The sequence below is a fragment of the Agromyces sp. NPDC058110 genome, assembly GCF_042884735.1.
GTDB lineage: Bacteria > Actinomycetota > Actinomycetes > Actinomycetales > Microbacteriaceae > Agromyces.
The window spans coordinates 161,352-219,022 of sequence record NZ_JBHVTI010000001.1 but is presented as its reverse complement, the minus strand read 5'-3'; the positions used below and the strand labels follow the sequence as shown (position 1 = coordinate 219,022).

The 57,671-nt window shown below is 67.2% G+C and carries 51 protein-coding genes and 2 tRNA genes (1 of these 53 only partly in view); 23 read left to right on the top strand and 30 right to left on the bottom strand.

Going from position 1 to position 57,671, the window contains the following annotated elements:
- From ACFVS8_RS01050 to ACFVS8_RS01030, 5 genes are all read left to right on the top strand, one after another.
- Positions 1-202, top strand: the end of a protein-coding gene (locus ACFVS8_RS01050) for a cyanophycinase (protein ID WP_387056744.1). It extends 1,118 nt beyond the left edge of the window; the window shows 202 of its 1,320 coding nt (coding positions 1,119-1,320); its start codon lies off the left edge, out of view; the stop codon is at positions 200-202.
- 440 nt (positions 203-642) lie between these two features.
- The gene (locus ACFVS8_RS01045; RefSeq protein ID WP_387056743.1) at positions 643-2,061 is read left to right on the top strand and encodes an extracellular solute-binding protein; all 1,419 of its coding nucleotides are present in this window, start codon (positions 643-645) and stop codon (positions 2,059-2,061) included.
- Positions 2,062-2,108: 47 nt separating this feature from the next.
- Positions 2,109-3,035, top strand: a complete 927-nt coding sequence (locus tag ACFVS8_RS01040; protein WP_387056742.1) for a carbohydrate ABC transporter permease — start codon at positions 2,109-2,111, stop codon at positions 3,033-3,035.
- Positions 3,032-4,003, top strand: coding sequence for a carbohydrate ABC transporter permease (locus ACFVS8_RS01035; protein WP_387056741.1), 972 nt, complete (start codon positions 3,032-3,034; stop codon positions 4,001-4,003). The genes ACFVS8_RS01040 and ACFVS8_RS01035 overlap by 4 nt, the downstream gene beginning before the upstream one ends.
- A gap of 58 nt (positions 4,004-4,061) precedes the next feature.
- Positions 4,062-5,150: a YihY/virulence factor BrkB family protein gene (locus tag ACFVS8_RS01030; protein WP_387056740.1), complete on the top strand. Its 1,089-nt coding sequence runs from the start codon at positions 4,062-4,064 to the stop codon at positions 5,148-5,150.
- A 316-nt stretch (positions 5,151-5,466) separates the two neighbouring features.
- Here ACFVS8_RS01030 and ACFVS8_RS01025 read toward each other — a convergent pair whose 3' ends face one another.
- From ACFVS8_RS01025 to ACFVS8_RS01010, 4 genes are all read right to left on the bottom strand, one after another.
- Positions 5,467-5,802, bottom strand: a complete 336-nt coding sequence (locus ACFVS8_RS01025) for a hypothetical protein (RefSeq protein WP_387056739.1) — start codon at positions 5,800-5,802, stop codon at positions 5,467-5,469.
- Between the two features lie 117 nt (positions 5,803-5,919).
- A complete protein-coding gene (locus tag ACFVS8_RS01020; RefSeq protein ID WP_387056738.1) occupies positions 5,920-6,162 on the bottom strand; it encodes a hypothetical protein in 243 nt (80 codons plus the stop codon).
- Positions 6,159-6,485, bottom strand: a complete 327-nt coding sequence (locus ACFVS8_RS01015; RefSeq protein ID WP_387056737.1) for an ATP-dependent DNA ligase — start codon at positions 6,483-6,485, stop codon at positions 6,159-6,161. Before ACFVS8_RS01015 ends, ACFVS8_RS01020 begins: the two co-directional genes overlap by 4 nt.
- A 548-nt stretch (positions 6,486-7,033) precedes the next feature.
- The gene (locus ACFVS8_RS01010) at positions 7,034-7,960 is read right to left on the bottom strand and encodes a helix-turn-helix transcriptional regulator (protein WP_387056736.1); all 927 of its coding nucleotides are present in this window, start codon (positions 7,958-7,960) and stop codon (positions 7,034-7,036) included.
- 186 nt (positions 7,961-8,146) lie between these two features.
- Between ACFVS8_RS01010 and ACFVS8_RS01005 the strand changes: the two genes are divergently transcribed.
- Together ACFVS8_RS01005 and ACFVS8_RS01000 are read left to right on the top strand one after the other, a co-directional pair.
- Entirely contained in the window at positions 8,147-10,510 is a 2,364-nt protein-coding gene (locus ACFVS8_RS01005) for a glycoside hydrolase family 65 protein (protein ID WP_387056735.1), read from the top strand.
- Between the two features lie 218 nt (positions 10,511-10,728).
- Complete coding sequence (locus ACFVS8_RS01000; protein ID WP_387056734.1) at positions 10,729-10,929, top strand: hypothetical protein; 201 nt, start codon at positions 10,729-10,731, stop codon at positions 10,927-10,929.
- Here the strand turns inward: ACFVS8_RS01000 and ACFVS8_RS00995 are convergent.
- Positions 10,926-11,801, bottom strand: a complete 876-nt coding sequence (locus tag ACFVS8_RS00995) for a CPBP family intramembrane glutamic endopeptidase (RefSeq protein WP_387056733.1) — start codon at positions 11,799-11,801, stop codon at positions 10,926-10,928. The two genes, ACFVS8_RS01000 and ACFVS8_RS00995, sit on opposite strands and share 4 nt — an antisense overlap.
- Before the next feature lie 90 nt (positions 11,802-11,891).
- On the opposite strand from ACFVS8_RS00995, the gene ACFVS8_RS00990 reads away from it, so the two are divergent.
- On the top strand, positions 11,892-12,785 hold the full coding sequence (locus ACFVS8_RS00990) for an IS5 family transposase (protein ID WP_387056732.1): 894 nt from the start codon (positions 11,892-11,894) through the stop codon (positions 12,783-12,785).
- Between the two features lie 41 nt (positions 12,786-12,826).
- On the top strand, positions 12,827-12,976 hold the full coding sequence (locus ACFVS8_RS00985) for a hypothetical protein (RefSeq protein ID WP_387056731.1): 150 nt from the start codon (positions 12,827-12,829) through the stop codon (positions 12,974-12,976).
- 469 nt (positions 12,977-13,445) lie between these two features.
- On the opposite strand, the gene ACFVS8_RS00980 is transcribed toward ACFVS8_RS00985, so the two are convergent.
- Positions 13,446-13,613: a hypothetical protein gene (locus ACFVS8_RS00980; RefSeq protein ID WP_387056730.1), complete on the bottom strand. Its 168-nt coding sequence runs from the start codon at positions 13,611-13,613 to the stop codon at positions 13,446-13,448.
- A gap of 72 nt (positions 13,614-13,685) precedes the next feature.
- The gene (locus tag ACFVS8_RS00975; RefSeq protein WP_387056729.1) at positions 13,686-14,168 is read right to left on the bottom strand and encodes a ferritin-like domain-containing protein; all 483 of its coding nucleotides are present in this window, start codon (positions 14,166-14,168) and stop codon (positions 13,686-13,688) included.
- On the opposite strand from ACFVS8_RS00975, the gene ACFVS8_RS00970 reads away from it, so the two are divergent.
- Together ACFVS8_RS00970 and ACFVS8_RS00965 are read left to right on the top strand one after the other, a co-directional pair.
- A complete protein-coding gene (locus tag ACFVS8_RS00970; protein WP_387056728.1) occupies positions 14,167-15,168 on the top strand; it encodes an endonuclease/exonuclease/phosphatase family protein in 1,002 nt (333 codons plus the stop codon). The two genes, ACFVS8_RS00975 and ACFVS8_RS00970, sit on opposite strands and share 2 nt — an antisense overlap.
- Positions 15,169-15,343: 175 nt before the next feature.
- Entirely contained in the window at positions 15,344-16,015 is a 672-nt protein-coding gene (locus tag ACFVS8_RS00965; RefSeq protein ID WP_387056727.1) for a DUF6766 family protein, read from the top strand.
- 84 nt (positions 16,016-16,099) lie between these two features.
- On the opposite strand, the gene ACFVS8_RS00960 is transcribed toward ACFVS8_RS00965, so the two are convergent.
- The 5 genes from ACFVS8_RS00960 to ACFVS8_RS00940 form a co-directional block, all read right to left on the bottom strand.
- Positions 16,100-16,564 (bottom strand): CinA family protein, encoded by a 465-nt coding sequence (locus tag ACFVS8_RS00960; RefSeq protein ID WP_387056726.1) that lies wholly within the window; start codon positions 16,562-16,564, stop codon positions 16,100-16,102.
- A gap of 441 nt (positions 16,565-17,005) precedes the next feature.
- Positions 17,006-19,129 (bottom strand): iron ABC transporter permease, encoded by a 2,124-nt coding sequence (locus ACFVS8_RS00955; RefSeq protein ID WP_387056725.1) that lies wholly within the window; start codon positions 19,127-19,129, stop codon positions 17,006-17,008.
- Positions 19,126-20,181, bottom strand: a complete 1,056-nt coding sequence (locus ACFVS8_RS00950) for an iron-siderophore ABC transporter substrate-binding protein (protein WP_387056724.1) — start codon at positions 20,179-20,181, stop codon at positions 19,126-19,128. The genes ACFVS8_RS00955 and ACFVS8_RS00950 overlap by 4 nt, the downstream gene beginning before the upstream one ends.
- Before the next feature lie 34 nt (positions 20,182-20,215).
- Entirely contained in the window at positions 20,216-21,112 is an 897-nt protein-coding gene (locus tag ACFVS8_RS00945; protein WP_387056723.1) for an ABC transporter ATP-binding protein, read from the bottom strand.
- A gap of 160 nt (positions 21,113-21,272) precedes the next feature.
- Positions 21,273-22,112, bottom strand: coding sequence for an AraC family transcriptional regulator (locus ACFVS8_RS00940; protein WP_387056722.1), 840 nt, complete (start codon positions 22,110-22,112; stop codon positions 21,273-21,275).
- Between the two features lie 65 nt (positions 22,113-22,177).
- On the opposite strand from ACFVS8_RS00940, the gene ACFVS8_RS00935 reads away from it, so the two are divergent.
- The 9 genes from ACFVS8_RS00935 to ACFVS8_RS00895 all read left to right on the top strand — a co-directional run bounded on the left by ACFVS8_RS00935 (position 22,178) and on the right by ACFVS8_RS00895 (position 38,023).
- Positions 22,178-23,041, top strand: a complete 864-nt coding sequence (locus tag ACFVS8_RS00935; RefSeq protein ID WP_387056721.1) for a serine hydrolase domain-containing protein — start codon at positions 22,178-22,180, stop codon at positions 23,039-23,041.
- A gap of 875 nt (positions 23,042-23,916) precedes the next feature.
- A complete protein-coding gene (locus ACFVS8_RS00930) occupies positions 23,917-27,312 on the top strand; it encodes an NACHT domain-containing protein (protein ID WP_387056720.1) in 3,396 nt (1,131 codons plus the stop codon).
- Between the two features lie 131 nt (positions 27,313-27,443).
- Positions 27,444-27,656 (top strand): hypothetical protein, encoded by a 213-nt coding sequence (locus tag ACFVS8_RS00925; protein WP_387056719.1) that lies wholly within the window; start codon positions 27,444-27,446, stop codon positions 27,654-27,656.
- A 67-nt stretch (positions 27,657-27,723) separates the two neighbouring features.
- The gene (locus ACFVS8_RS00920) at positions 27,724-29,517 is read left to right on the top strand and encodes an ATP-dependent endonuclease (protein ID WP_387056718.1); all 1,794 of its coding nucleotides are present in this window, start codon (positions 27,724-27,726) and stop codon (positions 29,515-29,517) included.
- A gap of 4 nt (positions 29,518-29,521) precedes the next feature.
- Positions 29,522-30,949: a UvrD-helicase domain-containing protein gene (locus ACFVS8_RS00915; RefSeq protein WP_387056717.1), complete on the top strand. Its 1,428-nt coding sequence runs from the start codon at positions 29,522-29,524 to the stop codon at positions 30,947-30,949.
- A gap of 262 nt (positions 30,950-31,211) precedes the next feature.
- Entirely contained in the window at positions 31,212-32,681 is a 1,470-nt protein-coding gene (locus ACFVS8_RS00910; protein ID WP_387058126.1) for a DUF3375 domain-containing protein, read from the top strand.
- A complete protein-coding gene (locus ACFVS8_RS00905; protein WP_387056716.1) occupies positions 32,674-33,471 on the top strand; it encodes a DUF4194 domain-containing protein in 798 nt (265 codons plus the stop codon). Before ACFVS8_RS00910 ends, ACFVS8_RS00905 begins: the two co-directional genes overlap by 8 nt.
- Entirely contained in the window at positions 33,468-36,827 is a 3,360-nt protein-coding gene (locus ACFVS8_RS00900; protein ID WP_387056715.1) for an ATP-binding protein, read from the top strand. The genes ACFVS8_RS00905 and ACFVS8_RS00900 overlap by 4 nt, the downstream gene beginning before the upstream one ends.
- A complete protein-coding gene (locus ACFVS8_RS00895; protein WP_387056714.1) occupies positions 36,824-38,023 on the top strand; it encodes a Wadjet anti-phage system protein JetD domain-containing protein in 1,200 nt (399 codons plus the stop codon). The genes ACFVS8_RS00900 and ACFVS8_RS00895 overlap by 4 nt, the downstream gene beginning before the upstream one ends.
- A gap of 316 nt (positions 38,024-38,339) precedes the next feature.
- Here ACFVS8_RS00895 and ACFVS8_RS00890 read toward each other — a convergent pair.
- The 3 genes from ACFVS8_RS00890 to ACFVS8_RS00880 form a co-directional block, all read right to left on the bottom strand.
- Positions 38,340-38,413 (bottom strand) — tRNA-Ile (locus ACFVS8_RS00890).
- Positions 38,414-38,422: 9 nt separating this feature from the next.
- Entirely contained in the window at positions 38,423-39,679 is a 1,257-nt protein-coding gene (locus tag ACFVS8_RS00885; protein WP_387056713.1) for a glycosyltransferase, read from the bottom strand.
- 156 nt (positions 39,680-39,835) lie between these two features.
- Positions 39,836-40,753: a DMT family transporter gene (locus ACFVS8_RS00880; RefSeq protein WP_387056712.1), complete on the bottom strand. Its 918-nt coding sequence runs from the start codon at positions 40,751-40,753 to the stop codon at positions 39,836-39,838.
- A gap of 40 nt (positions 40,754-40,793) precedes the next feature.
- On the opposite strand from ACFVS8_RS00880, the gene def reads away from it, so the two are divergent.
- Positions 40,794-41,363: a peptide deformylase gene (gene def, locus ACFVS8_RS00875; RefSeq protein WP_387056711.1), complete on the top strand. Its 570-nt coding sequence runs from the start codon at positions 40,794-40,796 to the stop codon at positions 41,361-41,363.
- A 78-nt stretch (positions 41,364-41,441) separates the two neighbouring features.
- On the opposite strand, the gene ACFVS8_RS00870 is transcribed toward def, so the two are convergent.
- Both ACFVS8_RS00870 and ACFVS8_RS00865 read right to left on the bottom strand, forming a co-directional pair.
- Positions 41,442-41,747 carry an AzlD domain-containing protein gene (locus ACFVS8_RS00870; protein WP_387056710.1) on the bottom strand — a complete coding sequence of 102 codons (306 nt, stop codon included), beginning with the start codon at positions 41,745-41,747 and terminating at the stop codon, positions 41,442-41,444.
- A complete protein-coding gene (locus ACFVS8_RS00865) occupies positions 41,744-42,451 on the bottom strand; it encodes an AzlC family ABC transporter permease (RefSeq protein ID WP_387056709.1) in 708 nt (235 codons plus the stop codon). Before ACFVS8_RS00865 ends, ACFVS8_RS00870 begins: the two co-directional genes overlap by 4 nt.
- 56 nt (positions 42,452-42,507) lie before the next feature.
- Here ACFVS8_RS00865 and ACFVS8_RS00860 point away from each other — a divergent pair, with 56 nt between their 5' ends.
- Positions 42,508-42,852 carry a gamma-glutamylcyclotransferase family protein gene (locus tag ACFVS8_RS00860; RefSeq protein WP_387056708.1) on the top strand — a complete coding sequence of 115 codons (345 nt, stop codon included), beginning with the start codon at positions 42,508-42,510 and terminating at the stop codon, positions 42,850-42,852.
- Positions 42,853-42,945: 93 nt separating this feature from the next.
- Here the strand turns inward: ACFVS8_RS00860 and ACFVS8_RS00855 are convergent.
- The 10 genes from ACFVS8_RS00855 to dusB form a co-directional block, all read right to left on the bottom strand.
- Positions 42,946-43,021, bottom strand: a tRNA-Asn gene (locus tag ACFVS8_RS00855).
- 164 nt (positions 43,022-43,185) lie between these two features.
- A complete protein-coding gene (locus ACFVS8_RS00850; protein ID WP_387056707.1) occupies positions 43,186-44,139 on the bottom strand; it encodes a D-isomer specific 2-hydroxyacid dehydrogenase family protein in 954 nt (317 codons plus the stop codon).
- The gene (locus ACFVS8_RS00845) at positions 44,136-44,993 is read right to left on the bottom strand and encodes an ATP-binding cassette domain-containing protein (RefSeq protein ID WP_387056706.1); all 858 of its coding nucleotides are present in this window, start codon (positions 44,991-44,993) and stop codon (positions 44,136-44,138) included. Before ACFVS8_RS00845 ends, ACFVS8_RS00850 begins: the two co-directional genes overlap by 4 nt.
- Entirely contained in the window at positions 44,993-46,681 is a 1,689-nt protein-coding gene (locus ACFVS8_RS00840; protein WP_387056705.1) for a dipeptide ABC transporter ATP-binding protein, read from the bottom strand. The genes ACFVS8_RS00845 and ACFVS8_RS00840 overlap by 1 nt, the downstream gene beginning before the upstream one ends.
- Complete coding sequence (locus tag ACFVS8_RS00835) at positions 46,678-47,760, bottom strand: ABC transporter permease (RefSeq protein ID WP_387056704.1); 1,083 nt, start codon at positions 47,758-47,760, stop codon at positions 46,678-46,680. The genes ACFVS8_RS00840 and ACFVS8_RS00835 overlap by 4 nt, the downstream gene beginning before the upstream one ends.
- A 1-nt stretch (position 47,761) precedes the next feature.
- Complete coding sequence (locus ACFVS8_RS00830) at positions 47,762-48,853, bottom strand: ABC transporter permease (RefSeq protein WP_387056703.1); 1,092 nt, start codon at positions 48,851-48,853, stop codon at positions 47,762-47,764.
- 91 nt (positions 48,854-48,944) lie between these two features.
- Positions 48,945-50,576: an ABC transporter substrate-binding protein gene (locus ACFVS8_RS00825; RefSeq protein WP_387056702.1), complete on the bottom strand. Its 1,632-nt coding sequence runs from the start codon at positions 50,574-50,576 to the stop codon at positions 48,945-48,947.
- Between the two features lie 298 nt (positions 50,577-50,874).
- Positions 50,875-52,803, bottom strand: a complete 1,929-nt coding sequence (gene dnaG / locus ACFVS8_RS00820; RefSeq protein ID WP_387056701.1) for a DNA primase — start codon at positions 52,801-52,803, stop codon at positions 50,875-50,877.
- Between the two features lie 109 nt (positions 52,804-52,912).
- Complete coding sequence (locus ACFVS8_RS00815; protein ID WP_387056700.1) at positions 52,913-54,172, bottom strand: deoxyguanosinetriphosphate triphosphohydrolase; 1,260 nt, start codon at positions 54,170-54,172, stop codon at positions 52,913-52,915.
- 1 nt (position 54,173) lies between these two features.
- Positions 54,174-55,331 carry a tRNA dihydrouridine synthase DusB gene (gene dusB, locus ACFVS8_RS00810; protein ID WP_387056699.1) on the bottom strand — a complete coding sequence of 386 codons (1,158 nt, stop codon included), beginning with the start codon at positions 55,329-55,331 and terminating at the stop codon, positions 54,174-54,176.
- 92 nt (positions 55,332-55,423) lie between these two features.
- Between dusB and ACFVS8_RS00805 the strand changes: the two genes are divergently transcribed.
- Positions 55,424-55,903 carry an aminoacyl-tRNA deacylase gene (locus ACFVS8_RS00805; RefSeq protein WP_387056698.1) on the top strand — a complete coding sequence of 160 codons (480 nt, stop codon included), beginning with the start codon at positions 55,424-55,426 and terminating at the stop codon, positions 55,901-55,903.
- Positions 55,904-55,912: 9 nt separating this feature from the next.
- On the opposite strand, the gene ACFVS8_RS00800 is transcribed toward ACFVS8_RS00805, so the two are convergent.
- The 3 genes from ACFVS8_RS00800 to ACFVS8_RS00790 are packed head-to-tail and all read right to left on the bottom strand — an operon-like array spanning position 55,913 to position 57,581.
- The gene (locus ACFVS8_RS00800; protein ID WP_387056697.1) at positions 55,913-56,071 is read right to left on the bottom strand and encodes a hypothetical protein; all 159 of its coding nucleotides are present in this window, start codon (positions 56,069-56,071) and stop codon (positions 55,913-55,915) included.
- The gene (locus ACFVS8_RS00795) at positions 56,068-56,724 is read right to left on the bottom strand and encodes a DsbA family protein (RefSeq protein WP_387056696.1); all 657 of its coding nucleotides are present in this window, start codon (positions 56,722-56,724) and stop codon (positions 56,068-56,070) included. Before ACFVS8_RS00795 ends, ACFVS8_RS00800 begins: the two co-directional genes overlap by 4 nt.
- 53 nt (positions 56,725-56,777) lie before the next feature.
- Entirely contained in the window at positions 56,778-57,581 is an 804-nt protein-coding gene (locus ACFVS8_RS00790) for a Pr6Pr family membrane protein (protein ID WP_387056695.1), read from the bottom strand.
- Positions 57,582-57,671: the final 90 nt, after the last annotated feature.

Below are 57,671 nucleotides of genomic sequence, written 5' to 3'. Positions count from 1 at the left end.
CGACGGCGGCACGTACTCGCTCCGTGATCTCGCGGTCGCGGCGATCGGCTCGAGTGCGCGCACGACGACGGGCACGACCCTCGAGACCGGTCCGCAGTTCCGGACGACGCTCGTGCGCGATGTGCTTGCACGCGGGTGGATCACGCCGGCCGGCGGCTCATCGTTTGCCGGGCTCGAGGTCCGGATCGACCGGATCCCCTGAGATTCGACGCGCCATTGGATGAGGGGCGGGCCGAAGGGCCCGCCCCTCATCCGTGCTCGGTGCGCACCTGATCCATCTCCGATATGACATCACGGCTCTGCACCCGCTCGTGGTCAGTGACCGGGTCGAAGCGCTTATCGGGTGGCCCCGCGTACGGCTGCTCGGGCGCCGCGGTAGGTCTCGACATTCGTCGGTCGAACTCCCCCCCACGGTACCGATCCGTTGCGCGCACGCCTGCAATCGAAGTTGAACCGGGAGCTGCTTGCTTTCGGCTCCGCCTGTCTAACTGGCGGGTCGGCATCCCGAAGTTCGACCTTTATCGTTTTCGAGCCGTCTCGCGCACGATGCGCGGGTGTCAAGCCCCTTCTTGGTGGCTCGACACCGCACCTACCGTGAGCGAACCGACGGCCACCCGCCGCCGGCCTGGAACTGGAGGCATCATGACCCGCACCCGACGGACGACACGGCGGAGCGCCGTCGCGAAGATGATGGGCACGAGCGCAGCGACTGCGGCGCTGGCACTCATGCTGGGCGGCTGCGCCGTCGGCACGGGCGGCAGCGCCGGCGAGGACGACGCCGACTACAACGCCGATGCGGAGCTAGGAGGCGCGCTCTCGGTCATGGGCTTCTCCGGCGTCGACGAGGTCGCGACCTCGCGCGTGGAGCTCGCCGAGGCCGAGCTCGGCGACGTGGACGTGAAGCTCATCGAGGGCGATCTCGACATCCAGCAGTTTCTCTCGGCCGTCGCATCGGGAGAACCGCCCGAGCTGCTCTACGCCGACCGCGACCAGATCGGCTCCCTGGCCGCCCGCGGTGCGATCCTGCCCCTGCAGCGATGCATCGACGGCGAGGGCATCGACATGTCGCAGTACCGGGAGTCGGCGGTCGACCAGGTCACGCTCGACGGGGAGGTCTACGGCATCCCCGAGTTCAACCAGGTGCAGGTCACGATGGCCAACGCCGACCTGCTGAAGGCGGCCGGCGTCGACCTCGACGATGTCAACGGTTCGGATCGGGAGGCGATGACGGCGGCGAACCGGGCACTCGTCAAGGGGGGCGGCGGGTCGCTCGAGGTGCTCGGCGTCGACCCGAAGCTGCCCGAGTTCCTCCCCCTATGGGTCGCCGCGTCGGGCGGCAGCCTGCTCTCCGACGACGGCCGCACGGCGAGCCTCGACTCGCAGGAGGCGATCGACTCGCTCACCTGGGCCGTCGGCATGTACGACGACCAGGGCGGCTTCAGCGCCGTGAAGGCCTTCCGCGACAGCGCCGACTTCTTCGGCGAGGGCAACCAGTTCACGACGAACGTGCTCGGCGCGATGCCCATGGAGCAGTGGTACCTCAACGTGCTCAACGACGTGTCGCCCGATGCGCCCATGGCGTTCGACACCGTGCGCACGACGGGGGGCGAGCCGATCGCCTTCGCGGGCGGCTCGGCGTGGGCGATCCCGACCGGCACCGAGAATTCCGAGGCCGCGTGCCGATGGGCGAAGGCCATGACCTCGGTCGAGGCCTGGCGCGCCGCCGCCGACGCGCGCCTGGCGCTGCGCGAGGCCGACGGCAAGCCCTTCACCGGCATCCTTACGGGCAACACGGTCGCCGACGAGGAGATCGAGGGCATGGTCACCTCCGGCGGCGAGCCGTGGGACTCCGGCGTGCGCGTGATGTACGACGCCAACGAGCACACCGTCTCGATGGCCGCGAACCCGGCCGACGCCGAGTTCGAGCAGGCGATGCAGGATGCTGTGAACCGGGTGCTCAACGGCGACGCCACGCCCGAGGATGCGCTCGCCGAGGCGCAGGCGACCGCGCAGAAGGCGCTCGACGACGGCTGGCAGAAGCTCGAGGACGGTACCGAATGACCGTGACCGCGAGCCAACGCGACGGTGGGCGGCGCGAGCCTCGCCTGGTGTCCCCCGCGGAACGGGAGCGCGGACGCCGACGGGCGAGCCGCCGCAACACGCGCTCGGCGCTCCTGTTCCTCAGCCCGTGGATCGTGGGCTTCGTCGTGTTCACCGCGTGGCCGATGATCTACAGCGCGTACCTGTCGCTGACCGACTACGACGTCATCAACGACCCGGAGTTCGTGGGGTTCGCCAACTACGTGGAGATGGCGAGCGACCCGAAGGTCCTGCTCGCCCTCGGCAACACGGCCTTCTTCACCCTCGTGCAGGTGCCCCTCTACGTGATCGTCTCGCTCCTGCTCGCGCTGCTGCTCGACCGAGCCGGCCGCGCTTCTGGCTTCTTCCGCACGATCTTCTTCCTGCCGAAGATGACGCCGCCCGTGTCCGTCGGCGTGCTGTTCCTGCTGCTCTTCAACGGACAGAACGGGCTCATCAACACCGTGCTCGGCTGGTTCGGCATCGACGGCCCCGCCTGGACCACCGACCCTGCATGGGTCAAGCCGGGCCTCGTGCTGATGTCGCTGTGGACCGTCGGGGCATCCGTGATCATCCTGCTCGCCGCCCTGCGCAACGTGCCGGAGATGCTGCACGAGTCGGCGAAGCTCGACGGCGCCGGATTCTGGCGAACCTCGTTCAGCGTGACGCTGCCGATGATCAGCCCGGCCTTGTTCTTCGTCGTCATCGTGAACACCATCGCTGGCCTGCAGACCTTCGACGAGGCATACACGGCGTTCTTCGGCGCCGGCAACACGACCTACAGCAACGACGCGGCACTGTTCTACGTCATCTACCTGTTCCAGCAGGCGTTCGAGTTCCTGAACATGGGGTACGCGTCGGCGATGGCCTGGGGGCTCTTCCTCGTCATCATGATCGTCACCGCGATCCAGTTGCTCGTGTCGCGCAGGTTCGTCTACTACGAGGGCGACCGATGACCGATCTCGACCTCGAACGACCGGCCGGCGGCGCCTCGGGCGAACCGACGCCGCGGCGCGACCCGACTCCGGCTGCGGCGGCCGCCATCGCGCCGCCCGGCACCGACGCCGCCGTGCGTCGCGAGCGGCGGTCGGGAGGGCGGATGTCTCGGGGGCGCGTGCTGGCGTGGGGCGCCCTGTCGCTGCTCGGCATCGTCTTCGTCTACCCGTTCCTCTGGCTCGTCAGTGCATCGTTTAAGCCGCGCACGCAGGTCTTCGACAACCGGCTCATCCCCGAGACGTTCACGCTCGACAACTACGTGCAGGTGTGGCAGCAGGCACCCCTCGGGCTCTGGCTCCTCAACACGCTCATCGTGACAGCGCTGGCCGCGGTGACCGTGACCCTCTCGAGCGCGATGGTGGCGTGGGGGTTCGCATACTTCCGCTTCCGCGGCCGTTCAGCGCTCTTCGGCCTCGTGCTCGCGACCATGATGCTGCCCGGTGCCGTGACCATGATCCCCGTATTCCTCATCTGGAACGGCCTCGGACAGGTCGGGACGCTGACCCCGCTCTGGGCGGGGAACCTCTTCGGCAGCGCGTTCTACATCTTCCTGCTACGGCAGTTCTTCCTCGGCCTGCCGCGCGACCTCTTCGAAGCCGCCCGCATCGACGGCGCGTCGCAGTGGAGCGTCTTCTGGCGGATCGCGCTCCCCCTGAGTAGGCCGGCCCTGGCCGTGACCCTCGTCTTCGAGGTGCAGGCGGTCTGGACCGACCTCATGCGCGCGCTCATCTACCTGCGCGATGCCGACACCTTCACGGTCCCCCGAGGGCTCAAGTCGCTCGTGGACGCGTTCGGGTTCGGGGGCGAATGGCACTGGGAGATCATCGTCACCGCGAGCGTGATCACCACGGTGCCGATGATCATCGTGTTCTTCGTCGCGCAGCGCCAGATCATCGACGGCGTCGCGTCGACCGGGCTCAAGGGGTGATCCACCCGAACGGAACGATATCCCTCACGCGAGCATCACCGGGAAGTGGAGACGAGAGATGGCCGAAGACACTGGGCCCGTCGAGAAGCACGACGCGCCCGCACCCGACGACAGCCGGAAACCCGATTCGCCCACAGAGGTCGAGAAGCGTTCGTGGGCGTACGTGCTGAAGAAGACCTGGCGAGAGTTCGTGTCGGACCAGTGCTTCGACATCGCCGCATCGCTGACGTACTACGGCATGTTGGCGCTCTTCCCGGGTCTGCTCGCCCTGGCATCACTGCTCGGGCTGTTCGGGAACGGTGAGAAGGCGACTCGTACGCTGCTCGCGCTGGGCGAAGGTCTCGTGCCGGAGAACGTACTGGCGACGGTCGGGAAGCCACTCGAGCAGTTCACCTCGTCCCCAGCAGCCGGGTGGGCGTTCGTCACCGGCCTGGTGCTGGCGATCTGGTCGGCCTCCGGTTACGTCGGTGCATTCAGTCGCGCAATGAACCGCGTCTACGAGATCGAGGAGGGTCGGCCGTTCTGGAAGCTGCGACCGATGCAACTGCTTGTCACGGTCATCGCGATCGTGCTCATCCTCATCATGGCGACGATCCTCGTGATCTCTGGTCCGGTCACCGATGCCATCGGCGACGCCGTCGGCGCCGGTGCCGTCGTCCGCTTCATCTGGTCGATCCTGAAGTGGCCGATTCTTGCGATCGTCCTGGTACTGATGGTCGCGATCCTCTATTGCGCGACGCCCAATGCCAAGCAACCCAAGTTCAGATGGATGAGCTTGGGGGCCCTGATCGCACTGATAGTGCTGCTCATCGCCTCGTTCGTGTTCGCGCTCTACGTCGCGAACTTCTCGAACTACGAGCGGACTTACGGCACGTTCGCGGGCGTGATCATCTTCCTGTTGTGGTTGTGGATCGCCAACTTGGCGCTCTTGTTCGGCGCCGAATTCGATGCCGAACTCGAGCGCGGACGTCAGCTGCAGGCCGGAATCGAGGCCGAGGTGAACATCCAGCTTCCCCCTCGTGACACCCGGAAGAGCAAGAAGGCTCGCGCCCAAGAGGAGAAGGACATTCAAGAGGGCCGCCGCCTCAGGGAGGCCAATGCAGACGACGATTCCCCCGACCGCTCGAGCCGACGCCGCTCCCGATGACGGCGACGGTGGCGGGATGGACCATTGAGCCAGGGCAGCGAGATGTACGTCTCCTCAACTATCGACGGCGACCAGAACGCAGTTCGCAATGCCAGCAGGCTCCGACACCTCGTCACTGGCCGCCCCCTCCGGTGGGCCCGCATTGGCAACAATGCCGGATTGGGGCCTCGTTCGTGGGGCTCGAACTCGCTACTCAGGATCGGCTGGACTCGGTGGGTGGCTCGCGACTCGAAGCATGCCCGAAGTCGAGGCGATGTCGGACAAGGTGCCTGTGCCCAGACGGCTCAGTGTGGGCGACCGACCGCCGGCAGACTCGTCAGATGTCCTCGGGCGGTTGCAGAAAGTCGCCGTCGCCGGCTTCCGGCTGCGCCGCCGGTGGGTGCCGGAGCGCGTCGAGGCGCTCCTGCATATATGCGACAGCCGTTTCGTTGCTCGGCGGGACCATCTCGGAGTGCGTGGTCTCGGCAACCAACTCCGTGTTGCTGTTGAGGAGGAAGGTGACTTCAACGGTGTTGCCGTCTGGACTGACGGCGGTGATGTCGACGGTGTCGCCGGATTCATCGGGCGGGATGGCCGCGGCGTACTCGAGAAGAAGATCTGCCGATTGATCGTCCATCAGGATCGACTTCCCGCCGTACAAGACATGTTTCATAACTGGCACCTTCTCATGCTGAATGGCAGTCTGCGGAGGGTGTTGACTTCCGGCATCTCGCCGGCATCTCGACAAGGCTCGAAGGAATCCAAGCGGGGCCCTCAGCGCTGGTCGGCATCATTCCGGGCCATCGGGGCCCTCTACGCGGGCTTCAGGGTCTGCGATCGGAATGAACGCGATAGGCGTACCGGCTGTGATGAGCAAATGAGCGTCACGACGAAACCCCTCTCCATCGTTGACGACGATCCAGAATGGTGCACCCGCGGCGAGCCCTTGCTCTACCTCAGCGACAAGTTCGACCAGTTCCCGGCCGCCGACACTGTACTGGTCGCCGCCGTACCGAATATCGATTCGTTTCATTCTCGCGCCTCCGACGCCGGCCTGGCCTCCATAGGTTCGGGCACGACGTGAAGACCAGCCGGCGAATTGGCAGAGTACATCAGCGCGTCGACCCAGGCGCGGTTGATCTGCGGGGCACGACCGCCGTAGAACTTGTAGAGGATCTGCGCTCGCGGATGGATCCAGACGGTCGTGCGCCCATCGCCGATGCTGGGATCGTCCCTCCACGTAAACGAGAACGACTCGCCGCGGCGAACCTTGGCACCGATCACGACCTGCAGATGTGCCAACGTCCGATCCTCGAAATCGATCTTGACCAGCCCGTCATAGTGAAACCTGCCCATGATCGCTCCCTACGCTCTGGGGTCCGAGGGCGCAGCGGTCGGTGACAACCCCCCGACGCTGTTGGCCGCGACCATCAGCTGCTCCAACCACTCACGATCCAGTTGCTCGACAGGGACCGCGAGCTTGCAGGCCATCGACGCCTCAGGATGGACCCAGAGGGTGGTCCGCCCGTCTCCGATAGAAGGGTCATCGCGCCAAGAGAGATGGAATGACTCCCCGCGGCGCAGTTTCGCCTGCATCACGAAATGCAGATGTGCCAGCGCCCGATCCTCCAGATCCAGGCGAACCCCGTTCGCGAAGATCAGCCGACCCATCGCACGCACCCCCAGCTGATCGCGTGATAGCCATTATCCGCGCTGATATCCGGAAACCGCAAGCATGCCTCTCCCGTTCCGCTGCATCGTCGGCCGCCGGTCAGACGCGCACTACCACCCAGTTGAGCAGGGCAAAGCTCCCGATCATCCCAGTGGGTGGCGGGCGTACCGGGCACCGCTGCTGGCGACGAAGCGACGAGATCGTCAGGCTGCCACCTCGGCGTGATCGTCGATCATCTGCCGAGCGTCTGGCTCGGGTGTTCGCCGTACTCCGCGAAATATTGGGCTGCGAAACGACCGAGATGAACGAAGCCCCATCGCCGCGCGATGGCGGAAACGGAGTCTTCTCCTGCATGCGCCTGAATCAACTCCTCGCGCACCAACCGCAACCGCACATTGCGCACGTAGTGCGCCGGTGTCGTCCCGAGATGCCGACGGAAGCCTGCCTGGAGGGTACGGACCGGAACGCGGGCCGCATCCGCGATCATCCCGACGGTGATCGGACTGGCGGCATGCGCATCCACGTACTCGGTCGCGCGCCGGACGGCGCGCGGCAGCATTTCCACACCGGCCGGCTCGGTTCGGTCAACTGCGAGCGGGAAGGCTGCCAGTAGCGCAGCGACGGCGAGCTCCTCGTAGAGCGGTCGGGTGATCGGCGCACTTCGAGCGAAGACGTGCGAGTCGAGCACGTCGGCCGTTGCGTTCCACAGTCGACTACCTGCAGCGGAAACGGGGTTCGCCCGCGCGGGGTCCGGCCCTCGCAGCGAACGACCTGACCCTTCCAAAACCCGCAGCGCATGCTGCACGAACGTCGAGCGTTCGAAGATGATGAGCTCCACGTCAGAGCCGCTGAACTCAGCCACCGAATGACCCGGTGCCCGAATGTAAGGTCGCGTCGTGTCCAGCTCGAGATTCCCATACCAGACCCTGACAGCCCCTCGGCGCCGCCGCCCCACCGCGATGTGATCGGGATAGGTGCCTGGGGTCCGCACCGTCCCGGTCACTGCCAACCGGGTTTGAGTCAGACAATCCCGGTCGACGCGCCGGTATCGGAATCGAAACTCGCCCTGATCCGAATCGTCCAAGATATCGATGCCGGGGAAGGTGCGACGCAGGACGTCGACGGCCTCATCCCGATCTGCAGTGTCGATGAAATCCACCGGGCCCCCTTCGCTCTGTAGTTACGTCCGACCCTAAGAACGACGGCAGCCGAGGGCAAGCCTCGACGCCGACCGCTGACGCATCAGCCTCGAGTCCGCCGCTTCGTCCGAAGAAGATGCATGCCTGACGCGTTCCTCGTGCGCAAGGGGGTTGTCCGGCTCGTCGTGCCTCGGCACAGTGGCGTCATGTCGCATCCCCTGCCCTTCGACGTCGCGCCGTGGAGCATCGGCCTCACCGACCTCGACGAAGAACGCCTCGCGCACCGCGAATCGGTCTTCGCCCTCGCGAACGGCCATCTCGGGTGGCGCGGATGCCTCGACGAGGGAAGCCCGCGCGGCGCCGCAGGCAGCTACCTGAACGGCGTGTTCGAGCGGCATCCGATGCCGTACGCGGAGGACGGCTACGGGTATCCCGACGACGGCCAGAGCGTGGTGAACATCCCCGACGGCACGGTCATCCGGCTCTTCGTCGATGACGAACCGTTCGACGTGCGCCGCGGTACGGTGCTCGCCCACGACCAGCGGCTGGACTTCCGCACGGGGACGCTCACTCGGCTCGTCGACTGGGTCTCCCCCACCGGTCAACGGGTGCGCGTGCGATCGGAGCGACTGGTCTCGCTGCACCACCGTGCGCTCGGCGCGATCCGCTACGAGGTCGAGGCGGTCGACGACGCCGCGGAGGTTACGCTGCTCTCCGAGCTCGTCGCGAACGAGCCGTTGCCCCGCGTGCACCCGGATCCCCGGGTCATGGAGGTGCTCGAGCGTCCCCTCAACTGCCTCGGCGCGTTCGTCGCCCACGAGCGGGCCACGCTCGTGCACCGTACCCGGCGCAGCCGCCTCGGGGTGGCCGTGTCGATGGACCACCGCGTCGCCGGGCCTGCGGCGACGACGGTCGCGGTCGAGGCATCCGGCGATCTCGCACGAACGACGGTGCGGACGACGCTGGCCGACGGAGAGCGCCTGCGGCTCGACAAGTTCATCGGGCACGAGTGGTCACCGAGCGACCCGGCCGACGTGCTCCGCGACCGCGCCGAGGAGGCCGTCGCCGAGGCGATGCACGACGGCTGGGACCGCGTGGCGGCCGCGCAGCGCGAGCGGCTCGACGAGTACTGGCAGTGTGCGGACATCGAGATCGAGGGTGCGCCGCGCCTGTTGCAGGCCGCGCGCCTGGCCCTGTTCCACGTCTTCCAGGCGGCGGCGCGCGCCGAAGTTCGGTCCGTGCCTGGCAAGGGCCTGACGGGCGCCGGCTACGAGGGGCACACGTTCTGGGATTTCGAGGCGTACGTGCTGCCCCTGCTCACCGCGACCGCACCGGAGGCCGCGAAGCAGGGCCTGCTTTGGCGGCATGCGACGCTCGGCCATGCGCGCGCGCGGGCCGCCCAGCTGCACCTTCGCGGTGCCGCGTTCGCCTGGCGCACCATCGACGGCCAGGAGAGCTCGGGCTACTGGCCGGCGAGCACGGCCGCGTTCCACGTGAACGCCGACGTCGCCGGGGCGGTCGTGCACTACGTGCGCGCCACCGGCGACGACGCGTTCGAACGCGGCGAGGGCCTCGAACTGCTCGTCGAGACCGCGCGCCTGTGGGTCTCGCTCGGGCGCTGGAGCGACGACGGACGCTTCCACCTCGACGGTCTGACGGGCCCCGACGAGTACTCGGCCCGCGTCGACGACAACCTCTACACGAACCTCATGGCGCAGCTGAACCTCGCCGCGGCCGCCGACGCCGCCCGACGGCACGCGTCGCAGGCGACCGCCCTCGGCGTCACCGACGACGAGCCCGCCGCCTGGACGGCCGCAGCCGAGGCGATGGCCGTGCCGTTCGACGACGAGCTCGGCGTGCACGAGCAGCACGCCGGATTCACGGATGCCGCGCGCTGGCCGTTCGAGCGCATGACGGCCGACGACTACCCGCTGCAGGAGCACCACCCGTACTTCGACCTCTACCGCAAGCAGGTCATGAAGCAAGCCGACCTCGTACTGGCCCTGCATTTCCGGCACGACGCGTTCACGGCCGAGCAGAAGGCCCGGGCGTTCGCATACGCGGAGGCCCTCACGGTGCGCGACTCGTCGCTGTCGGCGAGCGCGCAGGCCGTGATCGCCGCCGAGGTCGGGCACCTCGACCTCGCGGCCGACCACCTCGCCGAGGCGGCCACCATCGACCTCGACGACCGTCAGGGCGACACGTCGGAGGGAATGCACCTCGCCGCCCTCGCGGGCGTCTGGACCGCCCTCGTCGCGGGATTCGGGGGCCTACGCGACAGCCCGGAGGGGCTGCGCTTCGCACCGCGCCTGCCGCCGGCCGTCGGCCGGCTCGCGTTCGGCGTCAAGGTCGACGGGCGCACGCTGCGCGTCGACGTGCGGGCAGCCGAGACGACGTACCTGCTGAGTGACGGGCCCGCGGTGACCGTGCACCACTTCGGCGAGGCCCTCGAACTCGCTGCGGGCACGCCCACAACGCGCCAGACGCCGCCGCCGCTCGAGCCCGGGCCGCGCCCGACACATCCCGAGGGCCGCGAGCCGCGCAGATTCTCGGAAGCCTTCGGAGACTGAGTGTGTCAACCGCCTTCATTCACGAGCGGCATCGGGTTGGGTTGAAGGACCGAGCTTTCAGCGGAGGAAACCGTGAACTAGGGCATGTCTCTCAAAATGGTTGAGTAGCGCCTGGTCGTCCGAATGTTCGTTTCCTGCCTGGTCGGCGGCCGCGGATGCTTGGCTGAGCGAGCGCGTCGCGCTGTTGCGGATGCGGGAGAGGTGCGAGACTGGCGCGCATGAGTGAACTCGAGCCTGGATCTCATGCGCCGAAGTGGTGGTGGGGCATGGCCCTGCTCACGACCGGATTGATCATCGTGTTCCTGCTGCCCTGGTTCACCGAGGACGCCGGCTACTTCTGGGTGATCCTGTTGGCGGTCATCGCGGTGTTCCTCTACGTGCAGGCGATCCGTTCGACGATCCGGAGCAGACGCCGCTAGTCGGCTGTCGTGCTCGCGACTTCCGGCTCGGCGGGTGATTTGGCGCGTCCGCGGATGAAGAACAGGGCGAGGAGCCCGGCGACGATGATGACGAAGTTGAACGGCTCTGCGAACGCTAGGAGCGGGTTCTCCGTGGTGAGGTTTCCGGCATCGATCCCTCCGGTGGCGAGCATCGTGGTCGGGTCGGTGAACCCGTGGATGAGCATCGGTGCGATGATGCTGCCGGTGACGCGCATCGCGAGATACATCAGAATGCCGAACCCGAACGTGTAGACCACGGTCAACCCGACCGAAGCCCCGCCCTGGCCGCTGAACAGGTTCACCAGGTGCGAGGCCGCGAACAGTGCAGAGGAGATCACGGCGACACCGATCTCGCGGTGGCCGTTGGCCCGCAGCAGATTCACCACGATGCCGCGATAGAGCAATTCCTCCGTGAAGCCGACGAGCAACCCACTGGCGAAGACCAGCACCACTACACCAGCTCCGTAGAGGCCATAGTCGATGCCGACCAGCCTCGCCACGATCGGGATGATCGCAACCGCGACGAAGATCCACATCCACCATCGGCCGCGCACCGGCTGCGGCCCGAACACAACCGAGAACCATCGGACCGACCACACGAACCAGACCAGGAACGCCGCGCCGAACACGAGCGGCAGCGTGAGGGTGAAGAAGAGGTAGAACGGCGACCCGAGCGGGCCGGCAGGCGCGTTCGGGTCGTTCGGGAAGGGGAGTGATGCGAAGAGCGCCAACACGCCCGCGATGCGGTAGAACACCAGGTAACCGACCACGGCGAGCAGCGCCTTCCACCACCCGCCACGGTTCCAGAACCCACGCCAGCCCGACTCGACAACCACACCCTGTTCCGACATTCGCCCCCACCCTCGTCTCGTTGCCGTTCGGGTCATCCTCTCGACGGCAATGGCGTCAGCGCAAGCAACGACGTCTGCGAAGCTGTGCTGGTGTCGCGTTTTCAGATGCTCTCGGATGCCCAATGGGATCTGATCGCCGGGTTCCTGCCAGCCCGAACTGGTCAGAGGGGACGCCCGTTCGCGGATGCGCGGACGATGGTCGAGGGCATCATCTACCGGTACCGATGTGGGATTGCCTGGCGTGACTTGCCACCGGTGTTCGGGCCCTGGCAAACAGTTTGGAAGTGGCACCGTCGTATGGCGGGTGATGGCACTTGGGATCAGGCGTTGGTGGTGTTGTGCGCGAACGCGGATGCGATCGGCGCCGTGGATTGGTCGGTCTCGATCGATTCGACGATTGCCAGAGCGCATCAGCACGCTACGAACATTGCGAGGCCCACAGGGGCGAAACCGAATTACAAGAATCCACTTCTCGAGCCAGTTGATCACGCGCTGGGCCGCTCCCGCGGGGGCCTCTCGACGAAGATTCACCAACTCGTCGACGGACACGGGCCCCCTCTGGTAATCGCGGTCACGCCGGGACAATCCGGGGATGCGCCGGCCATGATTCCGCTCCTGGACCAGTTGCGGGTTGCTCGACCCGTCGGCAGGCCCCGCACTCGGCCCGACGCCATCCGTGGTGACAAGGCATACTCATCGCGCGCAATCCGCGCTCACTTGCGCGAGCGCGGCATCCGAACGGTGATCCCCGAACCATGTGACCAGCAACGGAACCGCAAACACCGCGGGTCACATGGAGGCCGCCCGGTGACCTACGACCGGGCAGACTACGGGAACCGAAACGTCATCGAACGTCGGTTCGGCCACCTCAAGCAATGGCGAGGACTTGCAACTCGATACGACAAGCTGGCGATCGTCTACCGCTCGGCCACAGTCCTGAACGCCGTCATCGCATGGACCAGCCATTTGGGAGACATGCCCTAGCCCGCCCAGCAGCAGGAGTTCCCCGGAGCCGAGCAGAAGAGATGCCAAAGCCTGACCACGGCGAGGACACCTACCGGGGTTCGGGACGCCTCGAGGGGAAGCTCGCGGTCATCACGGGCGCCGACAGCGGCACCGGCAGTGACGTCGCGGTCGCCTCTACCAGGGAGGGTGCCGACGTGCTCGTCGGCTAATTCGACGAGCACGAGGACGCGCGGAGACGGTGGGCCACGTCGAGGCGAAAAGGCGTCGCGCGTTGACGGTGTCTGGCGACCTTCCGGAGCGCGGCATCCGCGCCAACAGCGTCGCCCCCAGGCCGGTGTGGACCCCGCTGCTCCCTTCGACGATGCCTCCCGAGAAGGGCGAGAGCCTCGACAGCCAGGTGCCCATGGACCGACCCGCGCAACCCGCCGAACTCGCGCACGTTGTATGTGCTGCTCGCGTCCAACGAGAGCAGCTACATCTCCTGAGCGCGCATCGCCGTGACCGGCGGCAAGCCGATCCTCGGACCACGCCACCGAGTGCTCGCCCGGACCCTCGCCCTCGCACGCTCCCCCGAGCGAGAGGTTCGGGCGCGCCGAGTCGCCCCACGCGTGCTGAGATCTCTCTCTCAGAAGTCTCCACCGGTGCGGCGTGACCTCCCAATCGGAAGACGGGCCGAGATCAGTCGGCGCGTTCAGGATCTCCTGAGCGTGTTTCCGAGTCATCCGCGATGTCGATACGAGTAACCCCGTTGCTCTCGGTCACCTCGATCTGCGAAGGCAGGTCCTCGGGGTTCACGATCTCACTGGACTCGGTATGTCCTGCTGACGTGTGATCAGGTGTGGTCACGATCGCTCTCTCTCTTGTCGAACGGGCACTGATTCGCGGCGGCATCCGGAACGGACGCACGTCCGTCGTCGATCAGCTCACGAGTGCTTGCAGCGTCTTGCGGAGTTCCTCGCTCGTATGCGTCTCCTGGTCGAGGTTCGCCTGGAGCAGCGCGACGGCCTCGGAGGCGCCCACCGCGGAGAGCGAGATGATCAGGCCGTTGTACGCCGCGATCTCGTAGTGCTCGTTGCCGAGCGCAGCGGCGACGGCGACACGATCCCGCAGCGACGGCGCCGAGCGCTCGAGCAGGGACGCGGCCTGCTTGCTGATGCCCTTGGTACTCGGCGACGGCGCGGTCGACTGGCGCAGCTCGAGCACCTCGAAGACCTTGGTGAGATTCTCCTGCTGCTCCTCCGTCTCATCGGCATGATGCCGGAACAGCTTCTTGATGTCGGCCGACGGTGCGGCCGCGGCAAGTTCCTTGAGGGCGGCGAGCGAGTCGTTCTCCATCGTGACCGCCGTGCGGAGCTGGAAGCGGATGAGTTCATCGGGCGTGTCGAGTGTCTGCTGGACCATGGCGACTCCTTCGGTTCGATACGTCGAGCGTAGGTTCGCGATCGAGTCGGCGTCGCGGGGCTTGACGGGCTGCGCGCCATCCCATACGGACACTGCCGGTCGATGCCCCGGATCGCTCAAGTCATCCCTTCGGCCATCAGGCGAGGTGGGGTTCCGGACACCGCCTCGGCTGCCTATGCTGCGGTCCGTGCGACTGATGACGTGGAACGTGCTGTGGCGATTCGAACCCGACTGGCGCGCGCGGGAGCGAGCGATCCTGTCGACCCTGAACCAGCTGAAACCGGATGTGATCGGCCTGCAAGAGTGCTGGTACGCAGACGGCCGCTCGCAGGCGCACGTCTTCGCCGAGCGGCTGGGCATGCATGCGGCCTTCGAGGCGCCTTCCCTTCCGCCCGTGCCCGACCCGCCCGAGCATCCCGACCAGGCCGGAGCGCTGATGGGCGTGGGCATCGTGAGCCGGTGGCCGATCACCGCCGTTCGTCGCCACGAGTTGCCGGTCAGCCACCGCCAAGTCGCCCCGGTAGCGCTCGGAGCAGAGCTGCGACATCCGGATACTCCGTTCCGAGTGATCGTCGCGGCGACCGAATGGGAACCCGACTACGCCGATGACCACCTCGCTCAGACGGCGGCCATCGCAGAGCTCGTCGCGCATCCGACTCCGGGTCCAGGTGGCGACATCCCGACCTTCCTCCTCGCGGACCTGAACTGCGACTCGAGCCAAGCCGAGTTCGCTCCGCTCGCGGCGGTAGCGGACGACACCTGGGAGCTCGGCCACGGCGACCCGGATGCCGCCACCCTCAGCTCGGTCGTGCCCTTCGCGCCGTTCGAGGCGACGAAGGAGATCGATCGGCGCATCGATCACATCCTCGTGACCCGCAGCCTGGACGTCGCGATCGAGGCGGCATTCACCGTCGACTCACCCGTGGGTGACCTCTACCCGTCGGACCACTTCCCCGTCGTGGCCGACGTGCGGCTGACTCGCGAGCTCCGGCCCTCCTGACCTTTCGGCCCATCCCGACTACCAGCTGCGCATCACCGGCGGCCACCCCCTTGTCGGCATGCGGGTCACCGGAGTTCACTCGACACATGAAGGTCGTCTTCTCGCTCTGGCTGATCGGAATCGCGCTCGGTCTGGTCTACATGTTCACGATCGTGGCGATCGGGCGTTGATCGGGATGCGTCTGAAACAACACACCCTGAGCATCTTCTTCGGCGCCATCTTCGTGGCAGCCCTCATCGGGCAATCGTTCGCGGGTCTCGCCGTCTACAACGAGGATCAGGTCTCGCACGGCGCCTCGACAACGAACTGGGTCGACTTCCTGACCTCATCGGCCTTCGTGGTCGACGTGGCCGAGAACTGGCAGTCCGAGTACCTGCAGTTCTTCCTCTTCATCTTCGCCACGATCTGGTTGGTGCAAGCCGGCTCGCCCGAGTCGAAGAAGCCAGGCGACGAGGGCGTCGGGACCGACGCCGAGCAACTCGTGGGCCGTCACGCCCGACCGGACTCGCCGAAATGGGCGAAGGTCGGTGGCTGGCGGCAGTGGATGTTCAGCAACTCCCTGCTGCTCGTGATGGGCGCGATCTTCCTGCTGTCCTGGCTCGTGCAGGGGCTCGCTGGGCAGGTGGTCTACAACGAGGAACAAACGGAGCACGGCCAGCCGCTCGTGACCCTCGGCGAGTACCTCATCTCAGCCGACTTCTGGAACCGTACGCTGCAGAACTGGCAGTCCGAGTTCCTCGCCGTCGGCAGCATGGTCGCGCTCTCGATCGTGCTGCGTCAACGAGGAAGCTCGGAATCCAAACCCGTCGGTGCGCCGCACGAGAAGAGCTCGATCGAATCGGAGTGACCACTCAGCCGTTCCCGGGCGCTCACCACGGCGATGGCGACGTTCGATACGCAGCCACGGCCGTGACGAAAGCCGCAGTCAGCACTACCCGTCGCCTTCGGCGAGTGTGACCAGAAGTCGGAGCGCCTCATCGACCGTGGATTCGACCACCGCTTCGGGATCGCCGTCCAGCTGGAGTTTCTCGGCGCCCGACGTGGTTGCCGTCGCCCAGCCGAGGTACACCGTGCCCGGCGCGTGTCCATCCTCGGACTCGGGCCCGCCGACGCCCGTCGTGGCGACCGCAAGGTCTGAACGGAGGAGCGCACGCACTCCGCGAGCGAGCGCGGTCGCGCACTCGGCCGAGCACGGATCAACCCCGCTCGGCACCTCCAGCACCTGCTCCTTCACGGACATCCCGTACGCCACCACACCGCCAGCAAACCAGTCGCCCGCCGAGTCGCCCTTGCCGACCTCGCTGGCCAAGAGCCCGGACGTCAAAGACTCAGCGACCGCAATGGTGAGACCTCGGTCCTTGGCTGCAACGCTCAGCCGCTCGATCGACGTCTTCATGCTGTCCACCCTGTCACATCCGTGTTGCAAGGGAGCGCAACTACAAAAGTGTTCGAGGCAAGCTCGCCGCGTCGTGCGCTCGGGCTCGATGTTGGGGCGCCGTGGGCGGGGCACCAGTTGCGTAACTAGAACGGCCGACCCCACGAGTGCGCGACTGCTCGGGCGTCTCGGTCGGGCTCGGCGTTCGTGGGTCGAACTCCGCCCACGCGGCACCGAACCGCTGCGCGCACGCCTCCCGATCGACGTCCAGCCCGGCGACCTGCTCGTCATCCCATGCCACCGACCGATCGCCCTGGCCAACCTCAGACGACCATCGCGACATCCCGAGCGCACCGAAGCATGACCCGACCGAATCGGCAGAACCAGCGCCACATCGGTCGGCCGGTGCGATCCGTTCCGATCTTGATCGCAGGGACGTGGGCCGCGAGTTCGCGATCGGAATCAGTCACGGACCTTCCGAAGCATCCAGACGAAGTAGGGCGCGCCGACGAGCGCGACCATGAGCCCTGCCGGCAGTTGGGAGGGCGCGATGAGCGTGCGTCCGAGAGTGTCGGCAACGAGTACGAGCACGGCGCCGAGGACGGCTGCGACGGGTATCAGTCGCGAATGCCGGGCCCCGACGAGGCTTCGGGCGAGGTGGGGTGCGACCAGTCCGACGAATCCGACGGTCCCGATCGCGATGACGGCCACCGACGCCAATACTGCTGCGATGGCGAGGATTGCCAGGCGGGCTCGGTCGACCTCGATCCCGAGGATGCGCGGCGTGTCGTCGTCGATCGCGAGGAGATCGAGTTGGCGGCTCCGGCTGGTGAGCACCGGTACGGCGACGAGCAGCACGATGGCGACGGGCACCACGTCTGCGAGGGAGCGCCCGTAGGTGGTTCCGGAGAGCCAGGTGAGGATGCGCGGCGTCTCCCACGGGTCCGAACGCAGCAGCAGGAAAGCGCTCACGGCGCTCAATGCGTACCCCGCTCCGATGCCGATGAGCACGAACCGGGTGGGGCGCAGTCCGCCCCGCCAGGCCAGCGCGGTGATGATCCCGAAGGTCGTCAGCCCGGCCAGCACGGCCGCCGCGATGAGCGCCGGGCGGCCGCCACCGAAGCCTGTCGTGACGACGACGGCGCCGAGCCCGGCCCCTGCGGTGATCCCGAGCAAGCCCGGTTCCGCGAGCGGGTTGCGCACTGTGCCCTGCACGGCCACGCCGGCGAGGGCGAGCGCGGCCCCAGCGAGCACGGCTGCGGACACTCGTGCTGTGCGTTCGTCGAGTGCCCGGGCGACGAGATCGGGGGCGGCCTGCTGAACCCAGAGCGCGAGGTCGCCGAGGCGGAGCCAGAGGCTCCCGGCCAGTAAGGCGCCGGCGATCGCGACGACGAGCAACGCCACCGATGCGACGAGCACCGTGATGAAGCGGCGGTGTGTGCGCAACGTCGAGTGCGCGGTTCGGATCGCGCGCGCCGCACCGGCGTCCGGCAGGCGCAGGGCGAGGATCACGATCACGATGCCGCCGAGCATCGCTGTCGGCAGACCAGTCGGGATCGCGGTCGCCGCGCCGGCGCCGAGGACGGCGCGCAGAGCCGCGTCCGCAGTCAGGATGAGGGCGGCACCGAGGAGACCGGATGCGGGGAGAAAGAACACGTGCCGGCGCAGCGCGGGGAATTGGTTGGCCATGAGCCGAACAAGCACTGGAGCCCCGAGCCCGACGAATGCGATCGGCCCGGCAAGCGTGACCGACGTGCTCGTCAGCAACACGGCGACGAGAACGGCGATCGCCCGTGTCGAGCGGACCGGAACGCCGAGCGTGGCCGCCGCATCCTCACCGAGCCCGAGCACGTCGAGGCGGCGTGAGAGACAGAGCGCGACGGCGAGGACGGCGATGATCATCGGCATCGCCCTCATCGAAGCGTCCAGGTTGAGTTGGGAGAGGGAGCCGCTCCCCCATGCGAACAGCCCGGTGGTGTTCTCCTTGAACAGGATGAGCAGCGTCGCGGTGCCGGCGTCCAGCGCCATCGCGATAGCGGATCCGGCGAGGATGAGCCGAGTGGTTGCGGTCCCTGCGGCGCGGCCGCTGAGTCCGAGCACGACCGCGGCCGCCAGGAGGCCGCCGATGAACGCGACGCCGCTGGAAGCCCACAGCGGCACAGCCAGGCCGAACGCCGCGACGGCAGTGAGCGCGAAGTAGGCGCCGGCGGTCACGGCGAGGGTGTCGGGTGCGGCGAGTGGGTTCCGTGTGATGGACTGCAGAATCGCGCCGGCGACGCCGAGCGCGAAGCCGACGGCGATCCCAGCGAGCAGGCGCGGCAGCCGGGAGCCGGTGAAGATGTCGGCGACCGGCACGCCGCCTGCACTTGCGTCCGATCCGCCGACCCAGCGGAGGAGGTCGCCGGCGCCGATGCCCGAGGTTCCTTGTGTGAGGTGCAGGAGGCCGACAGCGACGACGGCGGCGGCGAGCCCGACGAGCACGCCGATGCCCCCGCTCGTGTGGCTCGGCGTCCGCGGCGTCGCCGCGGCCGGCTCCTCGGGTCCGAGGAGCCGGCCGGGACTGGCGATGGTGGTGCGAACGGTCACGTTCCGGCGATGACCTCGACGAACGCGTCGATGGCCTGCTCGCCCGAGCGCGGCCCGCCTGCACCCCAGACGCCGGGAGGGAACGCGAAGGCGCGGCCCTGCTGCACTGCGGGCAACGACGTCCAGATGGTGCTCTTCTCCAGCTCGGTGACGTAGCTGTCGGCCAGGCCGTCGTCTGAGTAGACGAGGTTCGCGTCGCCGACGGCGGTCAGGCCCTCGATGTCAGTCTGCGCGAGTCCGTAGGCGGGGTCGACTCCTCCGCTGCCGTAGGACTCGTCGATCTCGGCAGTCCACGCGCCGGTCAGTCCGAGCTCTTCGCCGAGCTCGGTGAACAGCGCCCCCTCGCCGTAGGGGCGGATGACGACGTTGCCGCCCTCGATCCAGCCATCGAAGAACACGAAGTCGGTAGTGGCGAGGTCTGTGTCCGCGACGGTCGCCTTGGCTTCCGCCAGATGCGCGTCGAACTCGGCGAGTACCGCCTCGGCGCGCTCGGTGCGACCAGTCGCCTCGGCGATCAGGGAGAAGACCTGCTTCATGTTGTCGATCTGCCCGCTCGCGTCCGCCCCGATCGTGGCGAGCACGGGGACATCGCGCTCTTCGAGCTGCTGCAGCAGTTCGTCGTCAGCGCTGTAGGCCTCGATGACGATGAGGTCGGGGTCGGTGGCGTACAACGCGTCGAGGTCGGGCGTGCCACGCTCACCGACGTCGACGACGCTCTCGGGCAGAGTCTCGGCGCTGACGTACGTCGCGTAGTCGACGGTCGACGCGGCGCCGACCGGCGTGACGCACAGCGTGAGGAGGTCCTCGGTCTGCTGCCACTCGAGGACGACGACGCGCTCGGCGGGCGCATCGAGTTCGATGGTGCGGCCGAGGCTGTCGGTCAGGGAGACAGGGCCGGTCGCGGTCTGCGTCGTGTCAGTAGCGCAGCTCGCGGAGGTCGCGGTGGCATCGGCGTCGCCCGCCGCGGCGACATCGGTCGTGCCGCAACCCGTGAGTGCGAGTGCAGCGACGCCGAGGGTCGCTGCTACAGCGAGCAGGCGTGGTCGATTCATGGTGATCCTCTCAGTGGAGTCGGTAGGGAGCGGGTCAGGCCGTCGCCGATGACGCGGCGTGGGATGCGCGCGGGGCATGGCGGCCGACCGGGTCGATGCGCAGTCGCCCCGTGCGCGGGTCGAGTTCGACCTCGACACGGACCTCGTAGGCGTCGCCGATGTGCGCGGCGGTGAGCACGTCGATGGGCTCGCCCGCAGCGGTGATTCGTCCCGCTTTCATGAGCAGCACTTCGTCGGCGACCCGCGCGGCGTGATCCAGGTCGTGCAGCACCACACCGACGGCGACGCCATGCTCCTCTGCGAGGTCGCGGATGAGATCGAGCGTCTCGATCTGGAAGCGGAGGTCGAGATGGTTGGTCGGTTCGTCGAGGAGCACGACGCCCGTTTCCTGGGCGAGGCAAGCGGCGAGCCAGACGCGTTGCAGCTCACCGCCGGAGAGTTCCCCAGCTGCACGCTCGGCCATGTCGTGTACGCCGGTCGCGCGGAGCGCACGGTCGACAGCACTGCGGTCGGCCTCGCTCTGACCGGCAAAACGACGCCGGTACGGATAGCGGCCGAATCCCACGACCTCGCGCACACTGAGCCCTGCCGGTGCAACGCGGGACTGCGCGGAGAGCGTGAGATGCTGGGCGAACTCGCGGGCGCTGAGGGCGGCCACCGGTCGCGAAAGCTCGCCCGGGCCGCGCAGATCGATGCGTCCACTGGAGGGCCGGTGCAGCCTGGCGAGCCCGCGCAGCAGAGTCGACTTGCCCGAGCCGTTCGGGCCGACGAGCGCGCTCACACGCCCAGGGACGATCTTGACATCGACCGCGTCGACGACAGGGGCCGACCCGAATCCAAGGACGATCGACTCGCCGACGATGCCGGCGGCCGCCACGCGGGCGGATGCGGCGGGCATAGCGGGGCGGTCCCGAGGGAGGACGGAGTTCATGGATCGATCCTGAATACGGAGAAAGGGGGACGGCCTGCGCCGACCAGTTGGCGAGCCGAGTAAGGCATGCCTTGCCTAACGAGAATAGATCGCGCGCTAGGCGTCCACAATCACGCTCCGAAGACATCCGATACTGAGTTTCGGACAACGCGGTTGGTGGCTACCGGTCGAAATGCTCCGCACTCGCGTCGAGGAAGGCACCCGGTGTCGCGCCCATGACACGCTTGAAGGACGCGATGAACGTGCTCGATTGTGCGTAACCGAGCAACTCGGAGACCTCCTGCACGTGCAGCCCCTCACCCAACAGGGCGACCGCGTGATGAACGCGCAGAACCTGCCTCCACTGCAGGAACGAGAGCCCGGTGCGAGCACGGAAAAGCCGGGAGACGGTGCGTTCGCTCGCACCGACCATCTCCGCCCAGTCCGGCAGGTTCCGCGAATCGGCGGGATCCTCGAGGAGGGCCGCGGCGATCGGAGCGATGCGTTCATCCGCGGGGACGTGCAGGGCGAGCTGCCGGTCTGACGGAGCGAGGACGTCGAACACGACCGCCTCGGCACGGAGGCGCTCAGCCACCGACAGCTCACCGCTTTCGAGATGCGTGAGCAGAGACCCGAGCAGGGGCGTGATCTCGATCGCGACCGGCTCCGCGAACTCCACCGATGAGCGGTCCGGGTCGAAGAGCGCATCGCATAAGGCGGTGCGGGCGGTCGTTCGTCCAGAGTGACGAACGCCTGCCGGAATCCACAGCCCGTGCCCCTCGGGGACTGTCACGATCGAATCCGCGAGGCGCACCGTCATCGTGCCGCCCCGCACCCAGACCAACTCATGGAGCGGATGCGAGTGCGGCTCGAACTCCAGCGGCACCGACACGAACACGCTCTCGGAGTAGATCGCGAAGGGCGCAGCAACCTGCTCGGGCACATGCCCCATGTCGAGTACGACCGTGTCGGCCTCGCGACGCCAGGCGCCGCGGGTCACCGGATCGCTCGCGTCATGCATCCTCCGATTCTAGAAAGCTCACGACCGCGAGAGCTCGCCGAAGGCGCGGCGCCTATACTCGGCGGGTGGATCGAGCCCGAGAGATACGCGACCTGATCGTGCACCAAGTCGAATCGACCGGGTTCGGCGCTCACGGGTTGCACGTCCGCATCGGTGAGCACATCGCCGAGCACCGGTGGGCACCAGACGTGCGCACGGACATCCAGTCCGTCGCCAAGGGCCTCTGCGTGCTCGCAGCATGCATCGCCGCCGACGACGGGCTCGTCGACCTCGACGCCCCTGTCACCCGCTACGTGCCGCACATCGTGCTAGGCGAAGGCGTGCAACTCGTGACTCTCCGTCAACTCCTCACGATGACGAGCGGCATCGACCTGCCGTGGTCCGAGACGCTGCTGACCGACTGGCCCGACCTCGCGGTCGAATTCCTCGGACGCCCGAGCGCCGGGAGGCAGTTCCAGTACTCGAACGCGAGCACCTACACAGCGATGTTCGTGCTCGGCGAAGTCGTCGGCGACGTCGGCCACTACCTCGACGCACGCGTTCTGGAACCGCTCGGCATCCATGGCACAGTTTGGGAGCGATGCCCCAACGGCCGGATCGCCGCGGGCGGCGGCATCGCGATGCGCACCGAGGAGATGGCGCGCCTCGGCAAACTCATCCGCGACGGCGGCGCGTGGTCAGGCACGCAGCTCGTATCAGCACACTGGGCGGCAGCGATGCACTCTGACTGGGTGACAGCAGGCGAAGGCGACGGCTACGAGCGTTACGCGCTCGCAGGCTGGGAGGGCCCAGGCGATGGCTGGCGCCTGCACGGCGCCTACGGTCAGATGATCCTCTTCGCGAGCGACGGCGTCGTGACAATCACCGCCGACGACCACTTCGGCGCCGACGCCATCGCAGCTTTCGTGATCAACGCCCTCGCCCGCTGACATCAACCGCGTCGCGGGAACGATCAATCGCGGTCGATGCAGTGACCGGCCTCGCTTACATCGTCGGACCGCCTTCACCACGTAGCCAGCCCGCCGGCCATCTGGCCGACAGGCAGCATCGCACGACTCGAGTTCGCGCCCGACCCAGTGAAGCGTGACGTCCGCGCTGTCGGCGCACATGCAGGCGCTGTCAAACGTCGTGAATGCTGACGACACCCGAATCGGTCGCGGGCCCACTGACGACAACGCAATGTTCACGAGGCCGCCTCGCACCCGAATCTGCTCGGGAACCAAGCACGGCAGCACCCACCATGGCCGGTGCCGCATGGAACCCTCGGATCCCCAAACACGCCAAGATTCGTCGAGGTGAATCGAATACGGTTTGCAGCGACCAGTACCGGGCTTTCATGCCCGGGGTTGCATACAAATCGGGGAAGAAAAACACCTGATCAGCATGGTTTTTGTGGGGCGGGAGGGGCTTGAACCCTCGACCGATGGACTCATCCAGGCTCATTTGGCCTGACTCTGAATCTCGGTGACTGCTCGACTGATCTCGACATGACCGGGGATTTCTCGCCGATCCTGAAACTACGCGTTCCAGCCTACGCGGGATGCCTCGGAGCATCTCGAACCGGTTCGGATCAAATAAACGTTGGATAAACGTTGACGCATCAAGTCCCGATCCTCAGCGCGCGAGTTTGGAGCCGGAACTCCCGCGTCGGAGCGGGTGCCCGTTCAACGCCGTTCAGCTGCAGACATCTCCTGAGGGTCTTCGGTACGCCCCGCGGATTGGGTCCTTACGCTCACCTTCCTGCCCCCGATATGCTCACCCAACGGAAACCACCTCATCTTCCAGTCACGAGGGGATCTAAGACGTGAGCTTGACGATGATCTTGTTGCCTGTGGGTGCGGCAGCGATCAAAGTGGCCCTAAGGCTCACTGACCCCACGGCCCCCAACGTGGCTGACTCGATCGACGATTTCACTGGCGTATTCTCGCGAATCAGCGACGAAATTCGCCAACGGAGCCTGATTCGTCGAGCCCAAGATATGGCCGACGAAGTTGCGCGAAGACTCGCGCAAGAGCTCGAGGCCGAGTACCACGGAATCGATGATCGCGAGCTTCTGCCCGCCGTGGCCGAAGTCACGTCTGCCGTCAATAGCATCTTCCCCATATCACGCAACGAACGGGCCGAAGTGGTCGCGAGCGCTGATCCGCCAGCTGCGATCTTTCGATTAATCAAGTCACGGTGGAACATTTCAGAGTGGGAGCTGCAGCACGGGGACCGTGTCAGCAGTTTGGCACACTCGATCCTTCGAGACGTCTGTCATACCGCGGCCGCTATCATTCGCAAGCACCCTGACCTCGGCATCGACATGCTTGCCATGCTCGCTCAGCGGTCAGAAGACCTCGCCCGCGTCGTCGACGAAGTGCGAGAGTCCGTCGCATCTGTCCCCCATCGTACGGCCAGGGCAAACGCGGCCGCGGCTCAAGCACGAACTGAAGAAGACCACGACGAGTTCACAGTTGAGTACCTTAGGTCCGTAGTGAACCGGTTCGATCAGCTAGAGCTGTACGGGTTGGATCTTGAATGGGAAACAGTTCACTACTCGCTGACCACGAGCTACATCACACTCCGAATGGGCGACGATACGTCCTCCGCCCACCATTCAAACCTAGGTCGAGCCCTCAGTTCAAAAGACTTGGTGTACGTTCGGGGGCCGGCTGGTTCGGGCAAGACCACAATCCTTCAGTGGCTGGCTGTAGGCATGGCACGTCGAACACTTCCCGCGGGCTTCGGTCGTATCGCGTCACAAATTCCACTCATGATCAGATTGCGGAACTTTACTGATGGGCCGCTTCCCGCGCCCGCCGAACTCGCAAATCTAACCGCCACCACCACCATTCTCAAAGAACCGGCGGGCTGGCTGCAGTCCATCTGTAGACGGCGCGGCGTCGTACTCCTCATCGATGGCGTGGATGAGTTTCCCGACGAACGTCGAGGTGATCTACTTCGCTGGCTCCGCGAAGTAACCGATGCACTCCACCCGCGCGCGGTTGTAATAGCAGGACGCCCGTCAGCACAGAATGCATCGCTAGCAATAGCCCGAGAATACGACAGCGCCATTCTCGATATTCAGCCAATGAGTCGCGAGGAGATCAGGTCCTTCGTGCTTCACTGGCACACATCGCACGCTCGAAAAACACCACGAATCGGAACTGAGGCGTTCCGTGTCGCGGACACACTATGCGGCTCGCGTGAGTATCGGTCGCTTGCATCAACTCCGCTATTGTGTGCTGCGCTGTGTGCCCTGTTCCACGCGAAGAATGGGAGTCTGCCGGGCTCGCGCATCGCCATCTACGAGACACTCATCCGCTTGCTCTTGGCGCAACGTGATGAGCAACGTGGGATCCGTGTGGACGCTGTCGATCTTGATGTTGACCAAAGGCGATTCATTCTTGAGCAACTCGCGTTGTTCATGCTGACCAACAACCTCACAGAAGTCGACGCCGGACGAGCGATCGCGGTGGTTGAACGAGCGCTCAGAAGCCTCCCTGCCGCGGCCAATGCCAGCGCCCTGCTCGCAGCAATGGTGAAGCGGTCAGGCGTGATCCGCGAACCAGCGAATGGCAAGGTTGACTTCGTTCATCGGGCGTTTCTCGAGTTCCTCGCAGCTCGCGCTCACGTGGACCTCGACACAGTCGAGTCATTGGCAGTTCGCGCGGACGACCAGAATTTCGCCGACGCGGCGATCCTCGCCGGCGGCCTGTCGAACGTCACACAGTTCCGTGCGCTGATCGAAACAGTGATGGCGAAGTGGGACTCGACACTGGAGCCTCGCGCACCAGCCTGGCTAACTCGGCTCGCAGCCGGGCTCCTTGCGGTCAGACGCGCTCGGGCCAGCGACGGAGCGCAGGCCCTTGTGAGGGTACTCGAGCAGTCGCTGCCGCCCGAATCGGAGGAAGCGGTTCGCGCGGTTGTTTCCGCTGGGGAGAGCCTGTTTGTCCCGCTCGTTGACGCTGTACTGCGCAATGAGAGCAACGGAGGTGATGCTCCTCTCGCTGGCGCACTCATTCGTTCACTCGGTGAGTATGGTGGCGAGCGCGCTTTCGCGGCCCTCAAATCAATTCCGGCGGACATCAGGCTCGTGTTCCGTGACGATCTTCTGGCGATTTGGACCTGGTTCGAAATCGAGAGTTTCGCTCGCGAGTTACTGGTCGACCTGAACCCCCAGGAGGATGTCAGTGCCGCGGTTGCGACAAGTCGCGTATTTCCGTACTTGAGCCTCTTGAGTCCGCGTTTCCAATGGGTCGCGACCCTTCCGTTTCCAGACGCGACCCTGGCGGCTGACTGCGAGAACGTACCTCTAGACGTCTTGGAGATCGGGCACCTAGATGTGCTGGAGGATCCGATTGCCAGGCAGTGTGGCTTTCTTGGCGGCCTGCGGCAGCCGCGAAGAGTGATTCTTCGCAAGGTCCCGTCCTTTGACCCGTCGGAGTTGTCCGCGCTGCTCGGCAGTTTGGAACGAATCCGAATTGAGCTTCTCAGCGGTGGGGAGATTGTCCTCACCGAAGTTCTCAAATCGGCGACGTTGACAGATCTAGAGATTTCCGGCGGGACGATCATTCGAAGGACGACGGATCCGTCTCTCATGTTCGTCGGTCAGGATCGCACGCTGTCTCTGCTAGATGGAGTCGAGGTGGAGCCCCGAACGAAGGTCCATGCGAGTTCCGTTAAGCTCCGGAACGTCGATCCCCAAACAGTGACCGCAATCGCGACCGCGAGTCTCGTCGAGTTGGAAGTTCGGTCCCAGTCGGATGGGTTTGATCTAGGGACGTTGAGTTCGGCGGTCAACCTGGAGACGTTGCGGCTACAGAATTGCCGCGAGTTGGACAACCTCGCAAGCCTCACGTTGCTCCCGAACCTGCGGGTTGTCGAGATCCTTGGTGACTGTCGCGTGCGTGACGTGGATGAGTTCCTTGAAGTCCGGAATGCAGTGGAGACGGTCGTTTGCGATCAAGACCTCGCGGCACTCGTCAATGATCGGGGCAATCGAGCGGCACTCCGTGATGCTGAAGCGTACGAAGACTACGCAGAAGAGCCGGATGCGTTCGAGAGGCGCTTCGTCACCCTCGGCACGTCCCCCCTCAACATAGATCCGATCGATCTGCACGACTCGGAGGATGATCTTGACCTCGCCGACTGGACGGCTTGGGATGCGGAGCCCTCGGAGGAAGACCTAAAGCGGATTGAGAATCGACAGCCCTAAACCAAGGAAAGGACTGCTGAAGGTCTTGGTGAATCCTCGGGTTAGGCCACTGTTGCGGCCGGTTTCGTCATAATCATCTCGTGCTCGATCGGGGTTAGACGCCCGAGGACGTTTTGTCTGACTATGGCAGCGTGGACTGGCTCGTAGATCTCGGTGTCGACGCCGGCGGACTTAAGACCCGAGCCGAGACGGTCCTTGAGCTCAAAGACTTCAGGGACGACATGGCCGACGACTCGGGCGCGCCCGAAGATTACGACGGCGGCTTTGGCCACAACTTCTACTTCGCGCGCTCGATAACAGAAGGGCGATTGAGCAAAGTCCGGCGCGTCCACGCCGCCTACTGACGGAAAAGTGTCGCAATCTCATAATCTGGGGCAGCAGTCGCGAGCAGCGCTCTGACTCAAACAAATTATGAAACTGCGCAAACTGACCATAAGCAATTTTCGTGGCATCAAGACCTGTGAATGGATCCTTGACGCCAATTTCGTCGCGCTCGTTGGACCCGGTGACAGCACGAAGACGACGCTGGTCGATGCGATAGGCCACGTCCTAACTTCTCGTTACAACGTCACCTTCACCGACGCAGATTTCTACGGCTGCGACACGACCGAGCCCATCGTCATTGAAGCGGTGGTCGTCGACCTGCCCACGCCACTGATTGAAGAACGAAGCCACGGAAAGAACCGCAGCGGCATCCATGACGATGGGACGCTTGAGCACGACCCGATTGAAGAAGCTGATGTCAAGGAGTGCTTGATCGTCAGGCTGACCGTCGACCAAACTCTCGAACCACTTTGGGAAGTCGTTCGGCCCGGAGAGACAGAGGGAGAGCGGATTTCCGCCGCTGAGCGCGCGCAGCTTGGATTCTTCAGGATCGGCGACTACGTCGACCAACACCTTCGTTGGGGACGCGGGTCTGCGCTGTCGAGCCTTACATCGTCGAAGACGGATGCGACGCACGCAGTCGTTGAAGCACAACGCCAGGCTCGCCAAGCAGTTCGGGACCTCCCAGACAACCCGCTCCACACCGCTGCCACCCTTGCTCAAGCAGAGGTAAAGAAACTCGGAAGCGGACCATTCGTCGATCTACGTCCGGGGCTTGATCCAGCCCTAGGAGCGGCAAATTCCGCGCTAGTCCTCCATGACGGCAATATCCCATTGACGCAGTTCGGGCTTGGTTCGCGACGTCTCCTGAGCCTGTCAATCCAGGAGAACGCTCTGGCCGGTAATTCGATCGTCGCCATCGACGAAGTTGAGTCCGGCCTTGATCCTCATCGACTTTCGCATCTCATCCGCTACCTGCGGGAGCGGGCGGCAAACGACGACCTGCAAGTGATCTTGAGCACTCATTCCGCTTTGGTTGTTGAGGCACTCAGCTACGACCAACTGTTCGTGGTCCGCTCGGCAGGAGGGACCACCACTGCCAACCGCGTGCCCGCAGAGCTTGAGCCCGGTCAGAGCGACGTCTTGCAGGGAGTGATGCGCGAGCGCCCTTCGTCTCTGCTGGCCCAGTCTGTCGTAGTTGGTGAGGGCGCGACCGAGGTCGGCTTCATTCGTGAGCTTCTCCACGAGTGGGACAGCCAACGGCCCGCTCTGAACCAGGTGACGTCCGTCACCGCTGGCGTAGGCGTGACCAACGGCAGCGGCTCGAGCCAGGCACCCAAACGCGCGCAAGCCCTTGCTCTGCTTGGATACCCGACAATGCTGGTGATTGACGGAGACGTAACGGATAACGCTTCGGACATCGCAGCCGCCGCCGCCGCCGGAGTTGTAGTCGTGCAGTGGCCGACAGGCATGGCATTGGAAGACGTGGTCGCTGCTGAGTCGTCGATTGAATGTCTGCAAGCGATTGTTGACGCTGCTGCCGACGAGCGGTCCGCGCAGTCCGTGGCCAACGCGGTGGGTGCACGGCTCGGCCAACTGCTCACTGGGGTAGATGTCGCCGCCTGGATCGCTGCGCACAACGAACACGCGATTCGGACTGCAATCGGTGCTGCCGCCAAGGGAGCGAAGGCGAATGGCACCAAGACTGAAAGCAATGCCTGGTTCAAGAGGGAGGACAGAGGCGCACAACTCGGCGCGATTGTCCGAGCGCACAGCGCCTACCTTTCGGGAGAGGTTCTCAAAGACGGCGTCCGCTCCCTAAAGGACTTTGTCTATGGCGCGGAAGAGATAGTCGGCCCGGCGACCGCTGAAGATGAGTAGGCCGATGAGCAACGCTGAGCTCATCCTCCATAATTTGCCCTGCTCTGCCGAAATGCCTGCCGGCACAGGTAAGACCGAGACGATCGGCGAAATGGTCAAGCTCGTCGCCGATCAGGGCAAGCGCAGCTTGGTTCTGACTCACACGCATGCGGGCGTCGATGTGCTGCGTCGCCGCATGAAGAAGTTTGGCGTGCCCAAGTCAGCGGTGACCATCCGGACTCTCGACAGTTGGTGCTTCGACTTGATTGGAAGCTTCCCCGACCTGTCGGCGATTACCGTGGACGAAGAACCAGACTGGACGCGGAGTCAGGAGTATCACCAGGCCGGCCGCCGCGCGGCGCTATCCGAGCCGATCATCCGAATGCTGGAGGCAAGCTACGACCTCTTGGTGGTGGATGAGTATCAGGACTGCCAGGTCTGGCAACACGAACTCGTGCGGGCCGTGGCTGAATCCGTTCCGACCTGCGTGCTCGGGGACCGAATGCAGGGCCTGTTCTTCTTCAGCTCGCTCCAGCCTGTGATATGGGAAACCGACGTTGAGCCTGCATTCGTACCGCTCGAGCTGGAAGTGCACCCCTGGCGATGGGCGAACACTAATCCTGAACTCGGCGCGTGGCTCTTGGAGGCGAGGGCAAACCTGATGGCGGGCATCGGGATTGATGTCACGTCGGCGCCCATCGCGGTCGAGCCACCTTCTCGCATCGCCGAGGTTCTCCTTGCGCTGCCGCCGCACCCCGCTTCGACAGTGGCGATCAGTCAGTTCCCGAGCAACGCTGCTGTCCTAGCAGCCCGGCTCGGTGGCGCGTACACCATGATCGAAGAGCTTGAAGGGAAGCACCTGCGCGCCTTTGCCGAGGTCATAGACGGCGGAGACCTGAACAGCATTGCCTCGGCATCCGTTCGGTACGCCGTGGATTGCGCCTTCGGAGTCGCGTCGAGCATTGATGTTGCGTTGCGAAACGCCCTTCGCGCGGGCATCGTCATCGACCGGGCCAGAGTCGCCCCTGAAGTTCGAGACGCGGTGGCTCATATCAACGCGCTGCTTGTAAGCGCCAACGTGTCGACTATTCGTGACTGCCTCATTGCGATCTCGCGAATACCCGCGTTCAGACTCTTCCGACGGGAAGCTTGGTTCGGGATGCTCGACGCACTTAGGTTGTGCGAAGCAACTGAGGATCTCACGGCGATGGCGGCTGTTATCTCTGTACGGAACAAGCTTCGGCTGACGGGCCGCCGTCCAGAGTCTCGAATCGTCGGCCGAGCACTTCTCGTAAAGGGCCTTGAGTTTGAGCATGCGGTAGTTGACGCGCCGGGACCGCATAAGCCGTACAACGCCCACGAGCTTTATGTATGTCTCACCCGCGGCTCTATGTCGGTGACGCTGATGACCGAAGCAACCTTTCTCAACCCGGCCCGGCCAACCAGGGCGTAAGCGGGCCGAACGACCTCGATTAGGCGCTCGGGATCTGGACGGGCTCAACCGTCTTCTAACGTCTAACGATTGCCGAGCCTCTGAGTGATAGGTCTCGGGCGTGACTTCAAGCGCGCGGCGAACGATCTCGGTGAAGAAGTTGTTGGGGTCCCATGAAGCCTTGACCTCGAATCAGAACTCTCTCTGGTCTGCAGGCATGGGTCTACAACTGTGTGCGGCGATTCGTACGGGCGTGTCCGAGGTGGTGGCTAAAGTCGATCCGATGCCAAGCACCCGAGCTGAAGCGGCGTACCAGCGCGCCCTCGCGACTTTCCGAGACCCCACGCTCGACCTTCTGCATGGCCGCTTCGCACCGTTCGTCGTCGCGGTCCTCTCTCTGGTCTTTGCTACCGATCGTCCCTTTGTCGCGGTTGCTGACGCACACGCGGAGATTGGAGAGGCCCTCGACGAGCTTCGGGCGGCCGGATACGACGAGGATGATCGCCGGCTTCCGGTGGGCAGCGCGCGTGAGATCTGCCGCCAGTGGGTTCGGGGCGGGTGGCTCGCTCCACAGCTCGAGGGCGAGGTCGAGGTGTATCGCCTGACCGCGCACGCGGTGGGTGCGCTCGAGATCGCCGGTCGTACCGGTGGTGGGCGGGCTCGCGTCTCACGGTCGCGGGTTCGCACCTTGCTCGAGGCGGTTGACCGGTTGGCAATGGATGCCGAGTCCGACCCTGCCGCGCGGCTCGTGCGGCTTCGCGATGAGCGAACTGCGCTCGATGCCGAGATCGAACGTCTGCAGCGTGATGGAGCTGCCCCGATCGACGACGAGCAACTCCTCGAGGAGGCGGAGAATGTCCTGCACCTGTCGCGTGAGTTGCCGGCCGACTTCTCCCGTGTGGCGGAGTCGATCAAGGCGATGCAGCGCGATGTGGTTGCCGAGCTGCGGCGCGACGAAAGGCCCACCGGTGATGTGCTGCGCGAGTACTTGCAGCGCGGCAAGCATGTGATGCAGTCGACGCCTGAAGGCCGCGCGTTCGAGGGAGCTCTGCGGCTGCTCGGTGATCCTGAACGCATCGATCGACTGACCGGGCAGTTGGCCACCCTGCTCGCTCAGCCGTTCTCTCATCTGATGGCGCCGGCGCAGCGTGCAGACCTCGACGCGATCGGCAGGCAGGTCGAGCAGGGCGTCGCGGACGTACTGACCGCGCAGCGACGAGCATCCCAGATCATCACTGCGCAGGTCCGCACCCACGACCCGATTCGCGACCGCCAAGTGGACGACTTGCTTCGCGGTGTCATGTCCGGAATGCACGCCTGGATGCGCGTCTCCCGATCGAGCGAGCGCGTCGAGCCGTTGCACACCTTGCCGGTCGCGGATGTGGGTCATCTTCGCCAGTCGCTCAGCGATCTCCGCCCACCCGGGTCACCTGACCCTCTGTCAACGCCGGTCGATGCAGAGTTCGTGGACGCCGATACCCGGGCCTGGGGCGGACCTCACTACGCCGAGCTCGAGGACTACACCGCGACGCTCGGTGACCAGTTCGACCTCGCGACCGCATTCGACGGCATCGAGGACGCGAACCGGCGCCCGGTCGATCTCCTCGGCCTGCTTGAAATCGCGCATCGCGCCGGCATGACGGAAGGCGAGGACGTCTCCGTCGTTGAGGCGCGGCGTCCGGACGGCACGCGGCGACGCTTCGCCTTCGGCTCTGTCACTGTCCAGCCTCAGAAGGAACCCGAGAATGACTGACCTCGCACCCACCACTGAATTCGAACGGCGCGAGTTCGAAGATGAACTGGACCCGAGGGACGACGTGGATGCGACGGCCGATGCGGCCTTCATCGCACCCGTGGCGATGGAGAACGACGCGGATGAGCTCTTCGCGGGTGACCGCGGCGTCCTTGATCCCGAGGTGCGCCGCGTGCTCGTCCGGCTCCTGCAGCGGCGATTCCTACTCGCCGACCGCAGTCGCGCGGAGTGGGCGGTGCTGCTCGAGAACCAGCAGATGATCGAATCGAGGCTGCACGACCTGTTCGTGCGCCTCGTCGTCGATCACGATCGCGGTGTCGCCTACAAGGAGCAAGTGCGCTCCGACGAACTGGAGATCCCCATCCTGCTTCGTGACGAGGCGTACTCCCGTGCCGAAACCCTCGTGTTGGTCCACTTGCGAACCGTCTATCAGCGCGAGACGACGGCAGGCGAAGGCTCGGCACGCGTCGACATCGAAGAGATCGAACAGACTGCCCTGACGTACTTCACCGCATCCGACGGCAACACCGCCCGCCGCCAGAAGACGATTCGCGGCGCAGTCAACCGTCTTCGACAGGACGGGATCCTCGACGAGGAATCAGAGGGCCGCTACCGCATCAGTCCGCTCGTGGAGATCGTGCTCAGTTCTCCGCGCTTGAACGAACTGAAGGACTGGCTCGAAGAGCGAAGCCAAGCGGGCGAGACCGGAGCGCTCGACCTCGACGCAGAAGAATCAGACGAGGCCGCCGCCGACGACTTCGACGCTGATGGTACGGAGGTCATCCGATGACGATGCTCGACACTCTCTTCGGTCTCATCCCGGCGGCCTCTCGCGGGCAGCAGTGGGTGGCCGGCGACCTGCAACTGGTGAACTGGGGCGGATACGACGGCCACCACCGCGTGCGCTTCTCCCCCACTGCGACCCTGCTCTGCGGCGGCTCCGGCTCGGGCAAATCCACACTCATGGACGCCTACGTCGCACTCATGATGCCGCACACCACGCCCTTCAACGGCGCGTCAAACGGTGCCGTGATCGGTCGCCCACGCGGTCAGGACCAGCGCAACATCCTCTCGTACGGGCGCGGCAAGACCGACGAGACCCGCACCGACGAAGGCACGAAGCTCACCGTCCTCCGCGGCGACGGCGTCGACACGTGGACCGCGATCTCCATGACCTGGCTCGACCACGACGGTTCGCAATTCACCGCAGTCCGAGCCTGGTACATCCCCACGAACGCCCGCGTCCTCGAAGACACGGTCCGCGTCCGCGCGACCGTCAGCGGCTCGTTCGACCTGAGCGACCTCGAAGGCGCAGCGCAGCAGCGACTCACGGACGCATCGGTGAAGGCGACCGGGCTCGACACCTTGCCGACCGATCGCGAATTCTCGGCACGCCTGCACAACGTGCTCGGCATCGGCGCGGCGGGTGCCGGCGCGAAAGCGATGAGCCTGCTCGCCCGCATCCAGGCGGGCCAGCAGATCACGACGGTCGACGACCTCTACAAGCGAATGGTCCTCGAAGAGCCGGCAACGCTCTCTGCCGCCGACGACGTGGTCACCCACTTCGACAGCCTCGAAGGCACCCGCACCCGCATGCTCACCGCCCAGCAGCAGGTACGTGCACTTGAACCGATCCGGACCGCTCGCGGACGTATCGACGCGGCCGCCGACAGACTCCGAGTGCTGGACGAAGTCGGTCGGTTCACCGACCCGGACTCGCTCGCGTCGCTGTGGCGAGCATCGAAGCGCCTCGAACTCCTCCGCGACGTCGAAACCGAACTTCAGGCGAGAACTCATGACGCCGCTGCGCGATTGAACGAGGCCGAGGCATTGGCCGATGCTGCCGAGGCCGAGTACGAGGGTCTGCTCGAGGTACGCCGGGCCGCCGGAGGCGCCCGCCTCGAAACCGCGAAGCGCGAACTCCGGGGACTGACGCCGAGACTCGAAGGCGCAGCACGCGAGCGCCGAAAGCTCGACGCCGCGCTCGAAATACTGAACGACACGGTGACGACGGCGGAGGAATTCCACAACCTGTCCGCCCGCGCGGTCGAAGAGCTCGCCGACCCAGAAGCCAAGCAAACCGCACGCACGAAGTATGCAACGGCGCTAAACGCCCTCAAGGCCGCGAAGGCGGCGGTCGACTCCCTCGAAACCGAAGAGCAACAGATCAAGGGCCGCCAAGACAACATCCCCGAGCCGCTTCGCGTCGCGCGTGACCTCCTCGCGCGCACCGCCGGCCTCGAATCGAGCGAAGTTCCGTTCGTCGGAGAACTCATCGAGGTACGCACCGAGTTCGAACCGTGGCGCGAGGCATTCAACCTCGCGCTCGGCGGCTTCGCGACGACCCTGCTGATCGACACCGCGCACCTCCCGTCGTTCCGGGCAGCGATCAACACCGTGTCGATCAGAGAACGCCTTCGTTTCGAGGGCGTCCACACCGGACTTCGACCGCGAAACGCCGCCGACCCGCACACGCTGCCCGGCCGGCTCGACTACAAGGCGTCGCCCTTCACCGGGTGGCTCGAGGACGAACTCGAGAAGCGATTCGGTTTCGTCTGCGTGGACTCACCCGATCAACTCAGCGCCCACCGGATGGCGCTGACGATCTCCGGCCAGATCTCCCAGGGCGCTCGCGGCGCGCACGGCGGCCACGGGCGTGCCAATGTCCTCGGGTTCTCGACACAGCGACGGCTCGGCGAGCTCGCAGTCCTGCTCCGCGACGCGCGCACCGCCCACGTGACCGCTACTGCCGAGGCTGAAAACGCCGAGGCCGAGCTCGACGCTGTCGACGCACGACTCGCCGCCTTCGGCACCCTTCGGGATCTCTCCTGGGAACAGGTCGACGTCGCCTCCATCGTGTCCGAGAGCGAGCGATGGGAGGCAGTCATCCTCGAGGTCACCGCCGAGAACCCCGACCTCGCGAGCATCCAGACTCAGATCGATCAGAAGCGCGCACAGACCGCCGCACTGCGTGAACAGATCGGCCAGATCAAGGCCGAGAAGAAACGCCTCGCCGATACCTGGACCGAAACGACCGACAAAGTCGACGCAGCACAGAGCGTCATCGACGCGGCCGAGTCCGCATCACGCGCACTCACCACGGAACAGGCGACCTATCTAGACGGTAAGATCACGGCGCCGGCCCAAGAAGACACGTCCACGAAGACAAATGTGCTCGCTCGCTTCGACGCCGAGCTCGACTCGGCCGCGCGACGGTTCATCGACGATCAGCGCGAAGCGGAACAGGCCCTCGTCGAGCAGCGCGAACGAGTCCGGCACACGATGACCTCGTTCCTCGACCACTGGCCGAATCCGAACCTGCTCGCCGACCCCGACCGATCACTGGCCGATTTCGAACGGACCCTCACGGACCTCGAAACGAGCGGGCTCCACGAACTCGAGACCGAATGGCGCGACAGCCTGCTGAAGCTCTCGGGCAATGATCTGACGAACCTCGACTCGACACTCAGTCGGGCACTTCGAGAAATCCGCGATCGCATCACGCCGATCAACCAGATCATGCAGGACCTCCCGTTCTACGACGACGAACACCGGCTGCAGATCACCCTGCGCGACAACCAATCCGAGGTCCGCCGCCGCTTCCGACGAGACCTGCGCGAAGTCCGCGCCCAGATCGAGGCGGCCACAAGCGAAGAGGATCGCGAACGCATCTACCGCCGGATGTCCCGCCTGATCGAACGGCTCCGCCGCAACGCACCAGAGTTCGCCGAGGTCGTCGATGTACGAAACCACGTACGGATCAGCGCCGAACGCATCCACGCGCAGACGAAGCAGCATGTCGCGCTCTACGACCACATCGGCGAGAAGTCAGGCGGCGAATCGCAGGAACTCATCGCGTTCATCGTCGGCGCCGCGCTCCGCTACCAGCTCGGCGACGCAGGCTCGGAGCGACCCCGCTACGCGCCCGTCTTCCTCGACGAAGCACTGATCAAGGCCGACGCGCACTTCACCAAACGCGCCATCGGCGCGTGGCGCGGCCTCGGCTTCCAACTCATCATCGGTGCTCCCAACGACAAGTACAGCGCGATCGAACCTCACGTCGATGTCGAATACGACATCCTCAAAGACACCCTCGGGCGCTCCTGGGCCAAGCCGAAAATCGCCCTACCCCAGGCGTCCGCGTGAGCCCGCGACTCGTCTGGCCCGACGACGCAGCAAGCAAGCTGAGGGCCAACCTGACGGATACCTGGGCCAGTCGGCTCTGCGCAGAACTGACACACTCCGCTGAGGAACCGAAGGAAATCAGCCTGAGGCCCGGAGTCACTCGATCGCACGACGTCGCGGGCCTCGGACACGGCGCCTGGAATGACTGGCGCCAGGCCTGGAATCGCGTCGAGCTCAACCATTCGGGCGCCGACGTCGAGCTTCGCACGGTGACCGTCGCAGGTGTCCCCCAAGAGGCGCCATTCCGCGTCAGGGTTCGATCGCTGCAAGCCGCAACGCAAGTGCTCGAACGCCTCGGCGGTGCGCCGTTCAATGTCGACATCGACCGCGCCCGCAACATCGGGCGTCGACTCATCGCCGCAGGAGCCACCCTCACCGCGAACGCCCTGACGCGGACTGTGCGACTCGACGACGCCGACATCGAGGTGGTCATCAGCGCCATCACCTGGCTTGCCGAGCATCCCGATCTGGGCGAATGGACGACCCGGCAACTTCCGATCCCTGAGATGCACACGAAATGGCTCGACGCGCATCGAGCCCTCCTCCGAGACCTGCTCGGCCGCGATATCTCCGGAGAAACCCGCCCGCGTCTCGCCGTCGCCCACCTCACGTACGTCGACCCCGACTACCTCGCAACCGAACAACGACGCCACGACGCCTGGACCACCGGTGACACACATCAACCCGCCTACGCCCCGCAGACCGTGCTCATCGTCGAGAACCGTGACTGCCGACTCTGGTTCCCGGACGCCCCGGGCACCATCGTCGTCGAAGGCAGCGGCAAGGCGGCATCGTCGCTGCTCGCAGACGTCGCATGGATCCGAGCGGCCGTGAGGGTTTACTACTGGGGTGACATGGACGCTGACGGCTACGCCATCCTCGATCACCTTCGGGCAGCCTTCGCAACCTCGGGAATCCGACTCGAGTCGATCCTCATGGACTCCACTGCGCTCACGCGATTCGCACATCTCGGCGTCAACCGCGACAAGCACGGCTCCGCCCTCAAACCGTCCAGCATTCGCCTAGGTAATCTCACCGCTGCCGAGAACGACGCCTACGCAGCCATCGCAACCACGGGCAACGTGGCCTTCCGCCGGATCGAACAGGAACGCATCTCGATCACAGAAGCGCTCCACGAGCTGGCCGTCGCCGGCTGACGCGATCGCAGACCCGGCTTCGTTCACAAGGAACCCAATCAGCAACCGAGCGCCTCAGCATGGTGGCAGCCGCCGAAAAAACGTTGAATAAACGTGAACGCACCCGATCCGGTGGACTTGCTCCTGAAAAACCGCAGATCAAGAGACAAATCCGAACGGCCGGCACTTGATGCGAGAATCTTCTGGTCTTGGGTTCAAGTCCGACGAAAAACCCCTGATCAAGCCGATATACGACAGCTCGAATACGCTCTCTCCGCAAACATGCCGGGCTCGGAAAAGAATGAGAAACGCCTGATCAGAAGCAATATCTATCGAGTAGGGCGGACGGGACTTGAACCCGTGACCGATGGATTATGAGTCCACTGCTCTAACCGGCTGAGCTACCGCCCCGGAGCGACCTCAGTCGGGCAGGATGACCGGGATCGACTCGGTGACCGGATCGGTCACGCGCTCACCACGATACAGACTCTCGAACGTGTCGAGCGTGCGGGTGATGTCGTGCGCCTTGATGAGCTTCAGCGACTGCGACTTGAGCGCGTTGTACTCGTCACGCGTCGCCTCGAGCACGGTGCGCAGCTTCGCGGCGAGGTCGGCGGGATTGCTGGGCTCGAAGAGGTAGCCGTTCTGGCCGTCGTGCACGAGGTGCGGCAGCGCCATGGCGTTCGCGGCGACGACGGGCAGCGCGGAGGCCATGGCCTCCATGGTCACGATCGACTGCAGCTCGGCGATGGAGGGCATCGCGAGCACGGATGCGCGGTGGTAGGCCTCGCGGAGCTGTTCGTCGGTCACGTAGCCGGTGAAGGTGACGCGATCGGCGACACCGAGCTCGGCGGCGAGGTTCTGCAGGTTCTTCAGCTGGTCGCCGCCGCCGACGATCTCGACCTTGGCGTCGAGTTCGGCGGGCAGGAGCGTGAGGGCACGAAGGAGCACGTCGATCTGCTTCTCGCCGGTCACGCGACCGACGAACAGGATGCGGTTCTCGGTGCGGGGCTCCCAGTTGGGCGAGTACTTGTGGGCGTCGATGCCGCACGAGATGGCGTGCACGCCCTCGAGGCCGGTGTGCTTCTCGAGGAACGAGGCGGCCTTGAGCGTCGGGGTGGTGACGGCTTCGGCGCGCCCGAAGGTGCGGCCCGCGGCCTTCCAGGCGAGGCCGACGGCCCAGTCCTGCCAGGCCTTGGGCAGCAGGGTGAACTCGAGCATGTTCTCGGGCATGAAGTGATTGGTGCCGACGATGCGGATGCCGCGCTTCTCGGCCTCGATCGACAGGCCGCGGCCGACGACGATGTGCGACTGGAAGTGCACGACGTCGGGCTTGACCTCGTCGAGGATGCGCGCGGAGTTCTGCTTGATGCGCCACGGCAGCGCGAAGCGCAGCCAGTCGTGCGGGTACCAGCGCCAGCTGTAGAGGCGGTGGGCGGTGATCTCCTGGCCCTCGTGCACCTCGCGCCAGGTGCCGTGCTTGCGGCTTGCGGCAGGGGCGACGACGTGCACCTCGTGGCCGCGCTCGACCAGCCCGGCGGCGAGGCGCTCGGCGAAGCGGGCGGCGCCGTTGACGTTGGGGGCGAAGGTGTCGGCGCCGATCAGGATCCTGAGCGGGCGGGGGTTCTCTGCGCGCTCGGCGGCATCGGTGGATGACGCACCGGGAGTGTCAGACACGTGGAGTGGTTCCTCACAGTTCGGGGGCGGCCGTTCGGGCCGGTCGCAGCGCGGCTCTGATGGTCGGCGCGAGCGCTGCATTCGAAGATAGTCTACGCAACGCACCCCGCGGGAGCCTGTTGGGGCATGTCGCAGACCCTCGACCGGGCCGAGCGGTCAGAGGCGGGTCTGCGGGTGGTTGCGGGCGAGCAGGAACACGCCCCACACCGCGATCGCCCCGGCGATCACGAAGGTGATGTTCGCCCAGAGCGCCGCCTGCGACGCCTCGCCGAGCACGACGATGCCGATGAGCACGGCGACGATCGGGTCGACGACTGTGAGGCCGGCGATCACGAGGTCGGGCGGGCCCGACGCGTACGCGTTCTGCACGAAGTAGGCCCCCAGCGCGGTGGCGGCGAGCAGGCCGACCACGCACGTGAAGGTGAGCCATTCGAACTCCCCCTGCTGCACGCGGCCGATGACGACCTTCGCGAGGGTCGCGACGAAGCCGTAGAGCAGACCCGCCATGATGACGTAGAACGTGGCGCGGATGCGGCTGCGGAAGAACCAGAACGCGAGCCCCGCGGCGACGAGCACGCCGGCGAGCAGCGTCAGGATGGTGATGAGCTGCCGATCGGTGACGGGCTTGTCGACAGCCGTGAACGCCGCGACGCCGACGAAGAGGAACACGCCGCCGACGCACATGACGATGGCCGTGATCGACTTCGAGTTGAGTTTCACCTTGTTGACGCGGGAGTTCAGGATCGACGTGATCACGAGCGCGATCGCGCCGAGCGGCTGCACGACGATGATCGGCGCGAACGTGAGGCTCGCGAGCTGGAACACGATCGCGAGGCCGAGCATGACGGTGCCGATGACCCATGAGGGGCGGGACAGCAGGAGCCAGAGCTGCTTGAGGTCGAGCCCCTTGCCGAGCGCGTCGGCCGTGTGGGCCTCGACCTTGGTGACGCCGCGGTGCTGGAACTGCGCGCCGAGCGAGAGGAACACGGCGCCGACGAGCGCCAGGGGGATGCCGATGAACTGAGTCGGGTCGAGCGCGATCTGCTCGGTCAGGTCGCTGAGATCGGGATCCACCCAATGACCCTACCCTCCCCGGCGTCGATATCCTTGGCGAATGGCCGTGCTTCCCATCCGCATCACCGGCGAACCGGTGCTCCACTCCCCCGCGCTCCCCGTCGAGACGATCGACGACGAGATCCGCGAACTCGTGCGCGACATGTACGAGACGATGGATGCCGCGCCCGGCGTCGGTCTCGCGGCCCCGCAAGTGGGGGTGCCGTTGCGGATCTTCACGTTCACGTGGACCGACGAGGATGCGGGCGCGTCGTGGCGCGGCGTCGCGATCAACCCCGAGCTGTGGATCACGCCGCTCGAGCCCGGGCATCCCGATCCCGACTTCGAGTCGGAGGGATGCCTGTCGTTCCCGGGCGAGCGGTTCCCGCTCCGACGCGCCGATCGCGCGATCCTGCGGGCGACCGACCTCGAGGGCGAGCGGTTCGAGATCGAGGCCGAGGGGTGGCTCGCGCGCATCTTCCAGCACGAGTTCGACCACCTCGACGGCACGCTCTACACCGACCGGCTCACCGACAAGGAACAGCGCATCGTCGCGAAGATCTGCCGCAAGGTGGGTTGGGGCGAGCCCGGCGTCTCGTGGATGCCAGGGGTCGACGACCTCGAGGGCTGATCGGGCATCGTCAGGTCGACGGATGGCGGGGGCCGGCGCACCTCGAGGCGACGGCCGCCCGCGGCATCCGCTCCGGGGTCAGGTGAAGGCGCGGATGCCGGCGGCGACCGCCGCGGCCACGATCACCACGACCACGAACGGCACCCGCAGGGCGTAGAGCGCCGCGGCCACGATGACGGCGGGCACGCGGGCGTCGAGCACGATCGCCTGCCCGGCGCCGAGCGTCTGCACGGCGATGAGCGCGGCGAGCAGCGCCACCGTCAGCAGGTCGGCGATGCGCGCCGGACGCTCGCGCTCGAGGAACCCGGCGGGCACGACGTAGCCGCCGAGCTTCAGCGCCAGCGTCGCGGCCGACGCGATGAGGATCACGTGCCACGTCGTCATGCGGGCCTCCTGCGGTCGAACAGGTCGAACCAGCCGACGATCAGCGCGACCACGGCGGCGACGAGCACCGGCAGCCCGGGCACGAGCACGGGGGTCGCGATCGTCGCGACGACGGCCGCGCCGACGGCGACCGCTCCGGCCTGCACGCGCTTGAGGCGCGGCCAGAGCAGGCCGAGGAACGCTGCGGCGGCGGCCGCGTCGAGTCCCCACGCCCGCGTGTCGCCGAGCGCGTCGCCGATGAGGGCGCCGATGAGGGTGGTGATGTTCCAGCCGACGAAGACGATGCCGCCCGTGAGCCAGAACCCGAGCCGTGCAGTGCGGTCCTCGGACTGCGCGAGCGCGACGGCCGTGGACTCGTCGATCGTGATCCAGGCCGCGGCGACGCGTCGCACGGGCCCGCCGCGGTCGACGAGCGGCTTCATGCGCATGCCGTAGACGACGTTGCGCACGCCGAGCAGCGCCGCGGCCGCGATCGCCGGGCCCGCCGACGCCGCACCCCCGCCGGCGAGCACGCCGATGAGCGCGAACTGCGAGCCGCCCGTGAACATCACGAGGCTGAGGAACATGGTCTGCCAGACGTCGAGACCGGATGCCACCGACAACGCCCCGAACGAGATGCCGTAGGCGGCGGTGGCGAGCCCGACCGAGAGCGAGTCGCGGATCACGGCGTTCCGCGACGCATCGGTCGCGTCGTTCTCGGGCATCCCGTCAGCCTAGGCCAGCCGTGCGGTGCTCGCGCGCGCACCCGTAGGCTGCCGGCATGACGCATCGCGTGTTCTCGTACGGCACCCTTCGCCAGCCCGACGTGCAGGCTGCGCTGTACGGGCGCACCGTGCCCACCCGTGCCGACACGCTGCCGGGCTACCGGCTCGACTGGGTGCGGATCACGAATGCCGCGGTCATCGCGACGAGCGGGTCGGACCGGCATCCGATCCTCCGTCGAGGCGGCCCCGATGACGCCGTCGAGGGCGCCTACCTCGAACTCGACGACGTCGAGCTCGCCGCGACTGACGCCTACGAGGTCGACGACTACGTGCGCACGGCGATCGTGCTCGGCTCGGGGCTCGATGCCTGGGCGTACCTCGCGGTCGACGACTCGCGCTGAGGCGCTCGCCCGCGCACGGCGACGGCGCCAGAGCGACGGAAGCAGCCCGGAAACGGAGGAAGCCCCGCATCCGTGCAGGATGCGGGGCTTCGGTGGCTCCCCCACTTGGACTCGAACCAAGAACCTATCGGTTAACAGCCGATTGCTCTGCCAATTGAGCTATGGAGGATCAGTTCTGCGTTTCGCAGCGGATTCACTCTAGCAAGAAGCGCGCGTCTCACCAATTCGAGCGACCCTCGACAATGCGCAGGTCGTGGATCCGCAGCGGAGTCCCAGACCAGACGCGATTTCAGCCTACCTCCCGTGGCTGAGCGTCTGCCGGGCGCGCCGGATTCAGTACCCCGCGTGCAGGTCGATGCGGCCGATCCACTCGCCGCGGCCGAGGAACGCGGCGGTGTTGGCCTCGATGCGCTCGGCGAACAGGGGCACCGTCATCGCCTCGGTGTCGGCCACGTGCGGCGTCACGAGTGCGCTGTCGAGGCTCCAGAGCGGATGCCCCGGCGGCAGCGGCTCGGGATCGGTCACGTCGAGCCCGGCTCCCCCGAGTCGGCCGCTCGCGAGCTCGGCGACGAGCGCGTCGGTGTCGACGATGCCGCCGCGGGCCACGTTGACGAGGAACGCGCCGTCGGGCAGCACCGCGAGCTCAGCGGCGCCGAGCATGCCGCGCGTGCGCTCGGTGAGTGCCGCGGCGACGAACACGAGGTCGGCGTCGGCCAGCACCTCGCGCAGCGCGGCGTCGGTCACCGTGGCGGCCGCGCCCGCGACGGGCTCGGCGCGGCGGCGCACCACGGTCGCGTGCACGCCGAACGGCGCCAGCAGGCGCAGCAGCTCCTCGGTGATGCCGCCGCCGCCGATGACGACCACCCGCAGGCCGAACAGGCTCCGCCCGCGCTCGTCGGCCTCCCAGGTCGTCGCGCGCGCACGCCGCGGCGCCTCGCGCAGCACGGCCAGTGCGAGCATCAGCGCGTGCTCGGCGACCGGGCGCGCGTACGACCCCTTCGCGCTCGTCCACACCCGTCCGTCGTCGCGGAACCGGGCGAGCGTGCACGCGAACGCATCGACGCCGGCCCAGGGCAGCTGCACCCAGCCGATCTGCGGATGCCGCGTCAGCGCGTCGTCGAGCTCGCCGGCCCCTGAGGCGGCCACCCAGAGGAGCCCGCGCGTGGCGTCGCCGAGCGGCACGACCTCGCCGCCCGCGCGGCGCACCGCGGCGACCACCGAGGGATCGGCGTACGGGAGCACCGACACGGCGCCGACCCGCGGCGCGTCGCCGCCGGCATCCGTCACCGGCTCAGGCCCCCGTCGAGTTCGTCGATGATCGCGTGCCCGTCGTCGAGCGCACCGGCGAGGGCGGCGACGTACGGGTGGCTCGGGTCGTGGAACACCTCTTCGATGGTGCCGATCGCGGCGAGGTTGCCGCGATCGAGCACCGCGATGCGGTCGGCCGTGCTGCGGAGCACCGGCAGGTCGTGGCTGATGAGCAGCGCCGAGAACCGCTGGCGTTCGCGGAGCTCGCCGATCAGCTGCGCCACGGCGTCGCGCACGGTCAGGTCGATGCCGGCCGTGGGCTCGTCGGCGATGAGCACCGACGGGCCGAGCACGAGCGCCCGCGCGAGCGCGACGCGCTGGCGCTGCCCGCCGCTCAGCTCGTAGGGGTACTTCTCGAGGTAGCCGAGCGGCAGCCGCACGCTGTCGAGCATGGTCGCCACGCGGGTCTCGAGGGCGCGCCGGTTGTAGCGACGGTCGCGCTCGAGGATCGGCTCGGCGATGAGCTCGGCGACACTGCGGTCGGCGGTGAGGCGCGACCCGGCGTCCTGCGCGAGATACCCGACGTGGAACTGCAGTTCGGGCAGCTTGCGCTTCGGGAGCCCGCGCAGGCGGTGTCCGAGCACCGTGGCCTCCCCGCCCGTGATCACGGGCCGGGCGTCGGAGGATCGCGGGTCGAACGCGGCCCCCGACAGTACCTTCGCGAGCGTGCTCTTGCCGCTGCCCGCGCTGCCGAGCAGGCCCACGACCTCCCCCGGCGCGATCGTGAGGCTCAGCCCGTGCAGCGCGACGTGCGCGGGGCTCGGGCCCTTCGCCGGGTACTCGAGCGAGAGGTCGCTCACGACGATCGGGTATCCGTGCTCGGCCGGCGCCATCAGTCCGCCTCCCGGAGAAGTCGGAGCTGCTCGCGCCGCTCGGCCTGCGCCACCGGGTCGGGCACCGGCAGCGAGGCGAGGAGCCGCTGCGTGTAGGGCTGCTGCGGCGAGCCGAGCACCTCGGTTCCGGTTCCCTCCTCGACGAGGCGGCCGTGGTACAGCACCGCGATGCGGTCGGCCAGCAGGTCGACGACGGCGAGGTCGTGACTGATGAACAGCGAGGCGAACCCGAACTCGCGCTGCAGCTCGGCGAACAGCTCGAGCACGCGGGCCTGCACCGACACGTCGAGCGCCGAGGTCGGCTCGTCGGCGATGAGCAGTTCGGGCTCGAGCGCCAGCGAGCGGGCGAGGCTCGCGCGCTGGCGCTGGCCGCCCGAGAGCTCGTGCGGGTAGCGGTCGCCGTACGACTTCGGCAGTTGCACGGCCTCGAGCAGCTCGTCGACGCGCGGCCGCGCCGTGCGCGCATCGCGGACGCGCCCGTGGATGATGAGCGGCTCGGCCACGCACTCGGCGATCGTGAGCAACGGGTTGAAGCTCGACGCCGGGTCTTGGAAGACGAAGCCGATGCGGCTGCGCAGGGGGCGGAACTCGCGCTCGCGGATGCCGTTCATCTCGGCGCCGAGCACCTGGAGCGACCCGCCCGTGACCTTCGTGAGCCCGGCGATCGCGCGACCGATCGTGGTCTTGCCCGATCCGGACTCGCCCACCAGGCCGAGCACCTCGCCCGGACGGATCACGAGGTCGACGCCCTGCACGGCCTTGAAGCCCGCGCGCCCGAACCGGCCGGGGTACTCGATCTCGAGGCCCGTCGCCCGCACGACCGGCGTCTGCTCGGCCCAACCCTCGGGGCGGGCGGCCGCACGGGCCTCCGCCCGCACCGTGCCGTGACCGACGAACGGCACGGCCGCGAGCAGCGCCTTCGTGTAGTCCTGCTGCGGATCGGCGAACAACCGGTCGACCGGGGCCTCCTCGATGAGGTTGCCCTGGTACATGACGGCGACCCGGTCGGCGAGGTCGGCGACGACGCCCATGTTGTGCGTGATCAGCACGATCGCGGCCCCGAACTCGTCGCGGCACCGGCGCAGCAGGTCGAGGATCTCGGCCTGCACCGTGACATCCAGCGCGGTCGTCGGCTCGTCGGCGACGATCAGGCCCGGCTCGAGCACGAGCGCCATCGCGATGACGATGCGCTGCTTCTGCCCGCCCGAGAACTGGTGCGGGAAGTGGTCGATGCGCTCCTCGGGGTCGGGGATGCCGACGCGGCCGAGGATCTCGATGGCCTTCGCCCGCGCGTCGGCCTTGGAGATCTCGCCATGGGCGCGCAGGCCCTCGATGATCTGCCAGCCGACCGTGTACACGGGGTTCAGCGCGGTCGACGGCTCCTGGAAGACCATGGCGACGTCGGTGCCGCGAACGTCGCGGAGGCGCTGCTTCGAGAGCGAGATGACGTCGTTCTCGTGCGTGCCGGCCCGGTTCGCCAGCACGACGGCACCGCTCGTCGTGGCCGTCTCGGGCAGGAGTCCGAGGATCGTCTTCGCCGTGACGGTCTTGCCGCTGCCCGACTCGCCGACGATGGCGAGCACCTCGCCGCGGCGCACCGTGAGCGAGACGTCGTCGACGGCCTTGACCGCGCCGGCGTCGGTCGCGAACGAGACGCCGAGGTTCTTGATCTCGACCACCGTGCTCATCGCTTGACCTCGATTCCGTGCTCGTCGAACGTCTCGCCGTCTTCGAGGCCCGTGAGGCCCCCTGGGCCGGCGACCAGGGTGCCGCCGGGCACGACCGAGGTCTCGGCGACCTGGCCCGCCGCCTTCGCCACGCGGCGTCGACCGCGCAGGCGCGGGTCGGCGAGGTCGTTCAGGCTCTCGCCCACGAGCGTGATGCCGAGCACCGTGAACACGATCGCGAGGCCCGGGAACAGCGCGGTCCACCAGATGCCGCTCGTGACGTCGGACTGCGCCTTGTTCAGGTCGTAGCCCCACTCGGCGGCAGCCGTCGGCTCGATGCCGAAGCCGAGGAAGCCGAGTCCCGCCATCGTGAGGATCGCCTCGGAGGAGTTCAGCGTGATGATGAGCGGCAGTGTTCGGGTGGCGTTGCGCAGCACGTGGCGGAAGACGATGCGCGAGTTCGACGCGCCGAGCACCTTCGCGGACTCGACGTAGGCCTCGGCCTTGATGCGCACCGTCTCAGCCCGGATCACCCGGAAGTACTGCGGGATGAACACGACCGTGATCGAGCCCGCAGCGGCGAGCACGCCGCCCCACAGGTCGGACTGGCCGCCCGAGATCACGATCGAGAGCACGATCGCGAGCAGCAGCGACGGGAACGCGTAGATCGCGTCGCACACGACGACGAGCACCCGGTCGAGCCAGCCGCCGAAGTAGCCGGAGTACAGGCCGAGCGCGACGCCGATGAAGATCGAGAGCAGCACCGCGACGACGATCACGAGGATCGCGGTCTGGGTGCCCCAGATGACGCGCGAGAGCACGTCGTACCCGCCGACGGTGGTTCCGAACGGGTGCTCGAGCGAGGGCGGCTGCTGCGTGCCGAACGAGGCGCCGTCCTGCTTGCGCTGGGCGTACCCGTACGGCGCGAGCACCGGCGCGAGGATGGCCGACAGGATGAACACGCCCATCATGATGAGGCCGGCGACGAGCATGCCCCGTTGGAGGCCGACGCTCTGACGCAGCTGGTGCACGACCGGCAGGCGGTCGCGGAGCCGGCGCTTCGGCACCGGAGTGGCGGACATCGCGGATGTCGCAGTCATGTCAGAACCTCACTCGCGGGTCGATGAACGCGGCGATGATGTCCACGATGAAGTTGGTGAGCGCGACGATGATCGCGAGCAGCACGACGATGCCCTGCACGGCCACGAAGTCGCGCGACTCGAGGAACTCGGCCAGCGCGAACCCGAGGCCCTTCCACTCGAAGGTCGTCTCGGTGAGCACGGCGCCGGCGAGCAGCAGGGCGATCTGGAGGCCGATGACCGTGATGATCGGGATCAGCGCCGGCCGGTAGGCGTGCTTGCGCAGCAGCCGGGACTCGGCGACGCCGCGCGAACGCGCCGCATCGACGTAGTCGGTCGAGAGCGTGCCGATGACGTTGGTGCGCACGAGCCGGAGGAAGATGCCGGCCGTGAGGAGGCCGAGCGCGATCGCGGGCAGCACGGCGTGCGCGAGCACGTCGCCGAGCACTGCCGGGTTGCCCGTCATGAGGGCGTCGATCGTGTAGAACCCGGTCTTGTTGGGCAGCGTCTGCAGTTGCAGCTCGGCGCCCACGCTCGCGCGGCCCGCGACCGGGAGCCACTTGAGCCACACCGCGAAGACGAGCTTCAGCAGCAGGCCCGCGAAGAAGATGGGGATCGCGTACCAGAAGATCGCGAGCACGCGGAAGAACGCGTCAGGTGCCTTGTCGCGGTAGTACGCGGCGGCGAGGCCGAGCGGGATGCCGACGCAGAACGCGACGATGAGCGAGTAGAACACCAGCTCGAAGGTCGCCGGGCCGTAGGTCGCGAGCACCTCGACCACCGGGCGGTTCGTCGTGACCGTCGTTCCGAGGTCGAAGACGGCGATGCGGCCCAGGTACTCGAGGTACTGGATCAGCAGCGGCCGGTCATAGCCGGCGGCGGCGCGCAGCTCTGCGAGCGCCTCCGGGCTCAGGCGACCGCCCTGTGCTGCCGTGATCGGGTCTCCCGTGGTGCGCATCAGGAAGAAGACGAGGGTGACGAGGATGAAGATCGTCGGGAAGATCAGCAGGAAGCGGACCAGCAGGTAGCGGGCGAATCCACCGCCCTGCGCCTTGGCTTTGGGACGCGGGATCGCCGGGCCCTCCGCCGTGGACAAGGTGTTGACAGTGCTCATGGGTTCCTTCGGGGGTGCAAGGGGAACGGGGACGACCCGCTGGTGCGAGTCGTCCCCGTCGTCGAGCTTCAACCGAGCCTAGACGGTCGGATCAGCCCTTCGAAAGCGCCGCGTAGCGGAACTTGAACGACGCGTCGAGGGTGTCTTCGGTGCCTTCGACGTCGGAGCCGACGACCGCGACCTGTGCGCCCTGCATGTACGGGATCGTGGACAGGTCGGCCGCGACCTTGTCCTGGATCTCGCCGATGAGCTTCTCCCGCGCAGCGGGGTCGGCCGTGACGGCCTGCTCGAGGATCAGGTCGTTCACCTCGGGGTTGTCGTAGTGGTTGGCGAGGAAGTTCTCCGTGAGGAAGAACGGCGTCAGGTAGTTGTCGGCGTCGGAGTAGTCGGGGAACCAACCGAGCTGGTAGGCCGGGTAGAGGTCCGCGACGCGGTCCTCGGAGTACTGCACCCACTCCGTGGACTGCAGGTCGACCGTGAACAGGCCGCTCTCCTCGAGGTTCTCCTTGATGATCGCGTACTCGTCGCTCGACGACGGGCCGTAGCGCTCGGCCACGTACTGGATCGAGATGTCGAGCGGCGTCGTGACACCGGCTTCCTTGAGCGTCGCGGCGGCCTTGTCGGCGTCGGGTGCGCCGTTGCCGTCGCCGTAGAGGCCCTTGAGCGCCTCGTTGGCTCCGGTCAGGCCCTCGGGCACGTACGAGTACAGCGGGGTGAAGGTGCCCTTGTACACGTCTTCCGAGATCGCGTCGCGGTCGATCAGGTCGGCGATCGCCTGGCGCACGGCGAGGGCCTTGGCCGGGTCGGCCTCGGCGGTCGTCGCACCGAACGGCATGGTGTTGAAGTTGAAGACCAGGTAGCGGATCTCGCCACCGGGGCCGTCGACGACCTTCACCTTGTCGTTGCCGCGGAGGTCCTCGATGTCGGTCGCACTGAGGGTGCGGTTCGCGACGTCGATGTTGCCCTCCTGCACGTCGAGCTTGAGGTTCGAGGCATCCGTGTAGTACTTCACGTTGACCGTGTCGGTCTTCGCGGCACCCAGGAGGCCGTCGTAGTCGGCGTTCGCCTTGTACGAGATCAGGTTGTTGAAGTCGTAGCTCGTGATGACGTACTGGCCGGCGAACGCGTTGCCGGCGACGATGTCGTCGTCGCTGGTCAGCGAGTCGGCCGAGAAGACGTCCTCGTCGACGATCGGGCCGACCGGGCTCGACAGGATCTGCGGGAAGATCTGGTCGTTCTCGCTGAGCAGGTGGAAGACGACGGTGGTGTCGTCGACGGCCTCGACGGACTCGAGGTTGTAGAGCAGCGACGACGGGCCGTTCTCGTCGGCGATCGCGACCTGGCGGTCGAACGTGAACTTCACGTCGGAGGCCGTGAGGTCGTTGCCGTTGGCGAACTTCAGGCCCGGCTTCAGCTTGACCGTGTACTCGGTCGGCGAGGTGAACTCGGCGGACTCGGCGATGTCGGGCTCGACGTCGGGGCTGCCGTACGGCGTGTTCAGCAGGAACGGGTACACCTGGTTCATCACGGCGAACGAGCCGTTGTCGTACGAGCCCGCGGGGTCGAGCGCGGTGACCTGCTCGGTCGTGCCGATGGTCAGCGTGCCGCCGGCCGCGTCGCCGCCACCGGAGGACGCGGTGCAACCGGCCAGCGCGAGCGCGGCGACCGAGACACCGGCGGCCGCGATGAGCGTGCGGCGCCGGTTCGTGGATGCGGATGACATATCCGTCTACCTCTTCCTGTCAGGAAACGCGGGCGCGGAAGAACCGCGTCGCGTGTGCGTATTCCCCATGACTAGCACACGGGGCCGCGAACGCCGCAGGGTCTTCGACGGTCGGGCCGGAATGTTTATCGATCTGCAACGTCACCGTGATCGACTCGTTGTTCCGCCGGTCGATCGGAGTGTTCACGAAGGCGAAGCGGATGCCGCGGCACGGCGTCGCCGCGCACCGATCGTGCCGTGCGGGGCGGGCCGGGCAGGCGGGGCCGGCGGGCCGGGCCGGCGGGTCAGGCAGGAGTGCTCAGTCGCCGCGGAGGGCGCGGCGCTCGCGCTCGAGCTCGACGAGTCCGCGCTGGAGCGCCTGGAACGTCTCGGTGTCGGCGCGATCGGTGCGCTGCAGGCGCCCGAGCAGCTCGGACTTCTGCCGCAGCAGCTCGCGGTCGACGAGTGCGCTCACGACCCCGCGCACGTAGACCGTGAGCTCCGCGTTGCTGCGCTGCGGCACCGGGGCCACCGCGAGCTGGTGCACGACGCCCTGGAACGGCGCGGGCACCTCGCCGATCACCCGATCGACCCGCACGGCCGCGTCTTCGGAGGCGAGCACCGAGGCGATGCCGTCGCGCACGACCGCGAGCGACGGGTTCGTGAAGCGGCAGTCGACCGCGTGGCGCAGCAGGTCGTCGCCGGTCTCGGTCGGGTACTGCAGCATGGCCTGCAGCGCGTCGCGCTCGAGCCTCGTCGCGGGGTCGTTCGGCAGGTCGACGATCGAGAACGGCCGCTCCGAGGCATCCGGAACCTGCGGCCCGGTGGCGACCGCGACGCGCGACCCCTGCTGCTGCGCCGCACCGCCCGCCGCCTCGCGGGCGCCCTCTCGCCCCTGGCCCTGGCCTCGCGACCCGCCGCCGTCGCGCGATCGCGATTGCGCCTGCCGCACGGCTCGCGTCGCCTCGCCGAGCTCGACGCCGAGCATGCGCGCGAGCTCGCGCGTGTACCCGGGGCGCATGGCGGGGTCGCGGATGTCGGCGATGACCGGAGCTGCGGCACGGAGCGCGGAGACGCGCCCCTCGACCGTCTCGAGGTCGTAGCGCTCGACCGTGTGCCGCAGCACGAACTCGAACAGCGGCGTGCGCGACTCGACGAGCGAGCGCACCGCGCCGTCGCCGCGGGCCAGGCGCAGGTCGCACGGGTCGAGCCCGTCGGGGGCGACCGCGACGAAGGTCTGCGCGGCGAACCGCTGCTCTTCGGCGAACGCGCGCATCGCGGCCTGCTGGCCGGCGGCGTCGCCGTCGAAGGTGAAGACGACCTCGCCCACGCCGGAGTCGTCGCCGAGCACGCGCCGCAGCACCTTGATGTGGTCGACGCCGAACGACGTGCCGCACGTCGCGATGGCCGTGGTGACGCCCGCGAGGTGGCACGCCATGACGTCGGTGTAGCCCTCGACGACGACGACGCGATGCGACTTCGAGATCTCGCGCTTCGCGAGGTCGAGCCCGTAGAGCACCTGCGCCTTGTGGTAGATCGCCGTCTCTGGGGTGTTCAGGTACTTGGGTCCCTTGTCGTCGTCGAGCAGTCGCCGGGCGCCGAACCCGACGGTCTGGCCGGTGACGTCGCGGATCGGCCACACGAGCCGCCCCCGGAACCGGTCGTAGACCCCTCGGTCGCCCTGCGAGACGAGGCCGGCGGCGCTGAGCTCCTCGGCCGAGAACCCTCGGCCCTTGAGGTGGTTGGTCAGGGCGTCCCAGCTCTTCGGGGCGAACCCCACGCCGAACCGGCGCGCGGCCTCCGCGTCGAATCCGCGCTCGCCGAGGAACCGGCGCCCGACCTCGGCCTCGGCCGAGCCGAGCTGGTCGAGGAAGAACTCGGAGGCGGCCTGGTTCGCCGCCAGCAGCCGCGCTCGGTTGCCGTGGTCGCTGGCCTGGCCGCCGTCTTCGTAGTGCAGTTCGTAGCCGAGCCGACCCGCCAGGCGCTCGACGGCCTCGGTGAACGACACGTGGTCCATGCGCTGGAGGAACGTGTAGGCGTCGCCCGACTCGCCGCAACCGAAGCAGTGGTAGTAGCCGAGCGCGGGTCGCACGTGGAAGCTCGGGCTGCGCTCGTCGTGGAAGGGGCAGAGGCCCTTCATCGAGCCGACGCCGGCGGACTTCAGGCTGACGTGGTCGCCGACGATGTCGGCGATGTTCGTGCGGGCCTTCACCTCATCGACGTCGCTCTGTCGAATCCGTCCGGCCATGGGTCTCATCCTAAGTCGCCGGCGGCGGGGTTCGGCCGGGAACGGCAGATCGGGCGGGGCCCGGGCCGTGACCGTCGGGTGCGACTCGGCCGGTGCAGGCAGGAACGCGTCACCGGCGCACGAGACGCTCGTGCCAGGCCAGGGCGGACTGGTCGGTCAGGCTGGCCACCTGATCGACGACGACCCGTCGACGTGCCGCGTCGTCGGCCGCCGTGGCCCAGTCCTCGGCGAATCCGGGGTCGAGGTCGCGATCGCCCGTCGCGAGCAGGGCGTCGGCGAGCTCGACGAGCACCTCGCGCTGCTGCGTGTAGATCGGCTGCCGGCTGTTGCGCGACATCACGAACGCCGCGACGATGCCCTTGAGCACGGCGATCTCGGCCTGCACCTCGCGCGGCACGACCACGTCGGCGTCGAACCTGATGAGGCTCGCGAGCGGGAAGGCCGACCGCGTCGCCTCGGTCGCGGCCCTGGCGAACCTGCCGATGAGCTGGCTCGTGAGGTTCTTGAGCTTCGCCTGGTCGAGTCGGCTGCCGTCGAACGAGTCCATCCAGCCGTCGAGCGAGTCGAGGCGGTCGAACGCCGCGATGAGCTCGTCGTGCGAGTACGCGCCGCCGATCCACTCGTACATCGACGTGACGAGCGCGTCGTGGTCGACGCGCTCCCCCAGGCTCGCGACGTCGATGTAGCCGTTCACGATGGCGTCTTCGAAGTCGTGCACCGAGTAGGCGATGTCGTCGCTGAGGTCCATGACCTGCGCCTCGATGCAGAGTCGCCGCTCGGGTGCGCCGCGCCTGAGCCACGTGAAGACGTCGAGGTCGTCGCGGTAGAAGCCGAACTTCGCGCGGCCGCTCGGGTCGGCGACCGAGGTCGCCTCGGGCCACGGGTACTTGCAGCTCGCGTCGAGGCTCGCCCGCGTGAGGTTGAGGCCGTAGCCGCGACCCTCGGCGTCGAACACCTTCGGCTCGAGCCTGGTGAGGATGCGAAGGGTCTGCGCGTTGCCCTCGAACCCGCCGATGTCGGCGGCCCAGACGTTCAACGCCTTCTCGCCGTTGTGGCCGAAGGGCGGGTGTCCGAGGTCGTGGGCGAGGCACGCGGTGTCGACGACGTCAGGATCGAGGCCGAGCGACGACGCGAGCTCGCGGCCGACCTGGGCGACCTCGAGGGAGTGCGTGAGGCGGTTGCGCGCGAAGTCGAGCCCCGCGGTGGGGCTCAGCACCTGCGTCTTCGCCGCGAGCCGCCGCAGCGCGCTCGAATGCAGCAGGCGGGCGCGGTCGCGCGCGAAGTCGCTTCGGCGGTTGGTGTGCTCTTCGGGGAGGAGGCGCTCGGTGTCGCGGTCGTGGTAGCCGCCGAACAGACGCTCGGACGCCACCTCAGCCGCCGCTCGTGTCGAGCTCGGCGTCGACCAGGGTCACGGCCTCGTGGCCCGCCAGTTCTTGCGAGTCGAGCCAGCCGTCGGGCAGCGCGGGTCGCTTGGGCGTGCCGGCGCGACCGCGCGGGCCCTCGGCGCCCTCGCCCGGATAGGGCATGCTCCAGTCGAGCGTGCCGAGCAGGTCGTCGAGGTGCGCGAGCGTGTCGACCGTCGCGAGCTTGGCGCGGAGGTCGCCGCCGACCGGGTAGCCCTTGAAGTACCAGGCGACGTGCTTGCGGATGTCGCGGCAGCCGCGAGCCTCGTCGTCGAAGAAGTCGACGAGCAGTTCGGCGTGCCGGCGGAAGGTCTGCGCGACCTGCCCGAGCGACGGGCGGAAGCTCGTCTGCTCGCCGCGGAACGCGGCCGCGAGGTCGCCGAAGAGCCACGGCCGGCCGAGGCATCCGCGACCGACGACCACGCCGTCGCACCCGGTCTCGCGCACCATGCGCAGGGCGTCTTCAGCCGACCAGATGTCGCCGTTGCCGAGCACGGGCACGCCCGTGACGGTCTCTTTGAGCTTCGCGATCGACGGCCAGTCGGCCTGACCCGAGTAGAACTCGCTCGCGGTGCGCGCGTGCAGCGCGATCGACGCCACGCCGGCGCCCTCGGCGATGCGGCCCGCCTCGAGGTAGGTGAGGTGGTCGGCGTCGATGCCCTTGCGCATCTTGACGGTCAGCGGGATGTCGCCGGCGGCCGTGACCGCGCCCTCGACGATGTCGCGGAACAGCCCGGTCTTCCACGGAAGCGCCGAGCCGCCGCCCTTGCGCGTGACCTTCGGCACGGGGCATCCGAAGTTCAGGTCGATGTGGTCGGCGCGGTCTTCGGCGACGAGCATCGTGACGGCCTCGGAGACCGTCTTCGGGTCGACGCCGTAGAGCTGGATCGAGCGCGTCGTCTCGGACTCGTGGTGCGTGATGAGGCGCATCGACTCGGGGGTGCGCTCGACGAGCGCGCGGCTCGTGATCATCTCGGAGACGTAGAGGCCGGCGCCGAACTCGCGGCAGAGCCGGCGGAACGCCGTGTTCGTGATGCCCGCCATCGGGGCGAGCACGACGGGCACGTCGAGTTCGAGGCCGCCGATGGTCAGCGGGGCCGCAGGGGTCGTGGAAGTGAGTGACATCGCCTTCGATTCTCCCAGAATCCGCTGACATCCCGCCCGGAGCCCGATCGGCCCGCCTAGGATCGCCATCAGACCACCTGGGGAGGACGCACATGGGCGAGACGATCACGGGTTCGGAGCGGGTGCTGGCCGACGCCGAGGCGCGCGGCCTCGACGTCGAGATCATCGAGCGACCGGCCGCCCGCAGCCTCGAGGAGGCCGCAGAGCTGCTCGGCATCACGCCTGCCGACATCGTGAAGTCGCTCGTCGTCAAGCGCAGCGACGACACCTTCCTCTTCGCGCTCGTGCCGGGCGGCCGCAAGATCTCGTGGCCGAAGCTGCGTGCGCTCGTCGGCGTCAACAAGCTCCAGCTGCCCGATGCGTCGCTCGCCCTCGCCGCGACCGGCTACGAGCGCGGCACCATCACCCCGCTCGGCTCGACGACCGCGTGGCCCGTCTTCATCGACGAGACGATCGTCGGCCGTCGGGTGTCGATGGGCGCGGGCGAGCACGGCCGCAGCCTCTTCGTCGACGCCGACGCGCTCATCGCCGCGCTGGGTGCGACGGTCGCCGACCTCAGCGACCCCGAGTAACGCCGGGCGCTACTCGGCCTGGAGCCCCGGCACGAAGCAGACGTCGCCCTCGCACACCATCGCCGACGGGTCGCCGACCATCATGGTGAACGGCGACGCCGCGGCATCCGTCGTCCCGTTCAGGAGATCGGATGCCGCGGGCGCGCCCTGCTGCGTCGGGTCGCTCACGCGACGCGCTCGCCCGAGATCTGCGCGAGCGCCTGCGAGAAGACCTCGGCGGGCTGCGCGCCCGAGATGCCGTACTTGCCGTCGATGACGAAGAACGGCACGCCCTGGATGCCGTACGCACCGGCCTGGGCGATGTCGGCCTGCACGTCGTTCGCGTAGCGGCCCGATTCGAGTGCCTCGCGCGCGGCGTCGGCGTCGAGGCCCACGTCGGTCGCGAACCCGATGAGCTCGTCGATGCGGTTCACGCGACCGCCCTCGGTGAAGTACGCCTTGAGCAGGCGCTCCTTCAGCTCGAGCTGCTTGCCCTGCGACTTCGCGAAGTGCAGGAGCTCGTGGGCCTTCAGGGTCTTCGTGTGCGCGACCTTCTCGAAGTGGTAGTCGAGTCCGGCGTTCGCCGCGACCCCCGTGACGTGCTCGAGCATCTGCTCGACGCGCTCGACCGGCATGCCCTTGCGCTCGGCGAGGTACTCGACCGTCGACCCCTCGAAGTCGAGCGGGGTGTCGGGCGAGAGCTCGAACGAGTGGTACTCGATCTCGACGTCGGGCGCGTCGGACCCGAGGGCCTCGAGGCCCGCCTCGAGGTGGCGCTTGCCGATGTAGCACCACGGGCAGGCGATGTCGGACCAGATGTCGATCTTGATGGGTTCACTCACGGTGAAGGGCAACCGATGCGGATGCATGGGTATTCCCGATCCGCGTTCGCGATTCAGACCGGGTCGGATGCCGCATCGGACGCCGCGGCCGACGCCGTCGCGTCGTCGCGCGTGCCTCCTTCGGGCGTGGGGCGGCCGAGCCGCGAGACCCAGACCACGAGCGAGGCGACCGCGGCGAACGCGCACGAGATCACGACGACCCAGAAGGCGACGCCGAGGTATCCGTTCGCCTGCACCGCCGGGTTCAGGAACGGGTACGGGTACCACGACTGCACGGCCTTCACCTGGTCGAAGACGAGCGGGCCGCGCAGGAGCGTGTAGGCGACCCACACGATCGGGAACGCCAGGATCACCCAGATGCGCGACCACTCGAGCCGACGGCGCCCGGGCGCGAGCAGCCAGTCGAGCACGAGGAACACCGGCGCGACGACGTGCATGACCTCGTTCGTCCACGGCTGCGAGTCACCCCCGCCCGTCACCGGGATGCCGCGGAGCAGCAGGTTGTAGACGATGCCCGTGATGGCCATGTAGGTGGTCGCGCACGCGCGGAGCACCGCGAACCAGCCCGGGTCGGGCAGCCGCCCCGCCACGGCCAGGCCGGCGCCGATGAGCAGCACGACCGTCGCGAGCAGGTTGGACTCGATCGTGAAGTAGCTGAAGAAGTTCACGTTCAGGGTCACGAGGTCCTCGAAGGCCTCCGCGCGCCAGAACCCGCTCGAACCCTGGTAGGTGACGACGATCGCCGCGATGATCGCGACCGCCACCGCGACCCTGAGCACGGCCCAGGCGAGCGCGAAGGCCCGCCCGTGCGTGGGGCGGTTCGTCGGGGAGGTTCCGGGCGCTCGCGTGTCGGTCACGGGGTCAGCGTACGACGAGCGCCGCGTGCGGTCGACGCGCCGTGCCGCGATGGCCCCGCGCGGCGACCGCCCCCCCGCAGTCGCCCCCCC

Coding starts and splice junctions, on each gene's coding strand:
- ACFVS8_RS01045 (WP_387056743.1), top strand. CDS start 643: ATGACCCGCACCCGACGGACGACACGGCGGAGCGCCGTCGCGAAGATG.
- ACFVS8_RS01035 (WP_387056741.1), top strand. CDS start 3,032: ATGACCGATCTCGACCTCGAACGACCGGCCGGCGGCGCCTCGGGCGAA.
- ACFVS8_RS01030 (WP_387056740.1), top strand. CDS start 4,062: ATGGCCGAAGACACTGGGCCCGTCGAGAAGCACGACGCGCCCGCACCC.
- ACFVS8_RS01025 (WP_387056739.1), bottom strand. CDS start 5,802: ATGAAACATGTCTTGTACGGCGGGAAGTCGATCCTGATGGACGATCAA.
- ACFVS8_RS01020 (WP_387056738.1), bottom strand. CDS start 6,162: ATGAAACGAATCGATATTCGGTACGGCGGCGACCAGTACAGTGTCGGC.
- ACFVS8_RS01015 (WP_387056737.1), bottom strand. CDS start 6,485: ATGGGCAGGTTTCACTATGACGGGCTGGTCAAGATCGATTTCGAGGAT.
- ACFVS8_RS01005 (WP_387056735.1), top strand. CDS start 8,147: ATGTCGCATCCCCTGCCCTTCGACGTCGCGCCGTGGAGCATCGGCCTC.
- ACFVS8_RS01000 (WP_387056734.1), top strand. CDS start 10,729: ATGAGTGAACTCGAGCCTGGATCTCATGCGCCGAAGTGGTGGTGGGGC.
- ACFVS8_RS00995 (WP_387056733.1), bottom strand. CDS start 11,801: ATGTCGGAACAGGGTGTGGTTGTCGAGTCGGGCTGGCGTGGGTTCTGG.
- ACFVS8_RS00985 (WP_387056731.1), top strand. CDS start 12,827: ATGCCAAAGCCTGACCACGGCGAGGACACCTACCGGGGTTCGGGACGC.
- ACFVS8_RS00970 (WP_387056728.1), top strand. CDS start 14,167: ATGGCGACTCCTTCGGTTCGATACGTCGAGCGTAGGTTCGCGATCGAG.
- ACFVS8_RS00975 (WP_387056729.1), bottom strand. CDS start 14,168: ATGGTCCAGCAGACACTCGACACGCCCGATGAACTCATCCGCTTCCAG.
- ACFVS8_RS00965 (WP_387056727.1), top strand. CDS start 15,344: ATGCGTCTGAAACAACACACCCTGAGCATCTTCTTCGGCGCCATCTTC.
- ACFVS8_RS00960 (WP_387056726.1), bottom strand. CDS start 16,564: ATGAAGACGTCGATCGAGCGGCTGAGCGTTGCAGCCAAGGACCGAGGT.
- ACFVS8_RS00950 (WP_387056724.1), bottom strand. CDS start 20,181: ATGAATCGACCACGCCTGCTCGCTGTAGCAGCGACCCTCGGCGTCGCT.
- ACFVS8_RS00945 (WP_387056723.1), bottom strand. CDS start 21,112: ATGAACTCCGTCCTCCCTCGGGACCGCCCCGCTATGCCCGCCGCATCC.
- ACFVS8_RS00940 (WP_387056722.1), bottom strand. CDS start 22,112: ATGCATGACGCGAGCGATCCGGTGACCCGCGGCGCCTGGCGTCGCGAG.
- ACFVS8_RS00920 (WP_387056718.1), top strand. CDS start 27,724: ATGAAACTGCGCAAACTGACCATAAGCAATTTTCGTGGCATCAAGACC.
- ACFVS8_RS00915 (WP_387056717.1), top strand. CDS start 29,522: ATGAGCAACGCTGAGCTCATCCTCCATAATTTGCCCTGCTCTGCCGAA.
- ACFVS8_RS00910 (WP_387058126.1), top strand. CDS start 31,212: ATGCCAAGCACCCGAGCTGAAGCGGCGTACCAGCGCGCCCTCGCGACT.
- ACFVS8_RS00905 (WP_387056716.1), top strand. CDS start 32,674: ATGACTGACCTCGCACCCACCACTGAATTCGAACGGCGCGAGTTCGAA.
- ACFVS8_RS00900 (WP_387056715.1), top strand. CDS start 33,468: ATGACGATGCTCGACACTCTCTTCGGTCTCATCCCGGCGGCCTCTCGC.
- def (WP_387056711.1), top strand. CDS start 40,794: ATGGCCGTGCTTCCCATCCGCATCACCGGCGAACCGGTGCTCCACTCC.
- ACFVS8_RS00870 (WP_387056710.1), bottom strand. CDS start 41,747: ATGACGACGTGGCACGTGATCCTCATCGCGTCGGCCGCGACGCTGGCG.
- ACFVS8_RS00865 (WP_387056709.1), bottom strand. CDS start 42,451: ATGCCCGAGAACGACGCGACCGATGCGTCGCGGAACGCCGTGATCCGC.
- ACFVS8_RS00860 (WP_387056708.1), top strand. CDS start 42,508: ATGACGCATCGCGTGTTCTCGTACGGCACCCTTCGCCAGCCCGACGTG.
- ACFVS8_RS00845 (WP_387056706.1), bottom strand. CDS start 44,993: ATGGCGCCGGCCGAGCACGGATACCCGATCGTCGTGAGCGACCTCTCG.
- ACFVS8_RS00840 (WP_387056705.1), bottom strand. CDS start 46,681: ATGAGCACGGTGGTCGAGATCAAGAACCTCGGCGTCTCGTTCGCGACC.
- ACFVS8_RS00835 (WP_387056704.1), bottom strand. CDS start 47,760: ATGACTGCGACATCCGCGATGTCCGCCACTCCGGTGCCGAAGCGCCGG.
- ACFVS8_RS00830 (WP_387056703.1), bottom strand. CDS start 48,853: ATGAGCACTGTCAACACCTTGTCCACGGCGGAGGGCCCGGCGATCCCG.
- ACFVS8_RS00825 (WP_387056702.1), bottom strand. CDS start 50,576: ATGTCATCCGCATCCACGAACCGGCGCCGCACGCTCATCGCGGCCGCC.
- dnaG (WP_387056701.1), bottom strand. CDS start 52,803: ATGGCCGGACGGATTCGACAGAGCGACGTCGATGAGGTGAAGGCCCGC.
- dusB (WP_387056699.1), bottom strand. CDS start 55,331: ATGTCACTCACTTCCACGACCCCTGCGGCCCCGCTGACCATCGGCGGC.
- ACFVS8_RS00805 (WP_387056698.1), top strand. CDS start 55,424: ATGGGCGAGACGATCACGGGTTCGGAGCGGGTGCTGGCCGACGCCGAG.